Here is a 55,258-nt window from a genome sequence, read left to right on the forward strand (position 1 = left end):
GAGGGTGGGCTTCGATGGCTGACCCGCGCACCCACCGCCTGCGGCTCTGGAGCTCCGCCCTCGTCGTCGGCGTCGTCCTCCTCGCGGTCCTGGTCGTGCCGCCGCTCGCCCAGCTCGACGAGCAGGCCGTCGACCTCTCGCGGAAGCTCCTCCCGCCGTCCTGGGAGCATCCCTTCGGCACCGACGACCTCGGCCGCGACCTGCTCCTGCGCTGCGTCTACGGACTGCGGATCTCGCTGCTCGTCGGCCTGGTCGCCGCGCTTGTGGCCACCGTCGTCGGCACCGCCGTCGGCGCGGCCGCCGGGGCGCTCGGCGGCTGGATCGACCGCACGCTCATGCGGCTCGTCGACGCCTTCTCCTCCGTGCCGCACCTGCTGCTCGGCATCTTCGTGGTCGCCCTGTTCCGGCCCGGCGTCTGGCCGGTGATCGCCTCCGTGGCCGTCACCCACTGGCTCTCCACCGCCCGGATCGTGCGCTCCGAGGTCCTCTCCCTGCGCACCCGGCCCTTCGTCGAGGCCGCCATCTCCGGCGGCGCCACACGATGGCGCGTCGCCGTCCGCCACCTGCTGCCCGCCGTCCTGCCGCAGGCGGGCCTCGCGGCCGTACTGATGGTCCCGCACGCCATGTGGCACGAGTCCGCGCTGTCCTTCCTCGGCCTGGGCCTCCCGAGCCACCAGGCGAGCCTCGGCAACCTCGTCCAGAACGCCCGCTCCTCGCTCCTCGCCGGACACGGCTGGCCCACGCTCTTCCCCGGGCTGCTGCTCATCGTCCCGACCCTCGCCATCGCCGGCCTCGCCGGAGTGTGGCGCGACCGCCTCAACCCGCGCCGCCGATCGGAGCTCATGCTGTGACCGCAGAGAACGTGCTCCGCGCCCTCGAGGCCGTCTCCGCCGGGCGGGCGGAGGACGCGGTCCTCAGCGTCCGTGATCTGAGCGTCCGGTTCCGGCTGCGCGGCGGGCGGACCGTCGAGGCCGTCAGCGACGCCGCCTTCGACCTCGGCGCGGGGGAGTGCCTCGCCCTCGTCGGCGAGAGTGGCTGCGGCAAGTCCGTGCTGGCCTCCGCCCTCCTCGGGCTGCTGCCCGGCAACGCCGAGACATCCGGTACGGCCCTGCTCGCGGGCCCCGGGGGCGCCGACACGACCGATCTGCTCGCGGCCGACGAGAAGATCCTCGCCCGCACCGTGCGGGGCCGCCGCGTCGGGCTCGTCCCGCAGAGCCCGGCCGCCCATCTCACCCCCGTCCGCACCGTACGGTCCCAGCTGGAGGAGACCGTCCGCGCGCTCACCGGCACCTCCCGCCGGGCCCGCCGCAAGGCCGCCGAGGACGCCGCGGAGCGGGCCGCGTTCCCGTCCGGGCACCTCGACCGGTACCCGCACGAGCTGTCCGGCGGACTCGCCCAGCGCGCCGCCACCGCCCTCGCGCTCATCGGCGACGCGCGGCTCCTGCTCGCCGACGAGCCGACCACCGGCCTCGACCGCGACCTCGTCGACCGCACCGTCGACGAACTGCGCCGCCACGCCGACGACGGCCGCGCCCTGCTCCTCATCACCCATGACCTGGCCGCCGCCGCGCGCATCGCCGACCGTGTCGCCGTCATGTACGCGGGCCGCATCGTGGAGATCGCCCCCGCCCACCGCTTCTTCGGCCCCGCCGGCCCCCGCCATCCCTATGCGCGGGGACTGCTCGACGCGCTGCCCGACCGGGCGTTCACCCCCATCGCCGGCATGCCGCCGGAGCTCTCCGCCCTGCCGGAGGGCTGCGCCTTCGCCCCGCGTTGTCCACTGGCCACCGAACTCTGCTCCACCCGGCCGGAGTTCACGGCCAACCTGGCCTGCCACCACCCGGAGCACCCCCGTGCTTGAACTCGACACCGTCACCGCCGGATACGACCGCCGCGCCCCCGTCTTCCGGGGTGCCTCGCTCACCGTGGCCCCCGGAGAGTCCGTCGGACTCCTCGGCCCCAGCGGCTGCGGCAAGTCGACCCTCGCCCGGGTCGCGGCCCTCCTCCACCGCCCGGACGCGGGCCGGCTCGTCCTCGACGGCGCCGAGGTCACGGCCTGGCGGCACCGTGCGCCGCGGGAACTCCGCACCGCCGTCGGCGTCGTGTTCCAGCAGCCCCGCACCGCCGCCGACCCCCGTCTCACCCTCGCCGACCTCCTCGTCGAACCCCTCCGGGCCACCGGGCGGCGCGCCGAGGCGGCGGCCCGTCTCGCCGAACTCGCGCCGGCCGTCGGCCTCACTCCCGACCTGCTCGGCCGCCGCCCGCACGAGGTCAGCGACGGCCAGCTCCAACGCGCCTGCCTGGGACGGGCCCTGGCCCTGCGTCCCCGCTGGCTGGTCTGCGACGAGATGACCGCGATGCTCGACGCCTCCACCACGGCCGCCCTGGTCGCGGCCGTCGAGACCTACCGCGAGGAGACCGGCGCGGGCCTCCTCGCCGTCGGCCACGACCGGATCCTGCTGCACCGCTGGTGCGACCGTACGGTGGAGTGGAAGGACTGCCTGCCCGCCGAGGAGGGACCGTGACCGTGGAGTCCCCGTGGACGCCCGCCGCCGATGACGACCCCCTGGACGGTCTGCGCGCCGCCCTCGCCGCCGCCCCCTGCGGCTACGAGCCGCGGTCCGGGTACCAGGACGCCTGCTGGATCCTCCACCCCGTGTACGACGAGGGTGTACGGCTCTGCTGGGACCAGGTCCTGGCCCGGGAGGGCCGGCGGCTCGCCGACTGGCCGGGCACCCTGTCGTACCTGGTCTTCGAGGGCGTGACGGGCGCGGACGACCTGGAGGGACCGGATCCGGCGGAGCTGGACCGCGCCACCCTCGCCCGGCTCGTCGGGCACCTGGCGAGGAGCGGACCTTCGGGGTACGACACCCCGTGCGGCGCCGCCCAGGCCCCCGTGATGCACCGTCCGGGTGAGCAGCCGGCCGCCCGGCGAGGCCGGCTCGGTGACGCGCTCGCCCACCACGACGCCATGCCCGAGTTCCGGTTCCCCGCCACCTGGTGGGCGGCCGACGGGAGTTGGCTCGTCCTCAGTGACGTGGACCTGAGCGCGACCGAGGTCTTCGGGACCACCGCGCTGATCGAGGGACTGCTGGCCGACCCGGAGCTCGACGCCGTCCGCAGGCCGGGCGTCGCCGAGACCCTCGGCGGCTGAAACCGGCCGAATCTCACCCGTATGGCCGCCCCGCCATTCGCCCGGACGGACCGCGCATTCCGTCACACTGTCCGCCGAACGCCGCAATTCCGGTGCGGCGACGGAGGGACGTGAACGCGATGGCCGTTTCCATTTCTGTCGTGGTGCTGCTGCTGGTGCTGGCCGTGATCTTCCTGCGCAACGGTGGACTCAAGGTCACCCATGCGCTCGTCTGTGCCCTGCTGGGCTTCTTCCTCGCCGGCACCAGCATGGCGCCGACCATCCACAACGGGGTCGCGGCCACCGCCAACGTGGTCTCCAGCCTCAATCCGTGATCATCGGCCGATCATGAACTGCCTGTGAAACAAGGGGCAGTTGCATGTACATCTCACGGACTCGGGCCTAGCGTCGGCCGCCGGCGCGACAGTTTGTCAGCAACCCGAGGAGCCGCATTGGCCACGCATCCGCCCCGAAGACGAGCCCGCGCACTCACACTGATCGCGGTCGCCGCCGCCGTGATGGTGGGGTCCGCCCCCGTCGCCCAGGCCCAGGAGATCCCCCTCGGCCTCGGCCACCGCCTGGTGGAGCACTACGAGGGCGCCCCCGCCACCGCACAGCCCGTGCCGGGCAAGGGCACCGCCCAGCACCCGTACCTCGCCCCCAACGGGCGCAGCGGCATGCACGCCGACGGGGCGGGCAGCGGCACCCACCCCTACCCGGGGCCGCTCGGCCGCGCCCCGCGCGTGGACAGCGAGAAGATCGCCCCGGTGGGCGGCGAGTGCGCCACCGTCACCTTCGACTCCGGCGGCCGGCTCGTCACCGTGTGCGGCACCTTCAGCGGCTTCCTGCTGAAGCTGCTCGACCCGCGCACCCTGGACACCCTCGCCGAGTACAAGCTGCCGCAGCGCTCCTCCACCGTCGAGGCCATCACCCGCCTCGACTTCGAGAAGATCTTCAAGGACACCTCCGGCGGCGCCTACTTCTACCTGGACAACCAGGACCGCGTCGTCCTCGCCGACTCCCGCCAGCACATCCAGCGCATCGCACACCGTCAGAAGGCGGACGGTGCCTGGGAGTTCATCGTCGAGAACGACTGGGACCTCACCTCCCTCGTCCCGCACGACTGCGTCACCTGGACCAACCTCTTCCCCAGCGGCGTCTGTGATCCCGTCACCTCCGTCATGCCGGACTGGCAGGGCCGCATCTGGTGGGTCACCCGCCTCGGCCGCGTCGGCACCGTCGACCCGGCGACGGGCGCGCTGCGTGCGATCCGTCTCGACGGCGAGGAGATCCAGAACTCCTTCTCCGTCGCCGAGGACGGCGTCTCCCTCGTCACGGACCACGCCCTGTACAGCTTCGACGCCGACGCCGACGGCGTCCCGCGGGTGCGCTGGCGCGAGACGTACGACCGGGGTACCGGCACCAAGCCCGGCTCGGTGAACCAGGGTTCGGGCACCACCCCCGACCTCTTCGGCCTCCACGACGAGTACGTCGCCATCACCGACAACGCCGACGACCGGATGAACGTCCTCGTCTACCGCCGGGGCGCCGACGTCCCCGCCGCCGAGCGCCTCGTCTGCAAGGTGCCGGTCTTCCGCCCGGGGGCGTCCACCACCGACAACTCGCTGATCAGCTGGGGCAACAGCCTCGTCGTCGAGAACAACTATGGCTACGAGAACCCGAGTACGCTCCTCCTCGGACGCAGCGTCGTCGGAGGTGCGACCCGGATCGACGTCCGCGCCGACGGCAGCGGCTGCGACACCGTCTGGGAGAGCGACGTCCGCTCGCCCTCGACCGTGCCCAAGCTCTCCACCGCCAACGGACTGCTCTACTTCTACGAGAAGCGTCCCAACTCCTGGGGAATCGACGCCTGGTACCTCACGGCCGTCGACTTCCGCACCGGCGACCGGGTCTTCAGCCGCTTCACCGGCACCGGCCTCGCGTACGACAACAACTGGGCCCCGATCACCCTCGGACCCGACGGCACCGCGTACATCGGTGTCTTCAACGGCATCGTCGCAGTCCGCGACGCCGCCTGACCCGCACACGGCCGCCCCGGGACCGAGGTCCCGGGGCGGCTCGCGGCCTCCCGTACCGGTCAGACCATCTCGGGCATCTCGCCGACGGTCGTCCTGACGTCGATCACGGCGAACGCGGCACCCTGCGGGTCCAGGATCGCCGCGAAGCGGCCGAACGGACTGTCCATCGGCCCGAACACCTTCCGCCCGTTGAGGCGTTCGGCCGCCTCGACGGCCTTGTCGCAGTTGTCGACGGCGAAGTACACCTGGATGTACGAGGGGATCTCCGGCGGGAAGTCCTCCGCCGTCATCACCATGCGCCCGAGCACCGGGTCGGCGCCGAGGTCGAAGACCCGGTAGTCCATGTCCTCGTCCTGCATCTTCTTCGAGTTGTAGCCGAAGACGGCGGTGTAGAAGGGGTCGGCCTTCGCCGGCTCCCGGGTGAAGACCTCGGCCCAGACGTAGGCGCCGCTCTCACCCTCCAGCTCGAAGCCCTCGTGCCGCCCCGCCTGCCAGATCCCGAACACGGCGCCCGCCGGGTCCTGCGCCAGGCACATCGACCCGAAGTCGCCGACCTGCATCGGCTCCATCAGGACGGTGCCGCCCGCGGCCTTGATCCTCTCCGCCGTGGCGGCGGCGTCGGGAGAGGCGAAGTACAGACACCAGGCCGACTGCGCCTCGCCGTCGTCCTGCCCCGGCATCGGCGGGACGACCGCCGCGACCGCCTTCCCGTTCCGGTACGCCTGCGTGTAGTTGCCATATTCCGTGGAGGACTCGCCAAAGGTCCAGCCGAGCACGTCGCCGTAGAACGTCTTGGCAACCTCGACGTCCTTGAACATCGCGTCGGCCCAGACAGGCGTGCCCTCAGGTCGTACGGCCATGACGGTGACTCCCGTTTCCGATTCGATGATGTGTTCCTGTGAGCCACGCTAGTCACGCTCGCCCCCGCCCGCTCGGTGACACGACGCGGCACTTCCGAATGCTGCGACCATCGGGGCCATGAGGACACAGGGGGACCACAGGATGATCGAGGTGCCGGCCGGCCGGGTCACGCTCTCGGACCGGCGTACGGAGCGGAGCTGGGCGGTCGACGTCCGCGCCTTCGCCCTGGGCGCCGCCCCCGTCACCCGGGGACTGTACGAGCAGGTCATGGGCACCGGACCGAGCACCGCGCACGGCGACCGGCTGCCGGTCGAAGGGGTGTCCTGGGGCGACGCGATCCGCTTCTGCGACGCGCTGTCCGTGCGTGAGGGGCTCCGCCCCGCCTACCGCGTCCCGGCGGACGACACCGACGCCGAGGCGCCCGACTGGGACCGGACCGCGGACGGCTACCGCCTCCCCACCGAGGCCGAATGGGAGCACGCCTGCCGCGCCGGGACCACGGAGGCCCGCTACGGCCCGCTCGACGAGATCGCCTGGCACCGCGGCAACTCCGGCGAACGCCTCCACGAGGTCGGCGGCCGGCGGCCCAACGACTGGGGCCTCCACGACATGCTGGGCAACGTCTGGGAGTGGTGCTGGGACGTGTACGACGCCGAGGTCTACGGCGGCTACCGGGTGCTGCGCGGCGGCGGCTGGTTCGACGAGCACTGGAGCTGCCGCGCCTCGGTACGCCGCCGCAGCCACCCGACCCTGCGCATCGACGACGTCGGCTTCCGGCTCGCCCGCACCCTCCCGGGCTGAGCGGGCCCGGGCGGGTCAGCCCGGCAGCCGGCCGAGCGCGTACCGGTGGAACGGCCCGTCCGGCAGCGGCAGCTCCGGCCGCCACATCCGCAGCACCTGGGCGGACGGCAGGAACAGCGCCTCCGGCAGACGGTCGGGCTCCGTCCACTCCCAGCGCTCGATCTTGTCCGGCTCGGCCACGGCCGGCACGCCACGGAAGCCCCGTACCGCCGTCGCGGCGGTCATCCGGGTCATCCGCGCGGAGGTGATCGAGTCCAGGACCAGGCCGATCACCTCCACGTCCGCGGCGTCCGCGACGAGCGTCGTCTCCTCGGCCAGCTCGCGGACCGCCGCGTCCTCCACGGACTCGCCCGGCTCGACCTTCCCGCCCGGCAGCTCCCACACCCCGGAGCGATGCAGCCCGAGCAGCACCCGGCCGGCCCCGTCGGTCACCACGACCCCCGCGCCGAGCGAGGCCTGGGCGGGCGGCGGCTGGACATTGCGCTGGGCGGCGGCGGCCTCTTCGGCGGTACTCATGGCACCCCTTCTACCAGCAGCGTTCCCCGCGCCACAACGTGAAGGAACCGGCGCGGGGCGGAGTCGGCGGAGGCACAGCCTTCAGGCCGGGGGCACCGGCGGAACCACCGCGACCGGGCAGTGCGCGTGGTGCAGCACCGCGTGGGCGACCGAGCCGATGAGCAGCGAGCCGAACCGATGCCGGTGGTGACGGCCCACGACCAGCAGCCCGGCGTCCCGCGAGCCCTCGACGAGGAGGCCCGCCGCGTCCCCCGGCACCACCGCCGGGACCAGCCCGACCTTCGGCCGACGCGCGGCGAAGGGCCGCAGCCGCTCCTCCTGCTCCCGCTTCGCCTCCCGCACGAACTCCTCCGCGCGGTCGGCGAGGGGCAGCGTCGGGGGCACCTGGAGCGCCGGGGCAGGGGCCACGACGGGGCTGGTCGGCTGAGGCGGCAGCCTGACGGCCGTCACGGCCTCCAGCGGTACGCCGCGGTGCCGCGCCGCCTCGAAGGCGAAGGCCAGCACCTCGTCCGGAGTCTCCTCCGGGTGCAGCCCGAGCAGCACCCGGCCCGCCTCCGCCCCGCCCTCGAGCGCGGCCGCACGCGCCTCGTGCGGGACGACGACGAGCGGGCAGGGCGCCGTGGCGGCGAGGGTACGGCTGGTCGAGCCGAGCAGCAGGCTCGCGAAGCCGCCGTGCCCCCGCGAGCCGGTCACCAGGAGCCGCGCGCCCCGGGCCGCCGCCGGCAGGGCGTCGGTCACGGAGCCGTCGAGCGACTCGTACCGCACGGGCATGTCGTGCCCGCGCTTCTCGACGACGGCCCGTACGGCATCCATGACCGTGTCGGGCAGCTCGGGGGACGGACCGAGGGAGGCGATACGGGCGGCGCCGAGCTGGAGGGCGTCGGAGCGCACGTGCGCCACGACCAGCGGCGCTTCCAGGTGCTCGGCGGCGCTCAGGGCCCATGCGAGGGCCCGGAGACTGTGCTCGGAACCGTCCACGCCGACGACGACCGGCGGCTCGGACGCGGTGTTCGTGTCACTCATGGGGGAATGACTCCCGCGGCCGGGCGGGCGCCACACCGGTCACGGGCGGCCACGTCCCGCCCGGCGGGGAGACGGCACCGGACCGGTCCCGACGGCGACGCCATCGGGACCGGTCCGGTGGTCAGGCGATCAAGCGCAGTGCCGGCGGTGAACCGATCAGGCGCCCTGCTCGCGGCGCGCGGCGCGCTCCGCGTCGCGCTCCTTGATGCGGACGGTCTCCTTGCGGACCTCCGCCTGGGTGGCGCGCTCCTTCTGCAGCCACTCGGGCAGCTCCTGCTGGAGCTCCTCGATCTGCTCCGTGGTGAGCGGGTCGGTGATGCCGCCGCGGGCGAGACCGGCGATGGAGATGCCGAGCCGCTGCGCGACCACGGGGCGGGGGTGCGGACCGTTCTTCCTGAGCTCCTGGAGCCAGGCCGGGGGATCGGCCTGGAGCTCGTTCAGCTCGGTGCGCGAGACGACACCCTCCTGGAACTCTGCGGGGGTGGCCTCGAGGTACACACCCAGCTTCTTCGCCGCGGTGGCGGGCTTCATCGTCTGGGTGCTCTGGTGCGACGTCATGGTGTCAAGGGTATCGAGCGTGCGGGCGAGTTCCGACCACGGCAGCTACCGGTAACCTGGCGGAGTGACAGGCTCGGACGCTTCCCCCGCGGATTCCCCCTCTTCCCCCTCCTCCTCCCCTTCCTCCTTCAGGCTCGCCTACGTGCCCGGAGTGACGCCCTCGAAGTGGGTACGGGTCTGGAACGAGCGCCTGCCCGACGTACACCTGACGCTGCTCGCCCTGACGCCCGCCGAGGCATTCGGCGCCCTCCGGGAGGGCACGGCCGACGCCGGTCTGGTCCGGCTCCCCGTCGACAGGGACGACCTGAGCGCGATCCCGCTCTACACGGAGACGACGGTCGTCGTCATCCCCAAGGACCACCTGCTCGCGGCGGCGGAGGAGGTCACGGTCGAGGACCTCGCCGAGGAGCTCGTCCTGCACCCGCTCGACGACACCCTCGGCTGGGAGCAGCCGCCCGGCCTCCCGGCGAACGAGCGCCCCGAGACGACCGCCGACGCGATCGAGCTGGTCGCGGCGGGCGTGGGCGTGCTCGCCCTGCCGCAGTCGCTCGCCCGGCTGCACCACCGCAAGGACCTCACGTACCGGACGCTGACGGAGGTCCCGCAGTCGCGGGTGGCCCTGTCCTGGCAGGCCGCGGACGAGGCTCCCGACCTGGTGGAGGAGTTCATCGGCATCGTGCGCGGCCGCACGGTGAACAGCACCCGGGGCCGCCGCGCCGAGGCCCAGAAGGGCCAGAAGCAGCCGAAGGACCAGAAGGAGCGGAAGTCCGGCGCGAAGCCCGGCGGCCGGTCCGGGAAGCCCGGTGCCGGTTCGCGCACGGCGGGCAAGCCCGCGGCCCGGAAGCCCGGCGGCGCCGGAGGCTCCGGCCGCGGCCGGACCGGCGGGAAGCCCCGCAAGCGCTCCTGAGGCCTATCGGCCCGTGGGCCCGCACCGGCGGCCGCCCCGTCCGTACGGCGGACGCGGCCCGCTCCCGCGGGCGGGTGCTCGGCATACTGACCCCTCCTGATCATCGAGATCACGCAGGAGGAGCTTTGGCCGCCAGTTTCAGGACCGTCGTCGAGGTGGGACCCGATCATCTCGCGCAGGCCCGGTCCATCGACCGGGTGTTCCAGGAGGCGATCGCCCCGGCGACCGTCAACTTCGACTTCGAGGCGATACGGGAGGCCGCGGCGGCCGTCCCGGACAGCACCGTGGTGAAGATGGTGCGGGGCTGGGGGCTCCAGGAGTACGCCCCCGTGCTCGTCATGGTCCTCTCCCTCAAGGAGGCCGTCCGGCAGGCGCTTCCGCCGGAGTGCGCGGAGGCCGGGTTCTGGGCCACCGTCGAGCGGGAGCTCGTCCAGGCCTTCACCGGCCTCGCCGCGCAGGAGGGGCAGCCCGGTCTCTCCTTCTACGAGGAGTCGGGGGAGCGGACCCGGTTCTACCGGGACCTGTTCTTCGCCCTGCAGGACGAGGAGACCGGGGAGCACATGTACGCCCTGGCCTTCTGCGTCGACGTGACCGTCGAGCTGCCGAAGGCGCGGGCCGTCGCCCTGGAGCTGACGGACATCGTGCCGTTCGCGGTCCGGCTCAACGCGATCGTGGTCCGCCAGGCCCTGGACCTCGTGGCCTGACGTCCCACGTCGTGGTGGATCGCCGGCCCGCCGTCCCGGGCCGGACCCTCGGAGTCTTCAGAGTCACGGGCCGCCACTCCGCCAGGCTGCCGCTCCTTGCGGCCGCCGCTCCTCCGCTCCTCCGGAACGTCAGCCCTTCAGGCGCAGGCGACCGCCCCGCGCCGCCGCGAGCAGCTCCGGCACCGTGGCGAGTTTGACCCGCGGGCGACCCGCTTCCCGTCCCTTCGCCCGCTCGGTCCGGTCGATGGCCGCGAGACCCCGTGCGTCGACGAGACGGCGGCTGCGCCTGCGCGCCAGCCGGCGGAACTCCTGCGCCGTCCCCGTCGGCTTCGGCAGCGCGCCGGCGACCGCGTCCGCGAGCAGCGTCCCGACCGTCTCCTCCGCACAGGCCCGGTTGGCCCCGATGCCGCCGGTGGGCCCGCGCTTGATCCAGCCGACGACATAGCCGCCGGGCAGCCCGGTCACCCGCCCGGCCTCGTGCGGCACCGTGCCGGTCGCCTCGTCGAACGGCAGCCCCGCCAGCGGGACCCCCCGGTAGCCGATCGCCCGGACGAGGAGACCCGCCTCGATCTCCGTACCGGACGGCGATCCGTCCTCCGTGACCCGGACCGCGCGGACGGCGTCGCCGCCGACGGCCTCGACCGGGGCGGAGTGGAAGCGGAGCACGATCCGGCGCCGGCCCGGCGCCGGGGGCCGCGTCCAGTCCACCTTCTCCCGCGTCACGCCCCGCAGCAGCGCGGCCTTCTCCCCGTCCGCCGCCGCGTCCACGCCGGCGCCGGTGCGCGGGTCCCGGTCGTCGACGACCAGGTCCACGCCCGGGAGGTGCTTCAGGGCGAGCAGTTCGGGGCTCGTGTAGGCCGCGTCCTCGGGGCCCCGGCGGCCGAGCAGCACCACCTCGCGGACGGGGGTGCCGCGCAGGGCGGCGAGGGCGTGGTCGGCGATGTCCGTACCGGCGAGGGCGTCGGGGTCCGTGAGGAGGATCCGGGCGACGTCGAGGGCCACGTTGCCGTTGCCGACGACCACGACCCGCTCGGCGGTGAGCCGGACGGCGTCCGCGCCGGTCTCGGGATGCGCGTTGTACCAGGAGACGACGGAGGTCGCCGAGACGCTGCCCGGAAGGTCCTCGCCGGGGATGCCGAGCCGCCGGTCGGAGGGCGCGCCCACCGCGTAGACCACCGCGTCGTGGTGCGCGGCGAGTTCCTCGACGGTGACCTCCTTGCCGATCTCCACTCCGAGCCGCATCCGGACCCGCGGGTGGGTGTGGAAGCGGGCGAAGGTCTCCCCGGCCCCCTTGGTCGCCGGGTGGTCCGGTGCCACGCCGTACCGCAGGAGTCCGCCGGCCACGGGCAGGCGGTCGATCAGGGTGACCTCGGCGCCGGTGTGCAGGAGGAGGTCCTCTGCGGCGTACATGCCCGCGGGACCGGTGCCGACGACCGCGATCCGCAGCGGGGCGAAGTCGGCCGGCAGGGAGCGGGGGAACGTGGGCTCGCCCCAGGGGTGGAAGTTGGGCGAGGCGAGGGCCGGCGGGGGCGTCCGGTCCGCGTAGTAACGGGCGTTGACGGCCTCGTACTCCCGCAGTCGTCCGGTGAGCCGGTCGGCCGGGAAGATCGCGTCGACGGGGCAGGCGTCGGCGCAGGCTCCGCAGTCGATGCAGGCCTTGGGGTCGATGTACAGCATCTCCGTGGTGCCGAAGTCCGGCTCCTCGGGCGTCGGATGGATGCAGTTGACCGGACAGACGGCGACGCAGGTGGCGTCGTTGCAGCAGGTCTGGGTGATCGCGTAGGTCATGTCGTCGGCTCTGCTCTGCTCGGCTCGGAGGGGTCAGACGAGGTGGGCGCGCTGGTAGAAGAAGAGCGCGGGCCGGGTCAGCATCCCGACGTCGGCGAGAAACTCCATCAGTCCGGAGCAACTGGCGCGCAGCTGTGCCTTGTAGTGCTCGTTGGCGGCCGCCTCGCGGCGGGCCCGCTCCGGGTCGAGCCCGGCCCGCACGTACACCTCCGGGTTCACCAGGCTGGTGATGATGTAGTACGCGGCGATGGCGACCACGAGGGCCTGGAAGTGCCGGCGGGCCCTGCTCGCGTGGGCGAGGGCGCGGCGCGTCTCGTCCCGGGCGAACTTCATGTGCCGGGACTCCTCGACGACATGGATGTTGCTGATGGTGCGCACGAAGGGGACGACCCGCTCGTCGCGCATCCAGTCGCGCTGCATGACGTCGAGGACCTCCTCGGCGACGAGGATTCCGGCGTACGCGGCCTCGCCGAAGCCGACGGTCTTCATGAAGCGTCCGAGTTCGAGGACGGCCCGCCTGGGACGGTAGGCGGGCGCGCCGAGCTTCTGGGAGCCCCGGGCGAACATGATCGAGTGCCGGCACTCGTCGGCGATCTCGGTGAGGGCCCACTGGAACCGGGGGTCGGTGTGGTCCATGCGGTAGATGTCGCGGAGCACCATCTGCTGGAGGATCATCTCGAACCAGATGCCGGTGCTGGCGACGGACGCGGTCTCCTGCCGGGTCAGCTCCTTGCGCTGCGCCTCGGTCATCTCGTTCCAGTACGCCGTGCCGTAGAGGGAGTTCCACTCGGGGCTCTGGCCGTGGAAGTCCTTGTCGAGGGGCGTGTCCCAGTCGACCTCGACGGCGGGGTCGTACGACAGCTTCGCGGCCGACCGGAGCAGCCGCTCGGCCGTGGAGCTGTCGAACTGGCCCTCGTTCTCCGGGCGAACGGTGCTGTGTGCCATGGTGCGGCTCCTTGGATCGCGCGATCGGCGGCTCGGACACTTATTAGACGTCGCGTCTAGCAAGCTTGTTAGACGGAACGTATAGCAAGGCTCCCGGGCAGGCCTACCCCCCGGTACGGACTTTTTCCCGCGGGCACGCGAACGGGGCCGGAACCCCGTGGGTTCCGGCCCCGTCGAAGGGTCGTGCGCGGGTGTGACTACCGCGTCAGAAGGTCAGGTTCCAGGCGTCGATCTTGCCCGTGTCCTGGCTCGCGTTGTCGTTCACCCGGAGCTTCCAGACCCCGTTCGCGACCTCCGCCGAGGCGTTGACCGTGAACGTCTGGACGATGTTGTCCGTGCCGCTGCCGGTCCGGTTGTGGACCGTGTAGACGGTGCCGTCCGGAGCGACCAGGTCGACCTTCAGGTCGCCGATGTAGGTGTGCTTGACGTCCACGCCCACCTTCAGCGTGGCCGGCGCGTTGCCCGTCACACCGCTGACCGTGATCGGGCTCTCGACCGTCGCGTTGTCGGCGATCGTCACGTCGGTGAGGTTCTCGAAGTACGCGCCGGGCGGCGGGGTGCTGCCCCCGACGGCCTTCAGGGCGTCGACCGCGCCCTCACCGAAGAAGCCGTTCTTGGTCGTGGTGCCCTTGCAGCGGGTGTCCGAGGGGCACGCGCGGTCCGTCGCCTGGACGCCCAGCTGGTCCCGGATCTGCGCCGGGGTGAACGTCGGGTTGGTGCTCGCGATCAGCGCCGCGACACCCGCCACGTGCGGGGAGGCCATCGAGGTGCCGCTCATGTTGCCGTACTTGCCGCCCGGCAGCGTCGAGTACACCTGGGTGGAACCGTCGCCGCCCGGCGCGGCGATGTCGATCACGCCGTTGCCGAAGTTGGAGTACGAGGCCTTGGCGCCGCCGCTGGCCTGCGAGGCGACGGTCACGACGCCCGGAAGCTCCGTCGGGATGTCGATGCAGGCGTTGGTGATGGTGCGGGTGACCGGCGTCGAGTCGTTGGGGCTCTCGGAGTCGGTCGTCTTGTTCGCGAGGTCGTAGTTGGAGTTGCCGGCGGCGGCCACCTGGAGCGAACCCTTGCCCTCGGCGTACACCTGCGCCCGGCGGACGCCCTCGATGATGGCGGCCTGGTCCAGGTTGTCCGGGCAGTTGAACTGCCACGGGTCCGTGTAGTAGCTGTTGTTGGTGACCTTGAAGCCGTGGTCACCGGCCCACATGAAGCCGCAGATCGTGTTCTCCGCGAAGAACAGGCTGCTGGTCGGCTCCGCGATGCGGACGGAGGAGATCTTCACGCCCGGCGCGACGCCGATGACGCCCTTGCCGTTCTTGGCGGCCGCGATCGTGCCCGCGACGTGCGTGCCGTGGGTGCCGACGTCACGCCAGGCACCCGCGCGCGTGTCCGCCTTGCCGTAGGCGCAGGAGGCCGAGTCGGCGGCGTTGAAGTTGGGCGCGATGTCCTGGTGCTGGTCGTCGACGCCGGTGTCGAGGACACCGACCTTCACCGTCGCCGAACCGGTGGTGACCGCCCAGGCCTGCTCGGCCTTGATCTGCGTCATGTCCCAGCGGTTCGACTCCGTGAGCGTGGTCGCCGACTGCGCCGGGTTGGCCGGGAGCGCCGGGCTGTAGGCGTCGGCGGGGACGTCCGAGGTTCGGGTCGCCCCGACCTGCTGGACTCCTCCGACGGTGCGCATCGCCGAGGCGAACGAGGCGGACGTCGAGTGCGCCACGATCACGCCGATCGCGTCGTACGTGGCGAAGACCGAACCGCCGTTGCTCGTGACCGCTCCGCTGACCGCCGAGGTGCCGCCGGGGGCGGTGATCACCAGGTACGCGCGGGTGCCCGCGGCCCAGGCGGCCGGAGCCGCCGCCGGTGTCGTCGTGGTGGTGCTCTGCGTCGCCCCCGCCGAACGGGCCGCGACGGGCTCCGTGTCGGTCGGTGCTGCCTGGGCGAATCCCGCGGGAGCGGCGAGCGCCACGGTCGTACCGAGCGCCGCGGCGGCCATGGCCGACGTTCTCAACCGGCTGGATATGAGGGAAAACAATGCGTCCTCCGATGACCCGGTGGCGCGGGTGGCGCCCGCCGGGCCCTGTGATGTGTGGGGTGGACGCAAGATCCCAGAGTCGCGAGGCGGAAGGAAGCGTTCAGTCCGAGAAGCCCGTTCGCGTTACGCACTGTTGACCGATCGGGGCGATTTGCTGGACAGGTGTCCATGTATAGTGGACACCTGTCCAGGAAATCCGGGGCAGGTGAACGCGGAGGAGACGACGGTGGAGACGACGGCGAACGTGCTGGTGGGCCTGGTGGCCGCCCTGCACGCGTACATCCTGGTTCTGGAGATGTTCCTGTGGGAGAAGAAGCCGGGGCGCGGCCTCTCCGGCTTCGACGCCGACATGGCCCGCGCCACCGCGCCGCTCGCCGCGAACCAGGGTCTCTACAACGGCTTCCTCGCCGCCGGACTCGTCTGGGGTCTCATCGCCGACGACCCGACGGGCTTCCGGGTCCAGGTCTTCTTCCTCGCCTGCGTCGTCATCGCCGGTCTGTACGGCGGTGCCACCGCCAACCGCCGCATCCTGGTCGCCCAGGCACTCCCGGGAGCGCTCGCGCTCGGCGCCGTCCTGCTGAGCCGGTGACCCGGCAATGACCGCGACACCGGGAGACCCCCGGGCGGCCAGGACCCGGGCCAAGCTCCGCCGGGCCCTCTTCGACGAGTGCGCCGAGCACCCGCTGGCGGAGGTCACCATCGCCGCGCTCGTACGCCGGGCCGGCGTCGGCCGTGCCACCTTCTACGTCCACTACGCCGATCTGGAGGCGCTCGCCGTCGACGCCTGCGCCGACGTGGTCCGCGAGGCGGTGGACGCCCTGCACGCCTGGCGCGGCACTCCCGACCCGGCGTCCCCGCCGCCCGCGCTGCTCGACTTCCTCGCCGCACTCGCCCCGCACGCGGGCCTCTACCGCGCCCTGCTGAGACCGGGCGGCGGCGGACCGCTCGGTCTCGTGCTCCACGAGGACCTGCGGGCCCGCAGCCTCCACGAGCGCGGCCTGGCCGGTGCCCCCGAACCGGAACTCATCGCCTCGGCCGTGGCCGCGACCTTCGCCGGCGTGCTCGCCGACTGGCTGCACGGCCTCGTGGAGGGCGACTCCGACCGGATCGCCCACCAGGTCTGGCGCCTGCTCGTCACCCTGCACCGCACGCCGCTGGGCTGACCCGAGCGGGCGGGGGGAAGGCGCCGGCTCAGACGGGGTGGTGGCGCCCCCAGAGCCGGTTGACGACAGGGGACGTGACGCCGACCGCCGCCATGACCGCGGCGGCGACCCAGTACCGCGTCCCCTGCCCCAGGGTCAGCACCGTGATGATGCCGATCCCGGCACCGAAGCTCAGGCTCAGCGAGGGCCACCAGGCCGTGCGGCGCAGCAGCCCCGGCGCGGAGTAGATCGTCACGATGAACCCGGCGAACCAGGCGAACTCGTACCAGCCGCCGCCCTCGGGAAGCCCCCAGCTGGTCCCGCCCCTGGCACGGCCGTGTGATTCGAGCCCCAGATGGACCCCGCCCGCCACGCCCCAGCAGAACGCGCTCGCCCCCACCGAGCCGATCGCGGCCCGCCACCCCTCACTGATCATGCGCCGGATGCTACCGCCCGGTCTCGTTCAACTGTTCGGCTGTGGGGGCTACTTCAGGTACGGCCCCGCCGTGCCGATCCTGCCGGGGCCGTTCAGGACGTACACCCGCAGGTTGCCCTTGCCCGGTGCGCCGACCGTGAGCGTGCCGTTGGAGACGGTCCTCACGTCGCCGGTGACCGCGTCGGTGTACGTGCCGTTCGGGATGCCCGTGTACGTGGCGCCGCCCGAGACCGTGACCAGGGCGAAGCTGTCCGTACTCCCGCTGGTGTAGCGGCGCTTGAACGCCATGCCGCCCGAGATGCCCTCCGTGGAGTACTGGCCCGTCTGGAGCGCGGGGATCGCCCGGCGGATCTGGTTCAGCCGCTGCACGTGCTTCACCAGGGGCTGTTCGAGCGTCGTGGCGACCGCTCCGGACGCGGCGGAGACCTGGGAGAAGTCCGAGGCCGTGACCGATCCCGCGACATGGGCGCCGAAGTACGCGCGGCCGGTGGTGGCCAGCGGGCAGGAGGGACCGCAGTCGATCTTCCGCCCCTTCTGGAACTCGATCTCGGAGCCGTAGTACAGCGTCGGGATGCCGCGGAAGGTCCACATCAGGGACATGTTCTCGGCCCAGGCGTCGGTTCCGCCGGTGAAGCGCTCGCTCGACTTGTTGGGGCCGTAGTCGTGGCTGTCGACATAGACGACGTTGTAGGTGGCGTCGTTGTAACTGTCGTCCGAGTCCTTGCCGTTGTGGAAGGCGTTCGACGCGTCACCGAAGTTCATGTGCATGCGCATGTCGATGACGTTCATGCCCGAGAAGCGGCTGTGGTCGGGGGTGTGGTAGCTGTTCCCGTTGAGGAAGGCGTTGGTGGAGGTGGGCTGGCCGCCCGTGCCCTGCTGCTGCTCGTAGTCGTACATCTCCAGGGCGGCCTTCGTGTCGTCCGCGTCGTACTCCTTGCGCTCCTTCCAGGTGAAGAACTGTGCCGAGTGGTTCACCGAGCCGCGGTTCCACTTGTCGTTCACGAAGGCGGCGACCTCGCCGAAGACGAAGAAGTTCTTCGCTGCCTCGGCGCCGTGGCTCCGTGTCACCCGCTCCTGGACGGCGGGCAGGAAGCGTCGGTTCCAGGTGGTGCGCGGAATGTGCACGGCCGTGTCGACGCGGAAGCCGTCGACGCCCATGTCGATGTACTTGTCGTAGGCGCCGATCAGGTAGTTCTGGACGGCCGGGTTCTCGGTGTTCAGGTCGGCCAGGTCCTCGTGCAGCCAGCACGAACGGGAGTCCTCTCCCTCCCAGTTGCCGATCCAGCACTGGTGGAAGAGCGCCTTGGGGAACATCCCGGACGTCGGGCTCGGCCACTGGCAGTTGTAGAGGGTGTAGCCCTCGGCGCTCTTGCCGCCGGTGGGCCTGCCCCAGTCGAGACAGGTGTTGCCGGCCGGCTCGGCCGTCGACCACAGGTCACCGTTGTAGTACGACTTGCCGGTCTTCGCGTCGATCGTCAGGCCGTCGTACTCGAAACCGGGCTGCTTCTCGTCGTAGTACCAGCTCCACTGGCTGTCCCGCACGCCGTACACGGTGGGTGTGAACAGGCCCTTGGCGCCCCAGCGCGAGGAGTGGTTGTAGACGACGTCCTGGTAGATCTTCATGCCCTTGGCGTGGGCGGCGTCGATCAGGTCCTGGTAGGAGGCGCCGGCCGACTCCAGACGCGGGTCGACCTTGTAGAAGTCGTAGCCGTGGTACCCGTGGTAGTCGTAGTCGGACCGGTTGAGGACCACGGGGGTCACCCAGATCGCCGAGAAGCCGAGGCCCTTGACGTAGTCCAGCTTCTGGATGAGGCCCTTGAAGTCGCCCCGGAACATGGGGTCGTCGTTGGCGGCGTTGCCCGACTTGGTGTGCTGGCTCCCGCCGCGGTTGTTCGAGGGGTCGCCGTCGTTGAAGCGGGCCGTGAGGACGAAGTAGATGGGGTCCTTGCGCGGGTCGGTGCCGAGGGGCTTCCCGGTGGCGGGGCCGGCCGGCCTGTCCCCGGTGGTGGCCGTCGCGGGCGCCGACGCGGCGGAGACGTTGCCCGCCGCGTCCACGGCCTTCACCGTGTAGGTGTACGCGGTCCGTTCCGCGAGGCCCGTGTCGGAGAACACCGTGGAGCCGGCATCGGTGACGACCGTCCCGCCACTGCCGCCGACCCGCGTGACCTGATACTTCGTCACGCCCCTGTCATCGGTGGCGGCGTCCCAGGTGAGCAGGACCGAGACGCCGTCCGCGGCGGCGGTGACCTTCGCGGGGACGGTCGGGGCCCGGGTGTCGGGCACCTCTGCGGCGCACGGGTCGGCGGCGTTCGCCGTCACCGCGTTGTTCCGTACGGTGCTGACGCCCGTGCCGATCGTGTAGTCGGCGCCGCCGTTGTTGTCCCAGGTGCCGTTGCCGTTGTTGAAGGCGGCCTTGAGGGAGGCGGCCGTGCCGAGGTCGACCTCCCGCTTCCACCAGCCGGCGCAGGCGGACTGCATGCCGACGCCGGGGGCCGTGGTCCATGCGCCGCCGGCCGGCTGGTAGTGGATGTTGGCGGTCGACCAGCCCAGCGCCTCGGTCGAGTAGTACACGGTGGCCTTCGCTCCCGGCGTCGGGGTCGGCTCGGGCCCGGTTCCCGCGCAGGGGTCGGAGTGGGCGATCACCCCGTCCTTGACGGTGACGGCACCGGTGCCGAGGGCGTAGTTCCTGCCGCCGTTGTTGTCCCAGGTGCCGCTGCCGTCGTTGAAGGTCGCCTGGAGGCCTGCGGCCGTACCGAGGGTGACCGTCTTCTTCACCCAGTCCGTACAGACGGTCTCCATGGCCACCCCGGGGACCGTGGTCCAGGAGCCGCCGTCCGGGGCCCAATGGAGCTTGTAGGACGCCCAGTTCCTGGTCTTCGTCCAGTAGAAGACCGTGGCGGTGTTCTCGGCGGTGGCGGCGGCCGGGGCCGTGCGCGGGCCGGCGGTGGGGGAGGGCTCGCCGGACGGCGCGGCCAGCAGGCCGAGGACGCCGGCGGCCACCGCCAGGGCGGCCGAAGGTCTGAGGTGCGGGCGTCTGTGGGTGGGTGTCAGTCCGCGGGTGCGTGTCATCCGGATCTCCAGGCAGGACCGCGCGTCACCGGGCAGGGCTCTGCCCCGGACGGGAGCCGAAGCCCTCTGGAAACGCTGTCGGAAAGTTGCAGAAACGTCTTGCGTGGCCGGAACGTATCGCCGCCCCTCCCCGTCGTAAAGGGTTCTGACGAAGTCCGGAGGTGTGGAAGTGTGGAAGTGTGATCGCCTCTGCGGGTCACGCCCGTGACGAGGGAAGGTGATCGATGAAGCTGCCGGGCCCGCTGCACGCCTTCAACGAAGTGCTGGCCTTTCTCCTGGAGTTGGCGGCCCTGGCCGTCCTCGCGCGGTGGGGGTGGGAGAGCGCGGAGTCGATCGCTCCGCGCCTCCTGCTCGCTGTCGCGGCGCCCGCGGCGGCCGCCGTCCTGTGGGGGCTCTTCGCCGCCCCGAAGGCCCGGTTCCGGGTGCCGCCGGCGGGCGTTCTGGCCGTGAAGGCACTGGTGTTCGGTGCCGCCGCGGCAGCCCTCCTCGCGCTGGCGCGACCCGGCTGGGCGATCGCCTTCGCCGTTGTCGTCGTGGTCAACACGGCCCTCGCGACGCTGGATCGCCGGGGGCGCGCGGCGCCCTGACGGGGAGCCGCGGACGGTCCGTCAGGGGCATGGCCGGTTGACGGCCCGTCAGGAGTGGGACCGGGAGAGGCCCGTCGGGAGTGCGGCCGGGGCCGGCCCGTCAGGGACGCGGCCAGGGGCGTCCCTCCAGTCGCTCGATGTCCCTGTTGAAGCGTTCGAGGAAGGCCGCGAAGCGGACCACGTCCTCCGGTGACCAGTTCTCCATGACCCGGTCGAGCCCCTCGATGTTGGAGTTCCGGTCGGCTTCCAGGCGCCGCTCGCCCTCCTCCGTGATGCGGAACTTGCGGGCGATCCCGCCGTCGGGGTCGGGGATGCGCTCCACGACCCCGGCGCGCAGCATCGCCGCGGTCTGCCGGTTGAGCGTGGACGCGTCGAGCCCGAAGGCCTCGCTGAGCTGCCCGATGGACATCGGCCCGTGCATACGGATGCGGCTCAGCAGGACGTACGCGCTGCGGTCCAGATGGCCACCGGCGGCCCGGGAGCGGGGCGCGTACAGATGGGCGTGCCGACCGAGCAGCATGGTCTCGAACTCGACCAGGTGAAGGGGTTTGTCCTCGGGCTTGTCCATGAGGCCATTGTCCCTCGCCGTGATCGATTGTGCATCATGCACGTCTTGTGTATGACACCATTAATGTGCACTATGCATATGGAGTCATGGCGGACGACCGCCGTGGACGATCGAGGGAGAACACGTGGACGGCACCAAGCCCGACGCCCGACCCGGAGGCGTCGTCGGCGTCCTCGCGCTCGCGGGCATCGTGGCCGCACTCATGCAGACCCTGGTGGTGCCGCTCATCGGCGACCTCCCCAAGCTGCTCGACACCAGCGCGTCCAACGCCTCCTGGGTGATCACCGCGACCCTGCTCGCGGGCGCCGTCGCCACCCCGGTGGCCGGCCGGCTCGGCGACACCCTCGGCAAGCGACGGGTCCTCCTCGTCTCCGTGATCCCGCTTGTCCTCGGCTCGGTGGTCTGCGCACTCGCCTCCTCCGTGGTCCCGATGATCGTCGGGCGCGGACTCCAGGGCCTCGGCATGGGCGTCGTCCCGCTCGGCATCAGCCTGCTGCGCGACATCCTCCCGCCCGAGAGGCTGGGCGGCTCCATCGCCCTGATGAGCGCCTCCATGGGCGTCGGCGGCGCCCTCGGCCTGCCGTTCTCCGCGGCCGTCGCCGAGAACGCCAGCTGGCGCGTCCTCTTCTGGGTCGCCGCCGCACTGAGCGTCGTGGTCGGCATCCTGATCTGGCGGGTCGTCCCCGCGGGCCGCCGCGCCGCCGCACCCGGCCGCTTCGACGTGCCGGGAGCGCTCGGCCTCGGCGTGGGGCTCGTCGCCCTGCTGCTCGCCGTCTCCAAGGGTGCGACCTGGGGCTGGTCCAGCGGCACCACGCTCGGACTCCTCGCCGTCGCCGTGGTCGTCCTGCTCGCCTGGGGCCGGTGGGAACTGCGTACCCGTGACCCCCTCGTCGACCTGCGGGTCACCGCCCGCCCGGTCGTCCTGATGACCAACCTGGCGTCGGTCCTCGTCGGATTCGCGATGTACGCGCAGTCCCTGGTCGTTCCGCAGCTCTTCCAGTTGCCCGAGGCGACCGGTTACGGTCTGGGCCAGTCGATGATGGCCATGGGCCTCTGGATGGCCCCTGCGGGCCTGATGATGATGGTCCTCGCACCCCTCGGCGCCAAGCTCTCCGCCGCCCGCGGCCCCAAGGTCACGCTCTCCGTCGGCGCGCTCGTCATCGCCGCCGGATACGGATCCTCACTCGCCCTGATGGGCACCACCGTCGGCCTGCTCGTCGTGACCCTCATCTGCAACACGGGTGTGGGACTCGCCTACGGGGCCATGCCGGCGCTCATCATGGGCGCCGTCCCGCAGGAGGAGACCGCCTCAGCCAACAGCTTCAACACCCTGATGCGGTCCATCGGCACCTCCGTCTCCGCCGCCGTCATCGGTGTCGTCCTCGCCCAGATGACCACCACCCTGGGCGGCCACGCGCTGCCCTCCGAGGACGGCTTCCGCGTCGCCATGCTCATCGGGTGCGGCGTCGGCCTGGTGGCCGCGGTCGTCGCCGCGCTCATCCCGAGCAGGCACGCCGCCGCACCGGCCGGCGACCCGGCGGGTACGGAACCGGGGACGGCACCGCGCGCCGCCACCGAGGCCGCCGCCTGACCCACCCGGCCGAGCGGCGGGCGGTACGGACTCGGGCAGGCCGCCCGGATCCGTACCGCCGCCCCGTACCGCCCGGACCCGTACCGCCGGCCCGTACCGCCGCCCCGTACCGCCCGGACCCGTGCCGCCGGCCCGTCCCGGCGGACCACCGGTCACCCCTTCTCGTCCCCCGCCGCCTCCAGTCCGAACAACGCGCCCTCCGGGTCGCGGACCACCACCACCCGCCGCCCGTCGGGCTCCTCCGGACCGCGTACCCCGCCCCAGTCCCCGCCGGGCACGACGGTCCCGCCGTAGGCCACCACGGCCACCGCGGCCGCCTCAGGATCCGGCACCCGGAACCGCACCAGCCAGCGCGGCCGCAGCTGCGGCCGCGGCGAGCCGGACTCCACCGGCCCGCTGTTCAGCCGGGCCACCGCCTCGCCGTCCCGGCGCAGCACCACCTTGTCCTGCTCGTACGAGACCTCGAAACCTGCGGGTGCCTCGTCCGCCCAGCGCAGCACCTCCCCGTAGAACACCGCCGCCTCGAAGGCGTCCCGGGTGTGCAGCTCCAGCCAGGCCGGCGCCGAGCGCATGCCCAGGTGCAGACGGTTCTCCGTCCGCCCCTCCCAGACGCCGAACGCCGCACCCTCGCGGTCCGCGGCGAGCGCCGCCCGACCGTGCGGCGGATAGCCGACCGGCCCCACGCCGACCGTGCCGCCGCGCTCCCGGATCCGCGCCACCGCCTCGTCCACGTCGTCCACCGTGAAGAACGCCGTCCAGGCCACCCGGACGGACAGCCGGGCCGCCACCGCGGCGATCACCGCCACCGGCTGGTCGTCGAGCCTGCCGACCGCGTACTCCCGGTCCCCGCCGTCGTCCCGCCGGAACGTCCAGCCCAGCACGGCACCGTAGAAGCGCTCCGCCGCGTCGAGATCCCGCGCGGTCAGACTCAGCCAGCACGGCGCTCCCACCACCTCTCCGGTCGTCGGCCCCGACACCGGCACCACCTCCTGTTCCGTCCTGCTCGCCGAGTGCGTCGTGCGCCCCTTCCCCGGTCCACTGCCCCGCATGCGCGCACTCACCCGAGTGCCGCCGAACACCACACGCCCGGGTGCGACGGCGCGGACGGCGGGGCATACCGTCAGGTCATGAGCAGCCCGCAGCCCTCACTCCGTGACACCCCCGGCAACGGAGCGGCCCCGTCCGCCCCGCCGCTCCTGCTGCGGCCCTGGACGCACGAGGACGCCGAGCCGCTCGTACGCCATCACCGGGACCCACAGCTGCGCGCCTGGCTCGCCACCCACCTGGACACCACCCGGCAGGCGCGCGCGTGGGTGGACACCCAGAACGCGGGCTGGGCCGCCGGGACGCGGGCGGCCTTCGCGATCGTCGAGGACACGGCCCTCGGCGGCGCGGCGCCGCTCGGCCACATCGCCGTCACCGGTGAGGGAACGGCGTCCGTACGCGTCGGCTACTGGACCGCGCCGGGGGCACGCGGGCGCGGGATCGCCTCCCGGGCACTCACCCGCGTCGCCCGCTGGGTCGCGGACGAGGACGGCCCCTTCGCCGGGCGCACCCCGGAACTCGTGCACACCGTCGGCAACGAGGGCTCCTGCCGCACCGCCCTCGCCTGCGGCTTGCCCCTCACCGCAACGCTTCCCGCCGCGCCGCCCGCCCGGCCGCGCGCCCAGCACCTCCACACGGCGGCCGTCCTCCGGACCCCGCCCGGGGCTCAGCGCGCCGCGCGGGCCGCGTAGGCGCGTACGTCCGCGTCGGGGTCGCCCGACGCCCCGGCGAGTGCCGTACGGGCCTCGGGGTCGGCCCGGTGGACGAGGAGCGAGAGGACGGCGGCCTTCCGGACGTCCGCGTTCGCGTCGGCGAGGGCCTTCGCGAGCGCGGGGACGGCCGGGCCGGCGGGGGCGGCCCGCAGCGCGGTCGCGGCGCCCGAGCGGACCTGCCAGGCCGGATCGCCGAGGGCGGCTTCGGCACGCGCGGCGTGGTCGGCCGGGCAGCCGGTTCCGGCCAGGGCGGCGAGCGCCGCGCCCCGGACCAGCGGGTCGGGGTCGTCGAGCAGCGGCCCGAGCGGCTCCGGAGCCGGATTCCGCACGGCTGCCAGACCCCGGGCCACCGCGACCCGTACCTCACGGGCCGGATCGGCGCCGGCCACCGTCAGCTCCGCGACGGCGTCCACCGAGACCAGGGCCCGGACCGCCTGGACGCGTACCTCGACGGTCGCGTCGGCGAGCGCCCCGCCGTACAGCCCGGCGTCCCCGAGCCGCAGGGCCCGCAGCACCTCCAGCGCGGCGGACCGCACGGCCGCGTCGGGCACGGCGAGGGCCTCCCGCAGCCCGGCGCCGAGTTCCGGCTCGGCGGGCAGCACCTCGACCAGCTCGCGCAGGGCGGCCGATGCGGCGGCCCGGACGAGCGGCGCGTCGTCCCGCAGCCGGGCGGCGAGCACGGGACCGGTACCGGCCGGCGCGGTCTCACCGAGAGCGGTCACGGCGGCGGCCCGTACGGCCGGATCCGGGTCGTCCAGGTAGGGGGCGAGCGCGTCGAGATCGGGGGACTCCTCGACGAGGGAGAGGAGTCGAAGCAGCCGGGGATGGGGCGAGGCGACCGCCGGGGCCTCCACCGGGGCCGGGGCGTCCGTGCGCGGACGCGCCGCCGGAGCCGTGTCACGGGGGCCGGCCGTGGCGACGGGCACCAGCTCCACCTCGCCGAGGTGCCGCTCGGGACCGCCCGTCGGCGCGAACTCGGGCACCGGCACGAGGTACGGCTCCACCGGGCGTGCCGTGAACTCCATGGCCCCCGAGGGGGACTTGCGCAGGTCGAGGTGGTGCAGCCAGCCGACGTCGTCCCGCCGAGGGTGGTCGAGCCGCTCGTGGTAGAGACCCCAGCGCGACTCCGTGCGGGCGAGCGAGGCCCGCGCGGCCATCTCGGCGCAGTCCCGGATGAACGACACCTCGGCGCACCGCATGAGTTCATGGGCCGTACGCGCCCCCATCCCGGCGATCTCCTCCGACATCCGGTCGAACGCCTCGACGGCCAGGGAGAGTTTCGCGCCCGTCTTCGGCGGCGCCACGTAGTCGTTGACGAAGCGCCGCAGCTTGTACTCGACCTGCGGCTGCGGCGGACCGTCCGGATGGCGCAGCGGCCGGTAGACGAGCTCGTGGGCGGCCGCGAGCTGCCCGTGGTCCAACTCGCCCTCGTACGCCGTGAACCGGGAGGCGTCCTCGCCCGCCAGGTCTCCGAAGACGAACGCGCCGATCATGTAGTTGTGCGGTACGGAGGCCAGGTCGCCGGCCGCGTACAGGCGCGGCACGGTCGTCCGGGCGTGGGCGTCCACCCGTACCCCCGAGGCCGAATGGCCGCCGCACAGCCCGATCTCGGAGATGTGCATCTCGATGTCATGGGTCCGGTAGTCGTGCCCGCGGCCCTCGTGGAAGGTGCCGCGGGTGGGCCGCTCCGTGGTGTGCAGGATCGACTCGACGGCGCCGATGGTCTCCTCGGGGAGATGGCTCAGCTTCAGGTACACCGGGGCCCGGTCCGAGGAGAGTTCGGCAGCGAACTCGGCCATCATCTGCCCCGACCAGTAGTCGGACTCCACGAACCGCTCGCCGTGCCGGTTCACCTGGTAGCCGCCGAAGGGATTGGCGACATAGGCGCAGGCGGGGCCGTTGTAGTCCTTGATCAGGGGGTTGATCTGGAAGCACTCGATCCCGGTGAGCGCCGCACCCGCGTGGTACGCCATGGCGTATCCGTCACCGGCGTTCGTCGGGTTCTCGTACGTGCCGTACAGGTAGCCGGAGGCGGGCAGGCCGAGGCGGCCGCAGGGGCCGGTGGCGAGGATCACGGCCCCGGCCCGGACGACGACGAACTCGCCCGTGCGGGTGTTGAACCCGGCCGCGCCGACCGCCCGGCCGTCCTCGGGGTGGGTGAGGACACGGACCGGCATGACCCTGTTCTCGATGCGGATGCGCTCCCGCATCTCGCGTCGCCGCAACTGCCGGTAGAGGACCTTCTTGACGTCCTTGCCCTCCGGCATCGGCAGCACGTACGAACCGGACCGGTGCACCTGCCGGACCGCGTACTCGCCGTGCTCGTCCTTCTCGAACTTCACCCCGTACGACTCGAGGCGCTGGACCATGCCGAAGCCCCGGGTCGCCGTCTGCCGGACCGTCGACTGGTCCACCAGACCGTCGTTGGCGCGGGTGATCTCGGCGACGTAGTCGTCGGGCTCGGCCCGGCCCGGCACGACCGCGTTGTTGACGCCGTCCATGCCCATGGCGAGGGCGCCGGAGTGCCGGACGTGCGCCTTCTCCAGGAGCAGGACGTTCGCCCCGCGCTCGGCGGCGGTCAGCGCGGCCATCGTGCCGGCGGTGCCGCCGCCGATGACGAGCACGTCGCAGGACAGCTCGGTCGCGTCGGCGAGATCGGGCACGGTCAAAGGGATGGCGGGGCTTTCCATGGGGCGCCTTTCGAGGATTCGGGGGTGCGCGGGGTCGCGGCTTCGGGGGCGCGCGTCAGAGCGAGTCGAGGACGCGGCGGCGCAGCGCGGCCGTGTCCGGCGCCCGCCGGGCGTCCCGGGCGCGCGGGTGCGGCACGTCCAGGACGTCGCCGCTCGCGAACAGGGCGACCCGGTCGCCGAGATGGATCGCCTCGTCGACGTCATGGGTGACGAAGACGACGGTCGCGCCCGTGCCGCGCAGGATCTCCACCAGGAGGTCCTGCATCCCGGCGCGGGTGTGGGCGTCGAGCGCGCCGAACGGCTCGTCCATCAGGACGGCCCGGGGGCGGGCCGCGAGGGCGCGGGCCAGCTGGACGCGCTGCCGCTGCCCGCCGGACAGCTGGTGCGGGAGCTTGCGCGCGTGCCCGCCGAGCCCGACCCGCTCCAGCCACTCCTCGGCCGAGCGGCGCCGCTCGGCGCGGGGCACCCGCCGGATGGCGAGGGGCAGTTCGACATTGGCGCGGGCCGAACGCCAGGGCAGCAGCGCGTCGTGCTGGAAGACCAGGGCCCGGTCGGCGCCCGGCCGGCGGATCGGCTCCCCGTCCTGGGTGACCCGCCCCTCCAGCGGAGGCAGCAGACCCGCGAGCGTGCGCAGGAGGGTGGTCTTGCCGCAGCCCGACGGGCCGACCACGGTCAGCAGCTCGCCGGGGGCGATCCGCAGGTCCACGGGCCCGGGCACGGCCACCCCGTCGGGGTGGCCGAGACGGACGCCGTGCAGGGCGAGTTCCGCACCGGCGGAGGCCGCCGGCGCCGTCGGCGCGGACGGCTCGGCGGACACGGCGGACGGGCTCACGGTGCTCATGGAACCGGCTCCTTCTCGGGGCGGCGGACGGCGGAGGGGGAGGAGGGATCGGAAGCGGCGGGCGTGGTCGCGGCGCGGTCGGTGCCGCCCGCCGGAACCCGGGCGGCCGGGCGCGGCAGCCACGCCGTGACCCGGCGGCCCAGGGTCTCCACCGCGGTGGAGGTGAGCCAGCCCAGGGCGCCGATGGTGGCCATGCCGACGAACACACCGGGGTAGTCGACGACCGTGTAGTCCTGCCAGGTGCGGTAGCCCACCCCGTACTCGCCGGAGATCATCTCCGCCGAGATCACACAGATCCACGAGACGCCGATGCCCACCGACAGACCGCCGAAGATCCCCGGCAGGGCACCCGGCAGCACCACCGAGAACAGCACCCGCGCCCTGCTCCCGCCGAGGGTGAGCACCGCCTCCTCCCACACCGGGTTCAGAGCCCGCACGGCGTGCCGGGTCGACACGAGGACGGGGAAGAGGGCCGCGGCGCAGGTGATGAAGACGATGCCCTGCTCGTTGGTGGGGAGCAGCAGGATGGCGACCGGCACCAGGGCGATGGCCGGGATCGGCCGTACCACCTCGACCAGCGGCCCCAGGATGTCGGCGGCCCACCGGGACCGGGCGACGGCCGTCCCGGCCGCCACCCCGAGGACCGCGGCGAGGAGGAAGCCGACCGCGATCCTGCGCAGGCTGTGGCCGAGATCCTGCCAGTACGCCTCGGTGCCGATCCGGTCCCCGAGGGCGGAGGCGACCTCGACGACCGTGGGGAACTGCTCGAACCGCAGCCACAGGTCGACGTCGTACGAGGTCAGCACCTGCCACAGCCCGAGGGCCGCGAGCGGGGAGGCCACCCGGACCAGCCGGCGACCGGCGCTCGTGGCGCCTGTCCGGCGGCTTCCCGTGCTCATGACGCGAGCCTCACGGCGTCCGCGTACGGGACGATGCGCGCGCCCGCGTGCCCGGAGACGTACCGCTCGGCGCCCGAGCGGGTGACGAAGGCCCGCCAGGCGGTGCCGTCCGCGACCCACACCGCCCGGTCCGCGAACCACAGCGTCCCCGTCACCGCGTCCGGCACGTAGGCCGCCCGCACGGAAGCGCCCTTGACGGCCTTGAGGAGTGCGGCGGGGCTGTCGAAGGCACGTATCGTGCGCTGTCCCTCGAGCCACAGCTCGGACTTCGGCCCGGTCGCCTTCGGGTACGCGAGGTCGGGCACCGCCCGGCGCAGCGGCGCCGGGTCGACGAACGCGTCCACGTCGACGTCCTTCACCAGACCGGCCTCCCGGAGGACCGGAACGTCCTCCTTGAGCGCGGCGATCAGCTCCGGGCGGAGCGCCGGGTCGAAGGTCGCGATGCCCTGGGCGCCGTTGTAGAGGTAGACCACCTCGGCGGGCAGCCCGGTCTCCTCGGCGACCGTCTCGGCGGCGGCCACCGGCTGCTTCCGCAGATGATCCGTGGCGCGGTTCTGCGCCCGCAGGAACGCGTCGAGGACGGCGGGTCGCCGCTGGGCGAACTCCTCGCGGACGGTGACCCCGTGGAAGGTCGGCAGGTTCAGCTCGGCGCCGTCGTACAGCGCCGTCGCCTTGCCCTGGAAGGCCAGCAGACCCGGCCAGGCGACGAACTGGGACAGGGCGTCGACGCTTCCGGCCGCCAGGGCCGAAGCCCCCACGCTCGGCTGCTGGTTGAGCTTGCGGACGTCCTTGGCGGGGTCGACCCCGGCTCGCCGCAGCGCCCGTACGAGCGTGCCGTCGGCGGCCGAACCGACACTGGTGGACACCTTGCGGCCCTTCAGGTCCGCGAGCGACCCGAGCGACGAACCCGGGGCGGTGACCACGGTGTTGAGGCCGCCACGGAGGTTGTAGCCGGTGACCGCGACGAGCCGCGTCGGCTCCTTGAGCTGCTTCCCGCGTGCCGCGTTGATCAGCAGCGGGAAATCGCCCATCGAACCGATGTCGATCTTCCCCGCGGTCATCTGTGCGGTGATCGGCGCCCCGGTCGCGTAGTCCTGCCAGACCACCCGGTACGTGAGGCCGTCCTTCCGGCCCCGGTTCGCGAGCTCCTCCTCGAAGTAGCCGAGGGAACGCAGCAACGTACCCGCGGTGACGGTGTTGATGGTCTTCGACTGGTAGCCGACGGTCACCGTGACCGTCTTCCCGTCGGACGAGCCTCCGGCCTCGGCCCCGCCGCAGGCGGTGGCGAGGGGCAGGAGAAGGGCGAGGGGGAGGGCGAGCCGGCCGGCTCCCCGCCGGCGGAGCAGAGGAAGTCTTCCTCGGGACATGGGTGTTCGGCCTTTCACCGGAGCAGATAGGGCATGTTGACGGTGACCGCGCCGGTGGGGCAGCGGGCGGCGCAGGGGCCGCAGTACCAGCACTCGTCCACGTGCATGTACGCCTTGCCGTCCTCCTCGCGGATCGCGAGCGAGTCCAGCGGACACATGTCGACGCAGAGCGTGCATCCGTCGATGCACTTCGACTCGTCGATGGTCACGGGCACGTCGGCGCGCTGGGGGACCAGAGGCATGGCTGTCTCCAGGAAAGGGGTCGGCGGGAAGAGGAGGAGCGGGAGAGGCCGAAGCGGCCGGGGAGGCGGGGCGGTCAGAGCGAGCGGCGCAGGATGCCGCCCATGGTGATGCGGTCGCCGCGGAACCGGATGAACTCCAGGTCCACCGGCCGTCCGTCGGGCAGACACGTCAGCCGCTCCAGCATCAGGACGGCCGCCCCGCGCGGGGCCTGGAGCACGGCGGCGGAGTGCGCGTCGGCGTTGACGGCCTCCAGGGTGATCTCCGCGTGCCCGAGCGGGCCGCCGGTCAGCTGCTCCAAGAGCCGGAACACATCAGTGTTCTCCAGGTCGCAGCCGAGGAGTTCGCCGCCGACGTCCATCGGGAGGTACGACAGGTCGAGGGAGAGCGGCAGCCCGTTGAGCCGGCGCAGCCGCTCGATGCAGAGCACGTCGGTGTGCTCCGGCAGCCCGAGGCGGTGGGCCACCGGCCCCGGCGCGCCGACCGGCCCCATCGTCCGGACCTCGTTGGTGACCTGCCCGTGCTCGCGCAGGGTCTCGGCGAGCCCCTGGAGCCGGTCCAGGCCGTGCGGGTACTTCTCGCACACCACCACCGTGCCGACCCCCGGCTGCCGTTCGACGATCTGCTCGCCGCGCAGCAGGTCGAGCGCCTGCCGGACGGTGTTCCGGCTGGCCCGGTAGTCGGCCGCGATCACGTCCTCCAACGGCAGGATCCCGCCCGGGAAGCCACCCGCCAGGATCTGATGGCGCAGCAGGTCGGCGAGCTGCCGCGCCCGGTCCGCACGCAGCCGCAGACGGCGGGCGGCGGCGACCGGACGGGCGGCGGAAGCGGGTTCGGCGGGCATGGCAAGGAACGTAGCGGCGGGCCGCGCCGGATGGTGTTGCGGCAGTATTGCGCCACCTGACATCCCGTACGCACCCTTCTGACCTGCGGAGATTCAAGGCGGGGGCGGACATCCGCCACCCCGCTGCCCATCACGTGGACGCCCGGCCGCCCACCATGCGGGAAGGTCAGCGGGCCCCGGCCTCCACCTGGACGTGCAGGGCGACGGAGAGATGGTGATGGAGTGCGCCGAGCACCGGCTCGCCCGGGGCGAACAGACCGGTCGCGAGCTTCCAGTACCGGGTGATCACGGGCCCGTCGCTGCGGGCGAGCAGCGGGAGCAGCCCGCGCCGGAAGCCCGGGGAGTCCACCGTCCCCCGGGCGTGGGCGTACGCGGCGACGAAACAGTCCAGCGCGGCACCCTCCGTCAGGGCGCGCCCGGCCGCCAGCTCCGCCGACGCCAGGGTGTACGCCTCCGCCAGCCCGTCGTACAGCACGGCCGGCCGGTACTCCCCGGCCGGCAGCGGCGGCGCCGGCCGCGACCCGGGCAGGTGGACACGCGGATCGGACACCAGCGCGTGCAGCCGGGCGAAGTCGAGGACCTGCCCGGGGCCCGGCTCCTCCGGAAGCCTCGGCACCACCGAGTCGAGCACCGTGGACACCACCCGAGCCGGCAGTCGTGCGGGCAGGATCCGACGCCAGAACCGGGCCAGGGCCGCCGTGTCGGGCGGCACGGACACCGCACCGATCAGCCGCAGCCGCTCGGCCCGCTCCCCGGGCGGGCAGTCCCGCAGCAGCCGCAGCGAGGCCTCGCGCCAGCGCAGCGCGGCCAGTCGGGACCCCAGCTCCCGCAACTGCCCCGAGACGACCTCCTCCAGGGCCTCGTCCTGCGCGAGGACCCGCTCGACCTCCGGGAGTGGCAGATCGAGGCCGCGCAGGGACCGGATCAGCAGGAGCCGGTCGAGCGCCCCCGCCCCGTACCGACGATGCCCACCGGAGCTGCGCCCGGACTCGGGCAGCAGGCCCCGGTCGGAGTAGTACCGCACGGTCTTCACGCTGACACCGGCCCGCCGGGCGAGCTCGCCGATGCTCCACAGTCCCTCGGACACCCCGCAGTACGCCTTCCTCGTGGGCCTCAGTAGGTACCCTTCCAAATGGTCAGCTTCAGTGTGATGTACGGCCCTTCCCGGGAGCCCTCCACGTACTCGGCGAGGGCCACGAGCCCGGTCGACGAGATGACGCAGAACCGGGATCCCTTGCCCATGCCGTAGGTTTCCACCGCGTCCTGGAAGCGGGTCACGGAACTGCACGTCGCGTAGGTGCCGCTCTCCTGCCGCTTGAGGGGCACGAACTGGGCGCCCTGGTCGGAGCGGAACTCGCCCGCGTACTCGTAGATCTCCTTGTCCGCGTCTCTGCTGACGGGCCGGATCGGGTCGTCGTCCAGATCGAATCCGTAGTCGTCGGCAAGCTCGACGGACAGGGTCCTGAAGACGTCCGAGGGACGTCCGGCGGAAGCCGACGGGGTCGATGCGGGCGTGGCCGTGGGCGTGGGGGGCGGCGTCCCGGACGGGGGTGGGGTGGTCGTCGGCGCGTCCGTCGTGGTGGAGGGCGCCGCGACGGCGGGGGGCACCCTCGTGTTCGCGGTGGGGGAGTTGAGCAGGATGGGAAGCCCGAAGAATCCGAGGACGAGACCCGCGAGGCCGGTGAACGCCGAGATCCACGCCGGCACGTCTCTGAACCGCCCTTCCCGGCGCTCGCGGCGGTCCCCGGGACTCGTCGGGTCCGACGTGGATGAAGGTGCCGGTGGTGTGGGAGTGGTCATGACTTTCCCCCTGAGTCAGCCAATCGGGTCTGGAGCGTGCCGCAGTCTGACCGTTCCGAATCCCTTTGATGGCCTGTTCGCGCGAGGTTGACCGAATCCCGGCTGTCGGTGGCCGTCGATCACCTGCGGCTGCCGCCTCGGGCCCGCGGCTCCTTGAATCTCCCCCTGGGGGAGTTCCTAGCGTGACGGCGAGGCACCCCCGAGAAGCGCGAGGAGACGAACATGACCGTGTACGTGCTGGTGTCGGGCCCCTTCACCGGTGGCTGGCTCTGGGAGGAGACCGTGTCCAGGCTCCGGGCGGCGGGCTCGGAGGCGTACGCGGTGACCCTCCCGGGCATCGGCGACCGACGGGCGGACACCGGACCGGGCATCGACCTGGAGACGCACATCCAGGAGCTGGTGCGGCTGATCGACGGCATCCGGACGCCCCAGCTCGTGCTCGTCGGACACGGTTACGGGCTCCACCCGGTGCTCGGCGCCGCCGACCGGCGTCCCGAGCGCGTCGCCCGGATCGTCTCCCTCGACACGGGTCTGCCCGAGGACGGCGAGGCCGCCGCGCGCTCCGTGCCCGACCCCGGGGTACGGACACGCCTGGCGAACGGCGGTGGGAGCGACAGGGACGGGAGCGACGGGGCCCGGACGGACGGGGCCTGGCCCGGTGGGGCCGGGCCTGGTGGGGCCGGGGCCGACACGGGCCACGGGTGGCTCGCGCCGCCGGACCCTGGCGCCTGGTCCCGCTGGGGCAGCACCGAGGGCGTCCCGGCCGAGGCGCTCGAACGGCTCGGCCGCCTCGCCGCACCGCAACCGGTGCGCACGCTCACCCAGCCGCTCCGGCTGACCGGCGCGGCCGCCGCCCTGCCGGTCACCGGCGTGCTGTGCACCGCCAACGGCTCCAGTGTCGACCTGGTGCAGATGCTGGTGGACTCGGGGCCGCCCCGGTTCCGGGCGCTCGCCGACGACAGGATCCGTTTCATCGACCTCGGCACCGGTCACTGGCCGATGCTCTCGGCACCCGGGGAACTGGCCGAGGTGCTGGGCCGGGCGGCGGCCGGGGAGGGGCACCGGATGACCGCGTCCGAGCGGACGCACGAGCAGCCGACGCACCTGCTTCCCTTCCTCCTCGACGTACCCGAGGTGCCGCGCGAGCGGCGGGGACGGGTCGATCTCCACCTGCCCGGCGGGCCCGGCGCGCCGACCACGGGAGACCGGCGCCTTCCCGAGGCCGATCGGCCCCGGCCGGCCGTCGTCTTCGTCCACGGCGGCCCGGTCGCCCCCGACCAGTGGCCCACCCCGCGGGACACCCCGTTCCTGCTCGGGTACGCCCGCTACGCGGCGAGCCTCGGAGCGATCGGCGTGACCCTCGACCACCGGCTGCACGGACTCGCCGACTTCGCCCGCGCGGCCGATGACCTCGCCGAAGCCGTCGCGCTCGTCCGCGCCGACCCGCGCGTCGACGCGGACCGGATCGCGCTCTGGTTCTTCTCCGCGGGCGGGCTCCTCGCGGCGGACTGGCTGGCCGCGCCCCCGCCGTGGCTGCGCTGCCTGGCGGCGAGCTACCCCGCCCTGGCGCCGCTCCCCGGCTGGGGCGCCGTGGAGTCGCGCTTCCGGCCCGCCGACGCCGTGGGCACCGCGGACGGCCCGCCGATCGTCCTGACGCGGGCCGGACAGGAGCACCCGGCCTTCGCGGCGACGGTCGAGGAGTTCCTGACCGCCGCCCGGAGGAACGGTACGGACGTCGAGGTCGTCGACGTTCCGCACGGCCACCACAGCTTCGAACTCGTCGACCCCACGGACGAGTCGCGCGCGTGCGTGGAGCGAGCGATGCGCTCGGTGCTCGGGCACCTGCGGGACTGACCGGCGACCGGGCCGGGCGCCGCCCGGTCAGCGCGCGTACACGAGACGGCCGCCCACGTACGTGCGCTCCACCCGGGCCGCGGCGATCTCCTCCGGAGGCCCGGTCAGGAGGTCGCGGTCCAGGACCACGAGGTCGGCGAGGTTCCCGGGGCGCAGGCTGCCCGCGTCGTCGTGGCCGTTCGCATGGGCCGAGCCGGCGGTGTAGGCGGCGAGGGCCGTGGGCAGGTCGAGGCGCTGCTCCGGCAGGAAGACGCGGTCGTCGGTGGTGCCGGGCTCCCGGCGGTTGACGGCCACGTGGATGCCCGCGAGCGGGTCGGGGCTGCTCACCGGCCAGTCGCTGCCCGCGACGAGGGTGGCACCGGCCCGCACCAGATCGCCGAACGGGTACTGCCAGGAGGTGCGTTCGGGACCCAGGAACGGGATGGTGAGTTCGTCCATCTGCGGCTCGTGGGCCGCCCAGAGCGGCTGGATGTTGGCGAGCGCGCCGAGCGCGGCGAACCGGGGGAGGTCGTCCGGGTGGACGACCTGGAGATGGGCGAGGTGGTGGCGGTTGCCGCGGCGCCCGTTGGCGGCGACCGCGGCCTCCAGCGCGTCGAGGGCCTCGCGGACGGCCCGGTCGCCGAGGGCGTGGAAGTGGACCTGGAAGTCGAGGGCGTCGAGCTCCGCCACGTACCCGCGCAGCGCCCCGGGGTCGACGAAACTGAGTCCGCTGTTGGCGGTGGCGCAGCCGCAGCCGTCCAGGTACGGGGAGGTCATGGCGGCCGTGAAGTTCTCCGCGATCCCGTCCTGCATGATCTTCACCGAGGTCGCCCGGAACCGGCCGTGGCCCAACTTCTCGCGCAGTGCCACCAGTTCGGCGATCTGCTCGGACCCGCGCCGTCGGTCCCACCAGAGCGCCCCGGTGACCCGGGCGGTGAGCGAGCCGTCGCGGGCGGCGGTCGCGTAGGCGTCCGAGGGGTCGGCCCGGCCGCTGAACGCGCCCAGGAGCGCGTCCTGCCAGCCGGTGACGCCGAGCGAGTGCAGCAGCTCCTGGGCGCGCAGAAGCCCCGCGAGGCGGTCCGCCGGAGTGCTCGCCGGCACGAGGCGCGACACCAGCGCCGTGGCGCCCTCCTGGAGCATGCCGCTGGGCGTACCGTCCGGCTCGCGCTCGATGCGGCCGTCGGCGGGGTCCGGGGTGCCGGCGGTGATCCCGGCGAGTTCGAGGGCCTTCGTGTTCGCCCAGGCGCCGTGGTGGTCCCGGTTGGACAGCAGCACCGGCCGGTCCGGGACGACGGAGTCGAGCAGCTGGCGGGTGGGCAGTCCGCCCGTGAAGCTCTCCATCGACCAGCCGCCGCCGGTGATCCACGCGTGGTCCGGGTGAGCGTCGGCGTACACCCGGACGCGGTCGAGGTACTCCGGGATGCCGACCGTGCCCGTCAGATCGCACTCGGCCAGTTCCGAACCACCGAACACCGCGTGGACATGGGCGTCCTGGAACCCCGGGAGCAGCAGCTTCCCGGTCAGGTCGACGACCTCGGTCCGGGGGCCGACGAGTTCCCGCACCTCGTCGTGGCCGACGGCGACGATGCGGTCGCCCGCGACGGCGAGCGAGCTCGCCCGGGTGCGGGCCGGGTCGACCGTGAAGACGGGTCCGCCGGTGAAGACCAGATCGGCCGAGGTCATGGGGGTGCTCCTGGGGACGTGCGACGACGGGTGCCGACACCATGCAATCCGTACCGCCATATACACGTCAATGGTGTTGACATAAGGTGCGCGCATGGTCGAACGCGTGGTTCCCGAGGGCAGCCGGCGCCGCCGCCGCCCCACCAAGCAGGGCGCCGTCCTCTCGGAACGCCTCATCGTCGAGACCGCCCTGCGGCTGGTCGAGCAGCACGGCGCGGCGGCACTCTCCGTACGGAGACTCGGCGCGGCTCTGGGCGCCGACCCCACCGCCCTCTACCGCTACTTCCGCAACACGGACGCCCTGCTCCTCGCCCTCGCCGACGAGCTCATCGGCCGGGCGCAGGAGGGCTGGACGGCCACCGGCGACTGGCGCGCGGACCTCCGCGCGATAGGGCTCCGCCTCCATGCCCGCTATCAGGCCCATCCGCAGGCCGCGCTCCTCGCGGCGCACCGGACCACGGGGCGCACCCATGAGACCCGGGTGGTCGAGAGGATCCTCGGAGTGCTGCGTACGGCCGGCTTCCCGGATGACCTCGCGGTCCGGATCTATCACGCCTTCGTCGACCAGGCCCTCGCCTTCGCCGCCCAGGACGCGGCGGCACTCGCCCTGCCGCCCGCCGCGCGGGAGAAGGAGGCGGAGGTCTGGCACGCGGTGTACGGCAGGCTGCCGACCGGCACCCACCCGGGCATCGCGGCCGCGTACCCCCTGCTGGCCGCCGACATGCGCGACAGCGGCTACCCCTTCGCGCTGGAACTCCTCCTCGCCGGGGCGGCGACGCTGCCCCCCCGGGCGGGGGCCTCGTCCGCCGGCGAGTAGGACCGGCCGCGGGCCCGGCGAAAACAGTAGCCATGTACATAGTAGCCATGTACTGTATTCAGCGTGAGTACAGCAACCAACGGCGCCTCGGCGGGATTTCTCGTCTGGCGCCTGTCGATGAAGTGGCGCGTGGCCGTCGACCGGGCGGTCGCACCGCTGGACCTGACCCACGCCCAGTACGTGGTGATGGCGTCGCTGTACGGCATGTCGCGCTCCGGACTGCGGCCCAGCCAGCGCGCGCTCGCCGACCGGACGGGGATGGAGCCGTTGTACGTCTCCAAGCTCGCCCGCGCCCTGGAGGCGTCCGGACTCGTGGACCGCACCCGCGACCCCGACGACCCGCGCGCCATGCAGCTGTCGCTCACCGAGCAGGGGCTCGACGTCACGCGCCGGGCGATCACGGTCGTCCAGGACCTCCTGGACCAGCTGCTCGCGCCGCTCGGGGGCCGGACAGCCCCGCGCACGCGGGAGTTCACCCGCGAGCTGACGCTCCTGCTCGACGCCCCGCTCGATCCCCTTGATCCGCTCGATCCGCTCGATCCGCACACCGAGACCGACGAGGAGCCATCATGACCAGCACCACCGCACCCCGCGCCAACGGCCGGGTCCTGGCCCTGGCGCACCACGCGGCACGAGCCCGCCTCGAGGGCGTCCTGACCCGTCACGGCATCACGTTCCACCAGAGTGTCACCCTCCGGGCCGTCGTGGCCGCGGGGGAGACCATCGACCGCGACGAGCTCGTCGGCGACGTCACCGGCTCCCTGAAGACCGACGCCTCGGTGGTGTCCGGCGCGATCGAGGAGCTGACGGCCGCGAAGGCGCTGGAGGCGGACCCGTCGGAGTCGACGAGGGTACGACTCACGGACACCGGACGGGAGTTGTACGAGGTCACCTCGGCCGAATCCGCCGAGGTCTCCGCCCGGCTGTACGCCGGCATCACGGACGAGGACCTGCTGGTCACGGGCCGGGTGCTGACCCTGATCACGGAGCGCGCCAACGCCGAACTGGCCGCCGGGGTCTGAGACTCCGTACGTCCGCGGCCGCGTCCGCGGCCACGAGCGCGTCCGCGTGCGCGTCCACGGCCACTGCCACGGCGATGCTCGCGGTCACCTCCGCGGCCACGGGGTCCTTCAGGCAGCCGGACCCGGCGGTGAGGGCCGGTTCGCGGCCAGGGCTGCGCCGAGGCTCAGGGCGGGGCAGCCCAGTCGTGCCGTCAGCGTGCGTCGCTGCAGTTCCGTCAGCGGGGTCACGAACACCGCCGCGTCGGCACGGGCCTCCTCGCACGCCGCGACGACCTCGCGGACCTTGCCGGAACGCAGGAGGGTCCGCGGCGAGAACGGCAGGGCCATCTTCGCGGCCCCGCCGTCCGAGACGCCGCGCCTCTGGACGAACCGGCCGACGATCCGCGCGCCGCGCGCGGTCAGTTCCGCGGCGGCGGATTCCATGAGAGAGCCGAAGTTCCTCTCCTTCGCGGAGAAGTGACCGACGAGCACGACCCGAGCACCCTCGACCGGCCACGGGCTCGACGGCTGCGGCGACGGCCGGCCTGGAGCCGACCCCGTGGCGCGTCCGGTCGGACGCCGGTCGCGTCCTCGGTGCCCGTGCCGGTTCCGGTGCCGGTTCTCGTGCTGGCGCATGGCTCAGAGGGTAGGCGAGCGCCACCGGCGGCGACACGCCCTTTCACGCGCCCGGCGCGTGAGCAGGCCCGGGCAGGGTGACGTCCGCCATGGCAGCAGGGATCCGGTTCTGATCAACTCTCCACATGCGCCGCACTCGTCCCCACCGCCGCACCCGACTCGACGGCTTGACCCTCCCCGCCGTCGCCGGGCTTCTCCTGCTCACCGCCTGCGGAACCGAGCAGCGCGGGGCCGAGGCCACCGGCACCCCCTCACCACCCGCGTGCGGGCCCGGATCGGACCCCTCGGCGAGCGCCGCCGTACCCACGGCTTCGCTCGCGCCGGACCAGGACGGCGTCAGCGTTGTCGGGACCGGCGGAGGGGCAGGCCCCGGCGGCTCCGCCCGTCCCTGCGCGGTGTACTCCCTCACCAACCGGGAGGGCTGGCCCTTCACGTACGTCGTGACGGTCGGTTTCCTGTCGGAATCGGGCCAGGCGCTGAGCAACGTCGAGGACACCGTCGAGACCGTCGCCCCGGGCCGTACGGTCCGGCGTACCGTCACCGCGTCCGGCCTTCCCCCGGACGCCGTCGGCACGGCGACGGCGAAGGCGAGGATCGAGAAGGTGCGCGGCTTCCCGACGGCCGAGGCGCCCAGCGAGGGCGGGACCTGCCCGCCCGGTGGCGTGCGGGTGTACGCCGACGACGGCGACGCCGCGATGGGACTGCGGGTCGTCGGTCTCCACCTGGAGAACTGCGGGACCCGGCCGTACCGGCTCAACGGCTACCCCCGGATCGAGATCCGCGACGAGGGCCACGACCGCGTCGGAAGCGTGTCGATCGTCCAGGGCGGCGAAGCCATCGCCGGAGGCACCGGCGCGGACGGGCCGCCGCGGCCGGTCGAACTGCGACCGGGTGAGCGGGCCCACGCCGGACTCGTGTGGCGCAACACCGTCGAAGGGGGAGTCGACGGACCCGTGAACGCCCCCTACGCGCGCGTGTGGGCGAAGCCCGGCGCCGCCCCGGTGACCGTGACCCCCGAGCTCGACCTCGGCACGACGGGGAAGCTCGGTGTCGGCCCCTGGAAGAAGGACGAGGAGTAGGGAAGGGGCCGGAGGGGGAGGCGAGCCGGTCACGCAGACCCGCCGACCCCCCTTCCGCGGGTCACGGGTGGGAGAACACGCCCACCATCCGGGTGTCCGGGTTGCTGCTCATCCCGACGATCGCGCCCCCGTCGGCGCGGTTGGCACGCGCGTGCGTGCCCGCGTACCCGTCGTCGGTGAGGAAGATGCCCAGCGCCGCGATCCAGTCGTCGACTTCGCCGGTCGCGGGGTCGTACACCGGCTCCGGACGCGGTACGACCCGCTCCTGCGCGACGTAACCGCCCCGCTCGACGGCGACGCGCACCGCCTTGTCCCACTCCGCGTCCGTGCACTCCCACCCGACGAAGGTGTCCAGTCCGCCGTACCCGGCGCCCGGCTTGAGGATGAGGCGGTCCCGCCGCTCCCGGCAGAGGTCGACGAGGTCGGCGGGAACGGAGGCGTGGAGCGTACGGCTCCACGGCAGGACCCGGTCGACGAGGGCCAGCTCGGCGGCGTCGAACGAGCCGCGCCGACGCGGGTCGGTGAGCAGCGCGAGGGCGCTCTTGTGGGAGTAGAAGCCGCTCTCCAGCGAGGTGAACAGGATGGTCCGGCCGGACTGATGGGCACGGAAGAAAGGTTCCGCCACGTCGGGGCCCGCCGGGTCGTCGAGCAGTTGACTCGCCGCGAAGTTCCGCAGGACCAGGTCCAACGGGGTGCCGTTCAGGGTGAGTTTGCCGTCGGACCGGGTGCGTACCTCGTCGATCTCCCCGATCCGCACATCGATGCCCTGCTCGGCCATCGCCTCGACCGTGGCCCGCATCAGCCTTCCGTACGGGGCCACGCCGCCGCGCCCCTCGATCAGCCCGACCACCGGGTCCCCGCCTCCGGACACCGCCGGCGCGGCGCGGTCGCGCAGGACGGCGGCGGTCCGCGCGGCGATGTCCACGTGGTCGAGCCGGTGCACGCGCGCGAACTCCGCGAACGCGGGCACGCCCAGCAGACCCCGGTTGAACACCGCCATGTCCACACCGCCGACCTCGCTGCCGAGGTTGAACTCCAGGAGCCTGTACGCGGTGCCGTCGTGATAGGCGTCGGCGCGGCCGAACTTGACCGGGACGCCGGAGCCGCCCCGGCGGAGCAGCGCGGCGAGCGGCGGGTCGATCCCGACCTCCGCCGCGTACCGGTCGACGTCCCCGTCGAAGAGCCGCAGCGGCAGTGACACGAGCAGCTCGAAGAGCTCCTCCAGATCCCGCGCGAAGGCGGCCGTCTCCGGGGCGCGTACGAACCAGGGGCGGGGCAGCAGATGCGCGCGCCACGCCCCATCGAAGGCAGGCGGCAGCTCGGCCCGCGCCACGGCCTCGGCGAGCCCGCGGTTCCCGCCCAGGCACTCGTCCACGTATGTCCGGCTCAGATCGGTCATCTGCGTCGCTCGCTTCCCTGAAGGAATCGGGTACGTGATCGGAAAGGCGAGCAGACTACCGCGCGGCGCACGGCGGACCACGCACGGCGGACCACGCACGGCACCGCGCGGTGTGCGCTGCGCACGGCGTCCGCACCCGCCTCGTCCGCGTTAGCGGATCGTGAGCGAGACGTGAGTGACGGGAGGGAGAGTGGTGGCGGACCGGGGCGGGCCGTGGGGGCCTGCCCCGGTCCGCTCCCCGCACCGCGTCGAGCGGCCCTTCCCGCACCGCGTCGAGTGCCGCTCCCCGCACGGCGTCGAGCGGCGCCCGGGGTGTCCGTTCAGCTGGTGACCGCCACCACCGTGGCCGTCGTGACCACGAGCATCGCGGCCTGCATGTCCCTGATCGCCCGGCGCACGCTCTCCGCCGCCCACTGGCCGGCCGTGAGCTCCTCCAGACGGGCCGCGACCTCCTTGCGGGGTATGTCGGGGAACGCGAGGCGGTGGAGCCTGGCTCCGTGGATCAGGGCGAGGAGGCCCGTGGTGCGGGCGCTGTGGGCCGGTCCGGTGGCGAGGACCGCGTGCAGTCTGGTCCTCAGCTCGCGCTCGACGGAACCGTCGGCCTCCGGGTACCGGGAGACCGGGAAGAGGCCCATCACCCGCTGCCGCTCCTCACGCACCAGGCCGCGCTCACGGAGGCTCTCGATCGTGGCCTTCACGGCCTTGGACTGGTCCTTCGTCAGCCACTCGGTGACCTTCGGGGCCTTGCCCTTCTTCGCGCACCACGCGCCGATCTGCCGCAGCCGCTCGTCCAGCAGCGGCACCTCGGTGGGCGTCGCGTCCGCCACCCGCAGCCGCCCGTCGTCGACCGACAGACGCCCTGCCAGGACGAGATCGAGCAGGATGCCGCCCGCGACCGCCCACGCGGCGGTCTGCCGCTCCTTCGCGACCCCGGACACATCGTCCAGGGACAGCAGCATGATCTCCTCCGCGAGCGTGACCGCCACCCCGTACCCCCTGCCTTCCGCATGCGAGCTTCCGCATGCGCGCGTGTGCGGCGCCGCGAGACGGTCCACCGTCCCCCGGCACCCTTCGCCCCTGAGGACGAGCGGAGCACCGACGCGGTTCCCTCCGACGGGCCGCCGCCCACTGTGACCTGCGTCGTTTCGTGGACATGGCGAAATTCGGGTCGTGCTTTGGTCTGGACCGCGGCGGGTCGGCGCGTCAAGCTCTCGCTATGGACTTGGAGCTGAGGCACCTCAAGACGATCCGGGCCATCGCCGACGCGGGGAGCCTCACGCGCGCCGCGACCGCGCTCGGGCTCGCCCAGCCGGCGCTCAGCGCTCAGCTCAAGCGGATCGAACGGGCTCTGGGCGGTGCCCTGTTCGAGCGGGGCCGGGACGGGGTGCGGGCCACGGCGCTCGGTGACCTGGTGCTCGAACGGGCGCGGGTGGTGCTGCCCGCCGTCTGCGAGCTGCAGGAGGAGGCGGTGCGCTTCGCCCGGGGCGGGGCGGAGGGCTACCGGCTCGGTGGCACCCACGGACCGCTGCTCGGCGGCCTGGTCGACCGGATCGCGCGCGACGACCCCGGCGCCCCCGTCACCACGTACATCTCGTGGTCGGAGCGCGAGATCGCCGGCGGGGTCGCCGACGGCCGCCTCGACTTCGCCCTCGTCGGGGTCTGCGGGGAGAGCGGTCCGCCCGAGGCGGGCCGGCTGGCCTGGACGGAGGTCGCCCGCGACCCGGTGTACGTGATGCTGGCCGCCGACCATCCGCTGGCGCCCCGCGCGAAGATCGACCTGGCCGAACTGGCGGCCGAGGCCTGGACCGACGTGCCGGGCGACGGCTGCTTCGGCGACTGTTTCGCGGCCGCCTGTGTACGGGCCGGGTTCACCCCTGCCTGTGTGTACGAGACGGACACCGCCTCCTGCGTCCACCTGGTGCAGGTCGGCAGGGCCGTCGGACTGTGCCGGGCCACCTTCCCCGTCACCCCGGGCCTCGTCACCCGCCCCCTCGCCGGCGCCCCGCTCATGTGGCGGCACCTGCTCGGCTGGCATCCCGAGGGGCGCGCGGCCTCCCGGTCCGCCACCGTCCTCGGCCACACCCGCGCCGCCCACGCCGAGGCGCTGGCGACCAGCGCGGGCCGGCTGCACGCGGGGGTGGCGCCGCCGGCATAACGCCATGGCAGGGGCCGACTGGCAACTCCCTTCTCCTCGTTGCGATCCCTACGGTTCCAGCAGATCCCCCACCGCGATCGCGATCAGGGATCCGAGATCCACGAACCGCGATCCGAGAACCGAGGAGACTCCCCATGCTCCGACGACACGCCCGCGCGGCGTGTACCGCCCTCGTCGCCGCCGGAATGGCGCTGGCCGGACTCCAGGCGGGTTCCGCCGCCGCGGCCCCGGACGCCCGGGACCCGCACCGCGCCCCGACCGTCAGGACCGCCGCCCAGGCGCTCGGCGCCGACTCCGCCCGGCCCGAGCTGCTCGACGCCATGCGGCGCGACCTGGGACTCACCCACTCCCAGGCCCTGACCCGCCTCGCCAACGAGGCCGAGGCCGGCGCCACCGCCGCCCGGCTTCGCCAGGGCCTCGGCGGTGCCTTCGCCGGTGCCTGGGTGGACGGCGCCGAAGCCGGCACCCTGACCGTGGCCACCACCCGCGCCGCCGACACCACCGCGATACGGGCCACCGGTGCGCGGGCCCGGCTCGTGACGCACAGTCTGACCTCCCTGGAACGCGCCAAGGAGCGCCTCGACCGGTCCGCCGGCACCGACGCGCCCGTCCGCTACGTCGATGTCCGCGCCAACGTCCTGGTCGTCGAGGAGACCAGGGCCGGTGCCGGGGCGCGGCTCGTGAAGGCCACCGGCGTCCCGCGCGAGCTGGTGCGCGTCGTACGCGCCGGCCAGGCACCCCGCCCGCTGTACGACATCCGGGGCGGCGACGCGTACTACATGGGCGGCGGCGGCCGCTGCTCGGTCGGCTTCGCGGTGACGCGGGGCACCACCCAGGGCTTCGCCACCGCCGGTCACTGCGGCCGGGCGGGCACCACCACCAGCGGGTTCAACCAGGTGGCGCAGGGCAGCTTCCAGGGTTCGGTCTTCCCCGGCAACGACATGGCCTGGGTCGCCGCGAACGCCAACTGGACCTCCACCCCGTACGTGAAGGGCTCCGGCGGCGCGAACGTCCAGGTGACCGGCTCGGTGCTGCAGCCCGTCGGCTCCTCCGTGTGCCGCTCCGGCTCGACCACCGGCTGGCACTGCGGCACCGTGCAGCAGCACAACACCAGCGTCACGTACCCCGAGGGCACCATCTCCGGGGTGACCCGTACGACCGTCTGCGCCGAGCCCGGCGACTCCGGAGGCTCGTACATCTCCGGCAGCCAGGCGCAGGGCGTCACGTCCGGCGGTTCGGGCAACTGCTCCAGCGGCGGCACCACCTTCTTCCAGCCACTGAATCCGCTGCTCCAGACCTACGGGCTCACGCTGAAGACCACCGGCACCGACCCGGGCCCCGGGCCGGGCGAGCCGGAGCCGGGCGGCACGTGGGCCGCCGGAAAGGTCTACGCGGCCGGGGATGTCGTCACCTACGGCGGCGCGAGCTACCGCTGCCTCCAGGGCCACCAGGCCCAGGCGGGATGGCAGCCGCCGAACGTCCCGGCGCTCTGGCAGCGCCTGTGACCCTGGCCGAATAGTGACCGGGGGTGCCGCGGACCCGAGGGGGGTGTCGCGGCACCCCCTCGCGCACGCCGTAGGATCACCGCGATCTTGATCGACAACGTTGGTCGACAACGTTGGTCGACACCGTTGGTCGACGACCACGGTCAACTACAGGGTGCCGTCCTCGGAACGGCACGTGCGCCTCGCGGGGGAGTCGGCACATGAACAGGTTTCGGGCAGTCGTGGCCTCGGTCGTTCTGACCTCGTCCGTGGCGGTGACGCTGACGGGCTGCGGCTCATCCGAGCCCTCGGACCCCAAGGGTTCGACGGGGCGGCCCGACGCCGGGAAGGCGTCGGAGGGCCAGACCTCCACCGGCGGCTCGGCCACCGGCGGCGGGGAGGGCGGGGCCGCCCCGGCCACCGAGAAGCTCGCCGCCGACCCCGGCACCCGCTACACGGCCATCGCCGTGCCGGAGCTGGAAGGACTCGTCTGCGACGAGGGCGACGGCGGCTTCCACTACGGCAGCGACCTCGACATCATCGTCACCGGAGACGAGGACCTCAAGGAGATCGAGGGCGACAGCCAGGACCTCGCCGACGAGGTGTCCTGCTTCGGCAGCCCGCGCAACGTCCTCCGCAAGGGCACCATGTCGGCGTCTGCGCCCATGTTCACCGCCAGGACCCACCTGTACGAGGACGTGTCCGACCCCGCCGCCGCGCTGAACGGGATCTACGACGCGTCCGTGGAGCTCGCCACTGGCTACGGCCGCGACTTCACCGGCGAGCCCCTGACCGCCACCAGCAGCGGCCTCGTCGTGAAGTGCCGGCAGAACGTCACCGACACCTTCCCGATGACCACCTGCTTCTGGGCGAACTACGGCGCCGCCGGCGTCGTGGACTTCTTCCCGGCGGACGCGCAGTACGTCCCCCTCAACTCGGCCGTCCCGTGGACCCGGGCCTTCGTCGCCGGCGCGCTGCGGAACTAGCCGGCCCGGGCGCGGGCCCCCGTCAGGCCTCCGCCAGGCCCCCGCGGGCGATGACCTCCGCGTACCAGCGGGCGCTGTCCTTCAGTGTCCGCCGCTGCGTCGCGAAGTCCACGTGGACGATGCCGAACCGCTTGCTGTAGCCGTACGCCCACTCGAAGTTGTCCAGGAGCGACCACAGGAAGTACCCGCGGACGTCCGCCCCGTCCGCGAGCGCGCGGTGCACCGCCGCCAGATGCGCGTGGAGGTACGCCACCCGCTCCGGGTCCTTCACGTTGCCCGAGGGGTCGGCGTAGTCGTCGTACGCCGCTCCGTTCTCGGTGATCACCAGCGGTACGCCCGGCAGTTCGTCCCGCAGCCGGATCAGCAGCTCGTGCAGCCCGTTCGCGTCCACCGGCCAGTCCATCGCCGTCCGCGGCCCCGGGGCAGGCTCGAACCGGACGTGCCGCTCCGCGCCCGCCCACGGCGAGGGCGACTCCGAGCTGCCCGCCCCGACGACCGAGGGGGAGTAGTAGTTGATCCCGAGCGAGTCGATCGGCGCGGCCGCCGCCGACAGATCGCCGTCCCGCACGAAGGACCAGTCCGTGACCGACGCGGTGTCGCGGACCAGGTCCTCCGGGAGCCGGCCGTGGAAGACGGGGTCGAGGAAGACGCGGTTGCCGACCGCGTCGATCCGCCGCGCCGCGTCCAGGTCCTCCGGCGCCTGCGAACAGGGCCGTACCGCGTGGAGGTTGAGGGTCAGCGACACCTCGGAAGCGCCGGGCAGCGCCCCGCGCAGGGTGCGTGCCGCGAGCCCGTGCGCCAGGTTGAGGTGGTGGGCGGCGCGGAGCGAGGCGAGGGCGCTGGTGCGGCCCGGGGCGTGCACGCCGTTGCCGTAGCCGAGGAAGGCCGCGCACCAGGGCTCGTTGAGCGTGGTCCAGGTCGCCACCCGGTCGCCGAGGGCGTCCGCCATGATGGCCGCGTACTCGGCGAACCGGTACGAGGTGTCCCGCTGCGGCCAGCCGCCGGCGTCCTCCAACTCCTGCGGGAGGTCCCAGTGGTAGAGCGTCGCCACCGGGCGGATGCCGGCGTCGAGGAGCCGGTCGACGAGCCGCCGGTAGAAGTCCAGGCCCTTGCGCACGGCCGGGCCGCGCCCGGTGGGCTGCACCCGCGGCCAGGCGATCGAGAAGCGGTAGTCGGTCACGCCGAGCCTACGCATCAACTCGACGTCCTCGTCGACCCGGTGGTAGTGGTCGGCGGCGATGTCACCGGTGTCGCCGTTGCGCACCTTGCCGGGCGTACGGCTGAAGGTGTCCCAGATGGAGGGCGTGCGGCCGTCCTCCGCCGCCGCCCCCTCGATCTGGTAGGCGGCCGTGGCGGTGCCCCAGCGGAAGCCCTCGGGGAAGCGGAGGCCGGTCGTCGTGTCGGTTCGGGCGTCGAGCGCGGTCATGGGGTGGGAACTCCCTGGAGTGAGGGGTCTGGAGTGAGAGGTCGGGGAGGGCGCGGCCCCGCGGCGGGCCGGGGGAGGCGGCGCGGGGCGGCCTGGGGGCCTGGCGGTTCGGGTCGGCGCGGGCGGACGGTCAGCCCTTGACCGCGCCCTGCATGATGCCGCCGACGATCTGCCGGCCCAGCAGGCCGAAGACCAGGAGCACCGGCAGGGTGCCGAGCAGCGTGCCCGCCATGATCACGGACTGGTCGTGGACGTATCCGCCGCCGAGCTGGCGCAGGGCGACCTGGACCGTGGGCTCGGAGGAGGTGAGGGCGACGACCGGCCAGAAGAAGTCGTTCCAGGCGGCCATGAAGGTCAGCAGGCCCAGCACGGCCATGCCGGGCCGGGCGATCGGCACCACGATCGACCAGAAGATGCGGGCGGTGGACGCGCCGTCGACCCGCGCCGCCTCGATCAGCTCGTCCGGCAGCGTCTGCACCAGGTACTGGCGCATGAAGAACACCCCGAACGCGGACACCAGGCCCGGCAGGATCACCGCCTGGAGCTGGTTCACCCAGCCCAGCTCGGCGATCAGCATGAACAGCGGGATCACGCCCAGCTGCGGCGGGATCATCATGGTGCCGATCGTGATCGCCAGGAGCGCGCCGCGGCCCCGGAAGCGGAGCTTGGCGAAGGCGAATCCGGCGAGCGTGCAGCACAGCACGGTGCCGAGGGTGATCGAACCGGACACGATGAGGGAGTTGAGCAGGGCCTTGCCGATGTCCGCCTCTTCGAGGACCGCCTCGAAGTTGCGGATCAGGTTCGGGCCCGGCAGCAGCGTCGGCGGCACCTTCGCCAGGTCGGCGTTGGACCGGCTCGCCGCGACGATCGTCCAGTAGAAGGGGAACGCGGAGAAGAGGACGGCGACGACGAGGATCCCGTACGCGAGCGGTCCCGCGTGCAGGGTGCGGCCGGCCCGGGAAGGGCCTCGTGCCGCGGTGGGACCGGGCGCGCGGCCGACCCGGGAGGTGTCTCGCGTCACGGTGGAACCGGGCGCGGTCATCGGCCGGCCTCCTTGCGGGAACGGCGGCGCGCGACCAGGGCGTTGACCCCGACGAGCACCACGATGAGCAGGAACATCACCCAGGCGATGGCGGCGGCCCGGCCCAGGTGGAAGAAGCCCCAGCCCTGCTCGTACATGTACAGGCCGAGCGTCTGGTACTGGTGCGAGATGCCGCCGGAGATGGACCCCTCGAGCAGCAGCGGTTCGCCGAACAGCTGGGTCGCGCCGATCGTCGAGACGATGACGGTGAACAGGATGGTGGGCCGCAGCCCCGGCAGCGTGACGTGGAAGAACTGGCGCCACCGCGAGGCCCCGTCCATCGCGGCGGCCTCGTACAGCTCGTGGGGGATCGACTGCATGCCGGCCAGGTAGATCAGCGCGTTGTAGCCGGTCCAGCGCCAGATGACGACCGTCGACACGGCGATCTGCGAGGCGACGGTGCCGTTCTGCCAGTCGACGGGGTCGATGCCGACCAGGCCGAGCGCGTAGTTGATCAGACCGAAGTCCCGCCCGAAGAGCTGGGCGAAGACGAGGGTGGCGGCGGCCACCGACGTCGCGTACGGCAGCAGGACCGCGGTCCGCAGGAAGGTGCGGCCGCGCATCCTGTAGTTCAGCAGATGCGCGAGCCCGAGGGCCATGACGAGCTGCGGCACGGTGGAGAGCACACCGATGGTGAACGTGTTGCGCAGCGAGAGCCAGAAGTACTCGTCGCCGAACAGCGCGGTGTAGTTGCCGAGGCCGCGCCACTCCATGTCGCCCGGTGTCTGGAGCTCCACCCGGTAGAGGGAGACGAAGGCCGTGTAGAGCAGCGGGAAGAGACCGAAGGCGACGAACAGGGTGAAGAACGGGGCGAGGTAGGCGTACGGCGAGAACGACTGCCAGGCCCGCCGGGCGGACCCCCGCCGCGCGGGCGGCGGGACCGGCTTCGGCGGGGCCGGCGTCTCGGATGCGGTGAGGGTCACGGCGCGGCCCTTCGGAGGAGTGGAGGAGACGAGGAGAGGAGGGGTCCGGCGGCGGAGGTCAGCCGACGGTGTTCGCGACGCCCTTCTTCGCGTTCGACCAGGCCTTCTCCGGCGAGGTCCCCTTCCGCTCGACCTCGCTCAGCGCGTTGGTGATCTGCTGCGCGATGTTCTGGTCGTGCACGCCGAGCACCTGCACCGGGGCCGCCTTCGCCGCGTCACCGAAGATCTGCCCGATGGGGGCGTCGGAGAAGAACGGGTCCTTCGCACCGGCGACCTTCTCGATCGCGCCCGTGGCGGAGGGGAAGTTGCCCTGCTTCTGGAAGAGCTTGGTCTGCTGCTCGGGGGCGGTGAGCCACTTCACCAGCTCGTACGCCTCCTTCTTGTGCTTCGCCGCCTTCGGCACCGCCAGGTAGGAGCCGCCCCAGTTGCCGGCGCCGCCGGGGAGCGCGGCGATGTCCCACTTGCCCTTTCCGGCCTCACCGGCCTGGCCCTTGATGTAGCCGAGCATCCAGGCGGGGCACGGGATGGTGGCGAAGGAACCGGCCGCGAAGGCCTGGTTCCACTGCGGTGACCACTGGTCGAGCTTGGCGCTCAGCCCGCCCTGGGCCGCCTGGACGGAGTGGTCCCAGGCGGTGCGCAGCGCCGGGTTCTCCTCCCAGATCAGCTTCCCGGAAGCGTCGTAGTACCGCTCCTTCTCCTGCCCGATCATGATCGAGTAGAGGCTGCCGACACTGTCGAGCCAGGCGCTCTTGCCGGGCGCCTTCGCCTTGTACTGCTTCCCGAGCGCCAGGTAGCCGTCCCAGGTGGACCACTTCCTGGCGAGCTCCGCGCGGTCGGTGGGGAGTCCTGCCTGCTTGAAGAGGTCGGTGCGGTAGCACATCGCCTCGGGGCCGACGTCGGTGCCGAGGCCGAGGACCTCGCCGCCCTTGCCGGCGGCGGCGGCCCACTTCGCCGGGGCGAACTGGTCCTCGAGGGAGTCCGCGCCGTACTTCCTGAGGTCCTCGAAGCGGTCGGCCTGCTGCTGAGTGACGGAGGCGATCCGGCCCACCTCGATGCCCTGCACGTCGGCGAGGCCGGCGCCGCCGGCGAGCCGGGTCTGGAGGGACTTCCAGTAGTCGGCCTCGTCCTCGGTGTCCGTCTGCTTGATGGTGACACCGGGGTGGAGCTTCTCGTACTCGGCGTAGAGCCCTGCCTCCTTGTATCCGAAGGAGCCGAACAGGTCGACGGTGATGGTGACCTCGCCCCCCGCGCCATCGGTGGAGGTGTCGTCCGACGCCCCTCCGCAGGCGGCGAGCAGGGCCCCGGTGAGCGCGACCGCCCCCAGACGGACGGCGGCTCGCCTGGCGGTGGTCGTGACGGCGGCTCTGGCGATGGGCATGGGAAGCCTCCCTTGGCTCCGGAACGAGCGAGAGCGACTGAGAGCGCTCTCAAGCGTGCGGGGGGAGCGTGCCTGGGGTGGGGCCCATCCGTCAAGGCTCGAAGGCGTAACGGACGGGAAGCGCCGCCAAGTCCGGCCTGTGTTCAATCTCTTGACACACGTGTTTCGACGGTTTTACGTTTCCGGCGTCCTGAGAGCGCTCTCACGCCTCTCACGTCATCTCCCCGTGCATCCCCGCCGTGCCCCACTCGTCGCGAACGACATGAGGTGCCGTACATGCCAGCCCCCCGCACGAGACCGGCCGCCGCGCTGGTCCTGGTCTCCGCCCTCGCCGCCCTGGGACTCGGCCCCGCCGCCGCCCCCGCGGCAGCGGCCACCGTCCCCACGGGCGCCGGAAGCTACTCCGACACCCGCCCCGCCGGAACCTCCGGCCCCACCACCAACACCGGCGCCCCGGTCACCCCCAAGGTCACCGCCGCCGCCCAGGGCAAGCCGGTCCCCACCAACGACTGGTGGTCCTCCCTCGCCTTCCAGCGCTACGGGGACAACCCGTACTCCACTCCCATGTACGGCCACCCGCTCACCTACCAGGCCGTCGCAGGCGGCCTCGAGCTCGGCTACCCGACCACCCCCGCGATCGTCGGCGACGGGCGCCAGTACGAGTTCGCCCACAAGGCCGACCTCACCCTCGGCCTCACCGGGCTCAACTCGCCCGACACCAAGGCCGACGCCTGGTCCGACTGGACCGTCACCCCCTACTGGTCCGACGGCGCCCGCACCCTGCGCACCACCATCGGCCACGGCATGCCCTTCGTGTACGCCAAGGGCACCGGCGGCGACGCCCGGATCACCACCGCCACCGCGCCCGCCGTCTTCGCCGACCAGGGCAACGTCCTCGGCATCACCGTCGCGGGCCACCACTACGCCCTCTTCGCGCCCAGCGGCACCGACTGGAACGTCTCCGGCTCCAGCATCACCGCCGGGCTCGGCGGCAAGGACTACTTCTCCGTCGCCGTCCTGCCCTCCACCGACGCCCTCGCCACCTACCGCAAGTACGCCTACAGCTTCGTCACCGGATCCACCGTGAACTGGAGCTACGACGCCGGCACCGTCCGCGCCACCTACACCCTCACCACCGAGGCCAAGGAGGGCACCGAGCGCGGCACCCTCCAGGCGCTCTACCGCCACCAGTGGCTGAACACCACCGACCCGCTCACCCCGTACACCTACGTCTCGCCCCGCGGCACCATGAAGGTCAGGGAGTCGGCCTCCTTCACCACCGGCCAGAAGGCGGCCGCCACCCTGCCCGGACTGCCGGGCAGCGGGGTCGACACCGCCCGCCTGCGCGGCTACCTGAACGAGGTCGCGAACTCCGCCGACCCCTTCTCCGGGGCCGTCGACACCTACTGGACCGGCAAGGCCCTCGGCAAGCTCGCCCAGCTGGTGCCGCTCGCCGACCAGATCGGCGAGACCGCGCTCCGCGACAAGCTCCTCGGCCAGATCAAGGGCCGGCTCCAGGAGTGGTTCACGGCCGGCGGCGCCAACGAGTTCTCGTACGACACCGCCTGGAAGACCCTCACCGGCTACCCGGCCTCGTACGGCAGCGACACCGAACTCAACGACCACTACTTCCACTACGGCTACTACGTGTACGCCGCCGCGATCGTCGCCCAGTACGACGCGGGCTGGGCCGCGGACTCCGCCTGGGGCGCGATGGTCAAGACCCTGGTCCGCGACACCGCCAACCCCAGCCGCACCGACACCGCCTTCCCGTTCCTCCGCGGCTTCGACGTCTACGCCGGACACAGCTGGGCCAGCGGACACCAGGGCTTCGCCGCCGGCAACAACCAGGAGTCCTCCTCCGAGTCGACCAACCTCAGCGCCGCCCTCGTCCTCTGGGGCTCGGCCACCGGCAACACCCAGCTCCGCGACCTCGGGACGTACCTGCTCACCACCGAGGGCGAGGCCATCGCCCAGTACTGGTTCGACGCCGACCAGCAGGTCTTCCCCGGCGCCTTCCAGCACGACACCGCCGGCATGGTCTGGGGCAGCGGAGCCGCCTACGCCACCTGGTGGACCGCCAACCCCGAGGAGATCCACGGCATCAACGTCCTCCCGGTGACCGGTGGTTCACTCCACCTCGGCGGCCACAAGGACGCCGTACGCCGCAACATCGCCGAGATGGAACGGGAGAACCCCGGACCCGCCGTCGAATGGCGCGACATCCTCTGGGAGTTCCAGTCCTTCGCCGACCCGGTCGCCGCCAAGGCCAAGTGGGACGCGGGCAACGCCGGTTACACCCCGGAGGCGGGCGAGTCCAAGGCCCACACCTACCACTGGCTCACCGCCCTCGACGCGCTCGGCGCCCCCGACGCGACGGTCACCGGATCCATCCCCACCTCCGCCGTCTTCACCAAGGGCACCACACGCACGTACGTCGCCCACAACCACGGCTCCACGGCCCGTACGGTCACCTTCTCCGACGGCAAGTCCCTCTCCGTACCCGCACGTTCCACCGCCAGCGGAACGGGGGTGGGCGGCACCGACCCCGACCCGGACCCGGAGCCGTCCACCGGCAACACCTTCCAGCTCCGCACGGGCGGCACGCTCACCACGGCCACCGGCGCCACGGCCGGCAGCGACACCGTCCTCTCCGCGCAGGGCGGCAACCACGACGGCGCCCCCAACCGGCCGACCGTCTACGAGGCCAGGGGAGTCAACGGCACGCTGAAGGCCGGCGGCTCCACCGCCTTCCGCCTCCAGATCGACGCCGGCACCGCCGTCGGCCTCGGCCAGCAGGCCCGGATCAGCTACGACCTCACCGGTGACGGCACCTTCGAACGGACGGAGACGTACCACTACTTCGCCACCGACCCGGTGACCGGCTGGGAGGAGTACGCCCAGTCCCGCGGCCTCAAGTCCGCCACCGGGACACTCGGCAACCTGACGGGCGGCACGGTGCGCCTGGAGATCTGGAGCGCGATCGGCAACGGCGACTCGCGCGTCCAGACGGGCACGGACCGATCGGTGGTGGTCATCCCCTTCGACTGACCCTCCGAGCCCCTCGGGCGACGGAGCGGCGGGCCGGGTTCCTCCTCACCCGGCCCGCCGTCCCGTGGACTCCCGCCCCCCGTCCGCCGCCTCAGGCGGAGTCGCGGAGCACGAGCGACGTCGGCGTGATGACGGACGCGGGGATCACGGGACCGGTCCCGTCGAGCAGCCGCATCAGCAGCTTCACCATCAGCCGGCCCATGTCCTCGATGTCCTGGTGCACGGTGGTCAGGGACGGGGACGTCCTGCGCACCACCGAGGCCATGTCGTCGAACCCGACGACCGCCACGTCCTCCGGCACCCGCACACCACGCTCGCGCAGCGTCAGCAACGCACCCGACGCCATCAGGTCGTTGGCCACGAACACGGCGTCGAGGTCGGGCCGCCGGTCGAGCAGCTCCGCCATCGCGCGGGCGCCGCTCTCCTCGGTGAAGTCACCCGGGGACAGCAGGGTGGGATCGGCGTCGATCAGAACGTCGCGGTAGCCGTGGAGCCGGTCGAGCGCGGACGTCTGATCGACCGGCCCGGAGATGTGGGCGATGTTCCGGCGGCCGAGCTCCACCAGATGCCGCACCGCCTCACGGGCGCCCCCGCGGTTGTCGCAGTCGACGAACGGCACGGTCGGACTCGTACCGGGAGCCGGCCGCCCGCCGTACACCACCGGGATGCGGGTCCGGTCGATGACCGCCGGCAGAGCGTCGTCGCTGTGCAGCGAGAAGGCCAGTGCGCCGTCGACGTGCCCGCCCCCGAGATAGCGGGCGATCCGGTCGTGATCCCCCGGACCCTCCACCCACAGCAGCACCAGCTGGGCGTCGTGCACGGTCAGCTCCCGGCTGATGCCCCGTACCTGCTGCTCGAAGAACGGGTCCGAGAAGATCCGGAACTCGGGCTCCGCGATGATCACCGCCACCGCGCCGTTGCGCCGGGTGACCAGCGTGCGGGCCGCGTGATTGGGCACGTACCCGAGTTCGTCGACGGCCCTGCGCACCTTCTCGACCAGCGGAAGCCGGACGCCCGCGCCCCCGTTGACGACCCGCGAGGCCGTGGCGCGGGACACGCCGGCGCGGGCGGCGACGGCTTCCAGCGTGGGGCGGGGCCCCGTGGTCTGCTCGGGCAAGGCGTGCGCTCCTCGGCTGCGTGGGTGGGGCTGGGGTGTCCGCGCGCGGTGTGCGGTGACGTGCGGTGTGC

General features: G+C 72.9%; 52 protein-coding genes (1 of these 52 running past the window's edge). 24 read left to right on the forward strand and 28 right to left on the reverse strand.

Annotated features, from left to right (window positions below):
* The 7 genes from ACFQ79_RS02020 to ACFQ79_RS02050 all read left to right on the forward strand — a co-directional run.
* Positions 1-22 carry the final stretch of an ABC transporter permease gene (locus ACFQ79_RS02020; RefSeq protein WP_383578884.1) on the forward strand. Its footprint begins 971 nt before the window's first position, so the window shows 22 of its 993 coding nt (coding positions 972-993); its start codon lies beyond the left edge, outside the window; its stop codon occupies positions 20-22.
* Entirely contained in the window at positions 15-851 is an 837-nt protein-coding gene (locus tag ACFQ79_RS02025) for an ABC transporter permease (protein WP_383578885.1), read from the forward strand. Before ACFQ79_RS02020 ends, ACFQ79_RS02025 begins: the two co-directional genes overlap by 8 nt.
* Positions 848-1,861, forward strand: coding sequence for an ABC transporter ATP-binding protein (locus tag ACFQ79_RS02030; protein WP_383578886.1), 1,014 nt, complete (start codon positions 848-850; stop codon positions 1,859-1,861). The genes ACFQ79_RS02025 and ACFQ79_RS02030 overlap by 4 nt, the downstream gene beginning before the upstream one ends.
* Positions 1,854-2,525: an ABC transporter ATP-binding protein gene (locus ACFQ79_RS02035; RefSeq protein ID WP_383578887.1), complete on the forward strand. Its 672-nt coding sequence runs from the start codon at positions 1,854-1,856 to the stop codon at positions 2,523-2,525. The genes ACFQ79_RS02030 and ACFQ79_RS02035 overlap by 8 nt, the downstream gene beginning before the upstream one ends.
* On the forward strand, positions 2,522-3,154 hold the full coding sequence (locus tag ACFQ79_RS02040) for a hypothetical protein (protein ID WP_383578888.1): 633 nt from the start codon (positions 2,522-2,524) through the stop codon (positions 3,152-3,154). Before ACFQ79_RS02035 ends, ACFQ79_RS02040 begins: the two co-directional genes overlap by 4 nt.
* A 119-nt stretch (positions 3,155-3,273) precedes the next feature.
* On the forward strand, positions 3,274-3,468 hold the full coding sequence (locus ACFQ79_RS02045; RefSeq protein ID WP_073905938.1) for a hypothetical protein: 195 nt from the start codon (positions 3,274-3,276) through the stop codon (positions 3,466-3,468).
* Positions 3,469-3,651: 183 nt separating this feature from the next.
* Complete coding sequence (locus tag ACFQ79_RS02050) at positions 3,652-5,172, forward strand: hypothetical protein (protein ID WP_383578944.1); 1,521 nt, start codon at positions 3,652-3,654, stop codon at positions 5,170-5,172.
* Positions 5,173-5,231: 59 nt separating this feature from the next.
* Here the strand turns inward: ACFQ79_RS02050 and ACFQ79_RS02055 are convergent, their stop codons facing one another.
* Entirely contained in the window at positions 5,232-6,032 is an 801-nt protein-coding gene (locus ACFQ79_RS02055) for a VOC family protein (protein WP_383578889.1), read from the reverse strand.
* A 118-nt stretch (positions 6,033-6,150) separates the two neighbouring features.
* Between ACFQ79_RS02055 and ACFQ79_RS02060 the strand changes: the two genes are divergently transcribed.
* Positions 6,151-6,834, forward strand: coding sequence for a formylglycine-generating enzyme family protein (locus ACFQ79_RS02060; protein ID WP_383578890.1), 684 nt, complete (start codon positions 6,151-6,153; stop codon positions 6,832-6,834).
* A gap of 15 nt (positions 6,835-6,849) precedes the next feature.
* Here the strand turns inward: ACFQ79_RS02060 and ACFQ79_RS02065 are convergent, their stop codons facing one another.
* The 3 genes from ACFQ79_RS02065 to ACFQ79_RS02075 form a co-directional block, all read right to left on the reverse strand.
* Entirely contained in the window at positions 6,850-7,350 is a 501-nt protein-coding gene (locus ACFQ79_RS02065) for an NUDIX hydrolase (RefSeq protein WP_383578891.1), read from the reverse strand.
* A gap of 81 nt (positions 7,351-7,431) precedes the next feature.
* Complete coding sequence (locus ACFQ79_RS02070; protein ID WP_383578892.1) at positions 7,432-8,373, reverse strand: universal stress protein; 942 nt, start codon at positions 8,371-8,373, stop codon at positions 7,432-7,434.
* Positions 8,374-8,529: 156 nt separating this feature from the next.
* A complete protein-coding gene (locus tag ACFQ79_RS02075) occupies positions 8,530-8,931 on the reverse strand; it encodes a DUF5997 family protein (protein ID WP_383578893.1) in 402 nt (133 codons plus the stop codon).
* A 64-nt stretch (positions 8,932-8,995) separates the two neighbouring features.
* Between ACFQ79_RS02075 and ACFQ79_RS02080 the strand changes: the two genes are divergently transcribed.
* Together ACFQ79_RS02080 and ACFQ79_RS02085 are read left to right on the forward strand one after the other, a co-directional pair.
* Positions 8,996-9,838: a LysR family substrate-binding domain-containing protein gene (locus ACFQ79_RS02080; RefSeq protein WP_383578894.1), complete on the forward strand. Its 843-nt coding sequence runs from the start codon at positions 8,996-8,998 to the stop codon at positions 9,836-9,838.
* A gap of 125 nt (positions 9,839-9,963) precedes the next feature.
* The gene (locus tag ACFQ79_RS02085) at positions 9,964-10,542 is read left to right on the forward strand and encodes a type-2Aa cytolytic delta-endotoxin (protein WP_030313032.1); all 579 of its coding nucleotides are present in this window, start codon (positions 9,964-9,966) and stop codon (positions 10,540-10,542) included.
* Between the two features lie 129 nt (positions 10,543-10,671).
* Here the strand turns inward: ACFQ79_RS02085 and ACFQ79_RS02090 are convergent, their stop codons facing one another.
* The 3 genes from ACFQ79_RS02090 to ACFQ79_RS02100 all read right to left on the reverse strand — a co-directional run bounded on the left by ACFQ79_RS02090 (position 10,672) and on the right by ACFQ79_RS02100 (position 15,268).
* Entirely contained in the window at positions 10,672-12,330 is a 1,659-nt protein-coding gene (locus ACFQ79_RS02090; protein ID WP_383578895.1) for an FAD-dependent oxidoreductase, read from the reverse strand.
* A gap of 33 nt (positions 12,331-12,363) precedes the next feature.
* Positions 12,364-13,275, reverse strand: a complete 912-nt coding sequence (locus tag ACFQ79_RS02095; RefSeq protein ID WP_383578896.1) for a diiron oxygenase — start codon at positions 13,273-13,275, stop codon at positions 12,364-12,366.
* Positions 13,276-13,480: 205 nt separating this feature from the next.
* Entirely contained in the window at positions 13,481-15,268 is a 1,788-nt protein-coding gene (locus ACFQ79_RS02100) for a S8 family serine peptidase (protein WP_383578897.1), read from the reverse strand.
* A gap of 265 nt (positions 15,269-15,533) precedes the next feature.
* On the opposite strand from ACFQ79_RS02100, the gene ACFQ79_RS02105 reads away from it, so the two are divergent.
* Positions 15,534-15,896: a DUF1304 domain-containing protein gene (locus tag ACFQ79_RS02105; protein ID WP_383578945.1), complete on the forward strand. Its 363-nt coding sequence runs from the start codon at positions 15,534-15,536 to the stop codon at positions 15,894-15,896.
* 7 nt (positions 15,897-15,903) lie between these two features.
* Positions 15,904-16,470: a TetR/AcrR family transcriptional regulator gene (locus ACFQ79_RS02110; protein WP_383578898.1), complete on the forward strand. Its 567-nt coding sequence runs from the start codon at positions 15,904-15,906 to the stop codon at positions 16,468-16,470.
* A 28-nt stretch (positions 16,471-16,498) separates the two neighbouring features.
* Here the strand turns inward: ACFQ79_RS02110 and ACFQ79_RS02115 are convergent, their stop codons facing one another.
* A complete protein-coding gene (locus tag ACFQ79_RS02115; protein ID WP_383578899.1) occupies positions 16,499-16,885 on the reverse strand; it encodes a hypothetical protein in 387 nt (128 codons plus the stop codon).
* 48 nt (positions 16,886-16,933) lie between these two features.
* Entirely contained in the window at positions 16,934-19,954 is a 3,021-nt protein-coding gene (locus ACFQ79_RS02120; protein ID WP_383578900.1) for a carbohydrate binding domain-containing protein, read from the reverse strand.
* A gap of 224 nt (positions 19,955-20,178) precedes the next feature.
* Between ACFQ79_RS02120 and ACFQ79_RS02125 the strand changes: the two genes are divergently transcribed.
* Entirely contained in the window at positions 20,179-20,541 is a 363-nt protein-coding gene (locus ACFQ79_RS02125; RefSeq protein WP_383578901.1) for a YrdB family protein, read from the forward strand.
* Positions 20,542-20,641: 100 nt separating this feature from the next.
* On the opposite strand, the gene ACFQ79_RS02130 is transcribed toward ACFQ79_RS02125, so the two are convergent.
* Entirely contained in the window at positions 20,642-21,109 is a 468-nt protein-coding gene (locus ACFQ79_RS02130; RefSeq protein WP_383578902.1) for a MarR family winged helix-turn-helix transcriptional regulator, read from the reverse strand.
* Between the two features lie 124 nt (positions 21,110-21,233).
* Between ACFQ79_RS02130 and ACFQ79_RS02135 the strand changes: the two genes are divergently transcribed.
* Positions 21,234-22,700, forward strand: coding sequence for an MFS transporter (locus tag ACFQ79_RS02135; protein WP_383578903.1), 1,467 nt, complete (start codon positions 21,234-21,236; stop codon positions 22,698-22,700).
* A gap of 152 nt (positions 22,701-22,852) precedes the next feature.
* Here ACFQ79_RS02135 and ACFQ79_RS02140 read toward each other — a convergent pair whose 3' ends face one another.
* Positions 22,853-23,686 (reverse strand): VOC family protein, encoded by an 834-nt coding sequence (locus ACFQ79_RS02140; protein ID WP_383578946.1) that lies wholly within the window; start codon positions 23,684-23,686, stop codon positions 22,853-22,855.
* A gap of 141 nt (positions 23,687-23,827) precedes the next feature.
* Here ACFQ79_RS02140 and ACFQ79_RS02145 point away from each other — a divergent pair, with 141 nt between their 5' ends.
* Entirely contained in the window at positions 23,828-24,436 is a 609-nt protein-coding gene (locus ACFQ79_RS02145; protein ID WP_383578904.1) for a GNAT family N-acetyltransferase, read from the forward strand.
* Here the strand turns inward: ACFQ79_RS02145 and ACFQ79_RS02150 are convergent.
* From ACFQ79_RS02150 to ACFQ79_RS02185, 8 genes are all read right to left on the reverse strand, one after another.
* Positions 24,412-27,147, reverse strand: coding sequence for a fumarate reductase/succinate dehydrogenase flavoprotein subunit (locus ACFQ79_RS02150; protein ID WP_383578905.1), 2,736 nt, complete (start codon positions 27,145-27,147; stop codon positions 24,412-24,414). The two genes, ACFQ79_RS02145 and ACFQ79_RS02150, sit on opposite strands and share 25 nt — an antisense overlap.
* Positions 27,148-27,202: 55 nt before the next feature.
* Complete coding sequence (locus ACFQ79_RS02155; protein WP_383578906.1) at positions 27,203-27,988, reverse strand: ABC transporter ATP-binding protein; 786 nt, start codon at positions 27,986-27,988, stop codon at positions 27,203-27,205.
* Positions 27,985-28,887 (reverse strand): ABC transporter permease, encoded by a 903-nt coding sequence (locus ACFQ79_RS02160; protein ID WP_383578907.1) that lies wholly within the window; start codon positions 28,885-28,887, stop codon positions 27,985-27,987. Before ACFQ79_RS02160 ends, ACFQ79_RS02155 begins: the two co-directional genes overlap by 4 nt.
* Entirely contained in the window at positions 28,884-30,254 is a 1,371-nt protein-coding gene (locus ACFQ79_RS02165; protein ID WP_383578908.1) for an ABC transporter substrate-binding protein, read from the reverse strand. The genes ACFQ79_RS02160 and ACFQ79_RS02165 overlap by 4 nt, the downstream gene beginning before the upstream one ends.
* Before the next feature lie 14 nt (positions 30,255-30,268).
* Entirely contained in the window at positions 30,269-30,496 is a 228-nt protein-coding gene (locus ACFQ79_RS02170; protein WP_030313017.1) for a ferredoxin family protein, read from the reverse strand.
* 74 nt (positions 30,497-30,570) lie between these two features.
* Entirely contained in the window at positions 30,571-31,338 is a 768-nt protein-coding gene (locus ACFQ79_RS02175; RefSeq protein WP_383578909.1) for a GntR family transcriptional regulator, read from the reverse strand.
* A gap of 166 nt (positions 31,339-31,504) precedes the next feature.
* Positions 31,505-32,425 (reverse strand): MerR family transcriptional regulator, encoded by a 921-nt coding sequence (locus ACFQ79_RS02180; protein WP_383578910.1) that lies wholly within the window; start codon positions 32,423-32,425, stop codon positions 31,505-31,507.
* Between the two features lie 26 nt (positions 32,426-32,451).
* The gene (locus tag ACFQ79_RS02185) at positions 32,452-33,045 is read right to left on the reverse strand and encodes a hypothetical protein (protein ID WP_383578911.1); all 594 of its coding nucleotides are present in this window, start codon (positions 33,043-33,045) and stop codon (positions 32,452-32,454) included.
* Between the two features lie 315 nt (positions 33,046-33,360).
* Between ACFQ79_RS02185 and ACFQ79_RS02190 the strand changes: the two genes are divergently transcribed.
* Positions 33,361-34,992: an alpha/beta fold hydrolase gene (locus tag ACFQ79_RS02190; RefSeq protein ID WP_383578912.1), complete on the forward strand. Its 1,632-nt coding sequence runs from the start codon at positions 33,361-33,363 to the stop codon at positions 34,990-34,992.
* Positions 34,993-35,019: 27 nt separating this feature from the next.
* On the opposite strand, the gene ACFQ79_RS02195 is transcribed toward ACFQ79_RS02190, so the two are convergent.
* Complete coding sequence (locus ACFQ79_RS02195) at positions 35,020-36,654, reverse strand: amidohydrolase (protein WP_383578913.1); 1,635 nt, start codon at positions 36,652-36,654, stop codon at positions 35,020-35,022.
* A 94-nt stretch (positions 36,655-36,748) separates the two neighbouring features.
* Between ACFQ79_RS02195 and ACFQ79_RS02200 the strand changes: the two genes are divergently transcribed.
* From ACFQ79_RS02200 to ACFQ79_RS02210, 3 genes are all read left to right on the forward strand, one after another.
* Positions 36,749-37,471 carry a TetR/AcrR family transcriptional regulator gene (locus ACFQ79_RS02200; RefSeq protein WP_383578914.1) on the forward strand — a complete coding sequence of 241 codons (723 nt, stop codon included), beginning with the start codon at positions 36,749-36,751 and terminating at the stop codon, positions 37,469-37,471.
* A gap of 63 nt (positions 37,472-37,534) precedes the next feature.
* Positions 37,535-38,044, forward strand: coding sequence for a MarR family winged helix-turn-helix transcriptional regulator (locus tag ACFQ79_RS02205; protein WP_383578915.1), 510 nt, complete (start codon positions 37,535-37,537; stop codon positions 38,042-38,044).
* On the forward strand, positions 38,041-38,493 hold the full coding sequence (locus tag ACFQ79_RS02210; protein ID WP_383578916.1) for a MarR family transcriptional regulator: 453 nt from the start codon (positions 38,041-38,043) through the stop codon (positions 38,491-38,493). The genes ACFQ79_RS02205 and ACFQ79_RS02210 overlap by 4 nt, the downstream gene beginning before the upstream one ends.
* Positions 38,494-38,601: 108 nt before the next feature.
* Here the strand turns inward: ACFQ79_RS02210 and ACFQ79_RS02215 are convergent, their stop codons facing one another.
* On the reverse strand, positions 38,602-38,916 hold the full coding sequence (locus tag ACFQ79_RS02215) for a hypothetical protein (RefSeq protein WP_383578917.1): 315 nt from the start codon (positions 38,914-38,916) through the stop codon (positions 38,602-38,604).
* Between the two features lie 317 nt (positions 38,917-39,233).
* Here ACFQ79_RS02215 and ACFQ79_RS02220 point away from each other — a divergent pair, with 317 nt between their 5' ends.
* Positions 39,234-40,187 (forward strand): DUF4232 domain-containing protein, encoded by a 954-nt coding sequence (locus ACFQ79_RS02220; RefSeq protein ID WP_383578918.1) that lies wholly within the window; start codon positions 39,234-39,236, stop codon positions 40,185-40,187.
* Between the two features lie 61 nt (positions 40,188-40,248).
* Here the strand turns inward: ACFQ79_RS02220 and ACFQ79_RS02225 are convergent, their stop codons facing one another.
* A complete protein-coding gene (locus ACFQ79_RS02225; RefSeq protein WP_383578919.1) occupies positions 40,249-41,586 on the reverse strand; it encodes a hypothetical protein in 1,338 nt (445 codons plus the stop codon).
* A 320-nt stretch (positions 41,587-41,906) separates the two neighbouring features.
* Positions 41,907-42,572 carry a GPP34 family phosphoprotein gene (locus tag ACFQ79_RS02230; RefSeq protein WP_383578920.1) on the reverse strand — a complete coding sequence of 222 codons (666 nt, stop codon included), beginning with the start codon at positions 42,570-42,572 and terminating at the stop codon, positions 41,907-41,909.
* 230 nt (positions 42,573-42,802) lie between these two features.
* Between ACFQ79_RS02230 and ACFQ79_RS02235 the strand changes: the two genes are divergently transcribed.
* The 3 genes from ACFQ79_RS02235 (at position 42,803) to ACFQ79_RS02245 (ending at position 46,211) form a co-directional block, all read left to right on the forward strand.
* Positions 42,803-43,741: a LysR substrate-binding domain-containing protein gene (locus ACFQ79_RS02235; RefSeq protein ID WP_383578921.1), complete on the forward strand. Its 939-nt coding sequence runs from the start codon at positions 42,803-42,805 to the stop codon at positions 43,739-43,741.
* A 134-nt stretch (positions 43,742-43,875) separates the two neighbouring features.
* Positions 43,876-45,246 (forward strand): carbohydrate-binding protein, encoded by a 1,371-nt coding sequence (locus ACFQ79_RS02240; protein ID WP_383578922.1) that lies wholly within the window; start codon positions 43,876-43,878, stop codon positions 45,244-45,246.
* Positions 45,247-45,446: 200 nt separating this feature from the next.
* A complete protein-coding gene (locus ACFQ79_RS02245) occupies positions 45,447-46,211 on the forward strand; it encodes a hypothetical protein (RefSeq protein WP_383578923.1) in 765 nt (254 codons plus the stop codon).
* Positions 46,212-46,233: 22 nt separating this feature from the next.
* On the opposite strand, the gene ACFQ79_RS02250 is transcribed toward ACFQ79_RS02245, so the two are convergent.
* From ACFQ79_RS02250 to ACFQ79_RS02265, 4 genes are all read right to left on the reverse strand, one after another.
* Entirely contained in the window at positions 46,234-47,637 is a 1,404-nt protein-coding gene (locus ACFQ79_RS02250; protein ID WP_383578924.1) for a GH1 family beta-glucosidase, read from the reverse strand.
* Between the two features lie 130 nt (positions 47,638-47,767).
* Positions 47,768-48,679 (reverse strand): carbohydrate ABC transporter permease, encoded by a 912-nt coding sequence (locus ACFQ79_RS02255; protein ID WP_383578925.1) that lies wholly within the window; start codon positions 48,677-48,679, stop codon positions 47,768-47,770.
* The gene (locus ACFQ79_RS02260; protein ID WP_383578926.1) at positions 48,676-49,641 is read right to left on the reverse strand and encodes a carbohydrate ABC transporter permease; all 966 of its coding nucleotides are present in this window, start codon (positions 49,639-49,641) and stop codon (positions 48,676-48,678) included. Before ACFQ79_RS02260 ends, ACFQ79_RS02255 begins: the two co-directional genes overlap by 4 nt.
* Positions 49,642-49,699: 58 nt before the next feature.
* Positions 49,700-51,019 (reverse strand): extracellular solute-binding protein, encoded by a 1,320-nt coding sequence (locus ACFQ79_RS02265; protein WP_383578927.1) that lies wholly within the window; start codon positions 51,017-51,019, stop codon positions 49,700-49,702.
* Positions 51,020-51,295: 276 nt separating this feature from the next.
* On the opposite strand from ACFQ79_RS02265, the gene ACFQ79_RS02270 reads away from it, so the two are divergent.
* The gene (locus ACFQ79_RS02270) at positions 51,296-54,070 is read left to right on the forward strand and encodes a glycosyl hydrolase (protein WP_383578928.1); all 2,775 of its coding nucleotides are present in this window, start codon (positions 51,296-51,298) and stop codon (positions 54,068-54,070) included.
* A gap of 91 nt (positions 54,071-54,161) precedes the next feature.
* On the opposite strand, the gene ACFQ79_RS02275 is transcribed toward ACFQ79_RS02270, so the two are convergent.
* Positions 54,162-55,187, reverse strand: a complete 1,026-nt coding sequence (locus tag ACFQ79_RS02275; protein WP_383578929.1) for a LacI family DNA-binding transcriptional regulator — start codon at positions 55,185-55,187, stop codon at positions 54,162-54,164.
* Between the last annotated feature and the right edge of the window lie 71 nt (positions 55,188-55,258).

The sequence above is a fragment of the Streptomyces sp. NPDC056480 genome, assembly GCF_042795405.1.
Lineage (GTDB): Bacteria > Actinomycetota > Actinomycetes > Streptomycetales > Streptomycetaceae > Streptomyces.

Excerpts from the sequence above, each read along its gene's own strand:
- ACFQ79_RS02025 (WP_383578885.1), top strand. The coding sequence starts at position 15 with ATGGCTGACCCGCGCACCCACCGCCTGCGGCTCTGGAGCTCCGCCCTC.
- ACFQ79_RS02045 (WP_073905938.1), top strand. The coding sequence starts at position 3,274 with ATGGCCGTTTCCATTTCTGTCGTGGTGCTGCTGCTGGTGCTGGCCGTG.
- ACFQ79_RS02050 (WP_383578944.1), top strand. The coding sequence starts at position 3,652 with ATGGTGGGGTCCGCCCCCGTCGCCCAGGCCCAGGAGATCCCCCTCGGC.
- ACFQ79_RS02055 (WP_383578889.1), bottom strand. The coding sequence starts at position 6,032 with ATGGCCGTACGACCTGAGGGCACGCCTGTCTGGGCCGACGCGATGTTC.
- ACFQ79_RS02060 (WP_383578890.1), top strand. The coding sequence starts at position 6,151 with ATGAGGACACAGGGGGACCACAGGATGATCGAGGTGCCGGCCGGCCGG.
- ACFQ79_RS02065 (WP_383578891.1), bottom strand. The coding sequence starts at position 7,350 with ATGAGTACCGCCGAAGAGGCCGCCGCCGCCCAGCGCAATGTCCAGCCG.
- ACFQ79_RS02070 (WP_383578892.1), bottom strand. The coding sequence starts at position 8,373 with ATGAGTGACACGAACACCGCGTCCGAGCCGCCGGTCGTCGTCGGCGTG.
- ACFQ79_RS02075 (WP_383578893.1), bottom strand. The coding sequence starts at position 8,931 with ATGACGTCGCACCAGAGCACCCAGACGATGAAGCCCGCCACCGCGGCG.
- ACFQ79_RS02090 (WP_383578895.1), bottom strand. The coding sequence starts at position 12,330 with ATGACCTACGCGATCACCCAGACCTGCTGCAACGACGCCACCTGCGTC.
- ACFQ79_RS02095 (WP_383578896.1), bottom strand. The coding sequence starts at position 13,275 with ATGGCACACAGCACCGTTCGCCCGGAGAACGAGGGCCAGTTCGACAGC.
- ACFQ79_RS02100 (WP_383578897.1), bottom strand. The coding sequence starts at position 15,268 with ATGGCCGCCGCGGCGCTCGGTACGACCGTGGCGCTCGCCGCTCCCGCG.
- ACFQ79_RS02110 (WP_383578898.1), top strand. The coding sequence starts at position 15,904 with ATGACCGCGACACCGGGAGACCCCCGGGCGGCCAGGACCCGGGCCAAG.
- ACFQ79_RS02115 (WP_383578899.1), bottom strand. The coding sequence starts at position 16,885 with ATGATCAGTGAGGGGTGGCGGGCCGCGATCGGCTCGGTGGGGGCGAGC.
- ACFQ79_RS02120 (WP_383578900.1), bottom strand. The coding sequence starts at position 19,954 with ATGACACGCACCCGCGGACTGACACCCACCCACAGACGCCCGCACCTC.
- ACFQ79_RS02125 (WP_383578901.1), top strand. The coding sequence starts at position 20,179 with ATGAAGCTGCCGGGCCCGCTGCACGCCTTCAACGAAGTGCTGGCCTTT.
- ACFQ79_RS02130 (WP_383578902.1), bottom strand. The coding sequence starts at position 21,109 with ATGGACAAGCCCGAGGACAAACCCCTTCACCTGGTCGAGTTCGAGACC.
- ACFQ79_RS02145 (WP_383578904.1), top strand. The coding sequence starts at position 23,828 with ATGAGCAGCCCGCAGCCCTCACTCCGTGACACCCCCGGCAACGGAGCG.
- ACFQ79_RS02150 (WP_383578905.1), bottom strand. The coding sequence starts at position 27,147 with ATGGAAAGCCCCGCCATCCCTTTGACCGTGCCCGATCTCGCCGACGCG.
- ACFQ79_RS02155 (WP_383578906.1), bottom strand. The coding sequence starts at position 27,988 with ATGAGCACCGTGAGCCCGTCCGCCGTGTCCGCCGAGCCGTCCGCGCCG.
- ACFQ79_RS02160 (WP_383578907.1), bottom strand. The coding sequence starts at position 28,887 with ATGAGCACGGGAAGCCGCCGGACAGGCGCCACGAGCGCCGGTCGCCGG.
- ACFQ79_RS02165 (WP_383578908.1), bottom strand. The coding sequence starts at position 30,254 with ATGTCCCGAGGAAGACTTCCTCTGCTCCGCCGGCGGGGAGCCGGCCGG.
- ACFQ79_RS02170 (WP_030313017.1), bottom strand. The coding sequence starts at position 30,496 with ATGCCTCTGGTCCCCCAGCGCGCCGACGTGCCCGTGACCATCGACGAG.
- ACFQ79_RS02175 (WP_383578909.1), bottom strand. The coding sequence starts at position 31,338 with ATGCCCGCCGAACCCGCTTCCGCCGCCCGTCCGGTCGCCGCCGCCCGC.
- ACFQ79_RS02190 (WP_383578912.1), top strand. The coding sequence starts at position 33,361 with ATGACCGTGTACGTGCTGGTGTCGGGCCCCTTCACCGGTGGCTGGCTC.
- ACFQ79_RS02195 (WP_383578913.1), bottom strand. The coding sequence starts at position 36,654 with ATGACCTCGGCCGATCTGGTCTTCACCGGCGGACCCGTCTTCACGGTC.
- ACFQ79_RS02200 (WP_383578914.1), top strand. The coding sequence starts at position 36,749 with ATGGTCGAACGCGTGGTTCCCGAGGGCAGCCGGCGCCGCCGCCGCCCC.
- ACFQ79_RS02210 (WP_383578916.1), top strand. The coding sequence starts at position 38,041 with ATGACCAGCACCACCGCACCCCGCGCCAACGGCCGGGTCCTGGCCCTG.
- ACFQ79_RS02215 (WP_383578917.1), bottom strand. The coding sequence starts at position 38,916 with ATGGAATCCGCCGCCGCGGAACTGACCGCGCGCGGCGCGCGGATCGTC.
- ACFQ79_RS02220 (WP_383578918.1), top strand. The coding sequence starts at position 39,234 with ATGCGCCGCACTCGTCCCCACCGCCGCACCCGACTCGACGGCTTGACC.
- ACFQ79_RS02225 (WP_383578919.1), bottom strand. The coding sequence starts at position 41,586 with ATGACCGATCTGAGCCGGACATACGTGGACGAGTGCCTGGGCGGGAAC.
- ACFQ79_RS02235 (WP_383578921.1), top strand. The coding sequence starts at position 42,803 with ATGGACTTGGAGCTGAGGCACCTCAAGACGATCCGGGCCATCGCCGAC.
- ACFQ79_RS02240 (WP_383578922.1), top strand. The coding sequence starts at position 43,876 with ATGCTCCGACGACACGCCCGCGCGGCGTGTACCGCCCTCGTCGCCGCC.
- ACFQ79_RS02245 (WP_383578923.1), top strand. The coding sequence starts at position 45,447 with ATGAACAGGTTTCGGGCAGTCGTGGCCTCGGTCGTTCTGACCTCGTCC.
- ACFQ79_RS02250 (WP_383578924.1), bottom strand. The coding sequence starts at position 47,637 with ATGACCGCGCTCGACGCCCGAACCGACACGACGACCGGCCTCCGCTTC.
- ACFQ79_RS02255 (WP_383578925.1), bottom strand. The coding sequence starts at position 48,679 with ATGACCGCGCCCGGTTCCACCGTGACGCGAGACACCTCCCGGGTCGGC.
- ACFQ79_RS02265 (WP_383578927.1), bottom strand. The coding sequence starts at position 51,019 with ATGCCCATCGCCAGAGCCGCCGTCACGACCACCGCCAGGCGAGCCGCC.
- ACFQ79_RS02270 (WP_383578928.1), top strand. The coding sequence starts at position 51,296 with ATGCCAGCCCCCCGCACGAGACCGGCCGCCGCGCTGGTCCTGGTCTCC.